The following is a 44539-nucleotide window of genomic DNA, read 5'->3' on the forward strand; positions in this document are numbered from 1 at the left end:
AGCAATTTTCAAACTTTTTTTGTCTTGGTTTAAATGGAAAATGTGTGGAAATTAGAAGTTTTAGAATTTTGTATTATGGTTGTAAAAATGAATTATATAATTTGTAATAAACTTGATGGACTTGGGACTAGACTAAGTGCTGTATGTTACAATCTCTATTTAGTAAATATATTTGGCGATAAAAATTGTTTTAAGTTTATAAGGTTAAAAAATTCATTAAAAGAGACAAATTATAGACCTCTTGAAAGTTATTTTGATTATAAAGAAGCCTTAAAGATAAAGGAATATTTTTCTTATCAATTAGGACTTGCTTTTATAAAAGCTTATAAAAATAAATGGCGTGGATATTTGATTAAGTTTTATTTTAAAGATAGAACAGAGTTAAAGGCAAGGTATAAAAAATGAAAAAAATGGTAAATATCATACTTTGCGGAGGCAGTGGTACTAGGCTTTGGCCCTTAAGTAGAACCTTTATGCCTAAGCAATTTTTGCAAATTTTTGACAATTTTTCCTTGTTTCAACTTTGCTTCAAAAGAAATTTAAAGCTTTGCGATAAAACCTTGATAGTTTCAAATATTTCTCAATACTTTTTAGCACTTGACCAAATCAATGAACTTAATGAAAATTCCAACACTTCTTATATATTAGAACCCTTTGGTAAAAATACAGCCCCTGCCATTAGCCTAGCTTGTTTATCCTTAAATAAGGATGATATTGTCTTAGTTACTCCAAGTGACCATTTAATAAAAGATGAAGAAGCCTATCAAAAGGCAGTTTTAAAGGCTAAGGAGTTAGCAGAACAAAATTTTTTAGTTACTTTTGGGATAACTTGTGATTTTGTATCAACGGGTTATGGATACATTAAATTTAAAAATGAAAACGAGGTTTGTGGCTTTTTTGAAAAGCCTGATTTTCAAAGGGCACAAGAATTTGTAGAGTCAAAAGAATATTTATTTAATTCGGGCATGTTTGCCTTTAAGGTTGGTTTTTTCTTAGAACAAATGCAAAAATTTGCACCCGATATTTATGAAAGTTCTTTAAATGCCTTTAATAACGCCTTAAAGCAAGAAAATTTAGTAAAAATTTATGAAAAAGATATGCAAGAACTTCCAAATTTAAGCATTGATTATGCCTTAATGGAAAAATCAGGCTCAATCAAGGTCGTTAAAAGCGATATAAGATGGAGTGATGTTGGTAGTTTTGAGTCTTTGTCTAAGGAATTTAAAAGCGATAAAAATGGCAATTTTAACAACGCAAAGGGTATATTTTTAGATTCTTATAATAATTTTGTCTTGGCAAATAAAAAATTTATAGCCACCATTGACATTAATGATTTAATGATTATTGACACCGATGATGCCTTGCTTATTGGTAAAAAAGAGTCAGCTCAAAGGGTAAAAGAAATTTATGAAAATATCAAAAATGATGATATAGGAACGACCCCTATAACCATGCACAGACCTTGGGGTACTTATACTACTTTAGAAGATGAAAAGGGCTATAAGATAAAAAGGATAGTGGTTAGACCTGGAAAAAGGCTTTCTTTACAAAAGCATTTTCATAGAAACGAACACTGGATAGTTTTAAGTGGTACGGCTAGTGTGCAAGTAGAAGATGAAATAAGACTTGTTAGGCCAAATGAGTCAATTTATGTAAAAATGGGGCATACTCACAGACTTAGCAATGAGGGCAAAATTCCAGTTGTCTTAATAGAGGTTCAAGTTGGAGAATACACAAAAGAAGATGACATAGTAAGAATAGAAGATGATTTTAACAGAGGTAAATTATGAAAAAGGCTTTAATTACAGGGGTTACAGGTCAAGATGGGGCTTATTTGTCCGAGTTTTTATTAAAAAAGGGATACGAAGTACATGGCATAAAAAGAAGGTCTTCGCTTTTTAATACTGATAGAATAGACCATTTATTTGAAGGTCATCATAGTAAAGATAGCAAATTTCACTTACACTTTGGGGATATGACAGATTCTATGAATTTAACAAAGTTAATAGCCCAAATTCAACCTGATGAAATTTATAATCTAGCAGCAATGTCTCATGTAGGGGTTAGTTTTGAAACGCCAGAATATACAGCAAATGCCGATGGAGTTGGAACTTTAAGAATTTTGGATGCAGTTAGATTTTTAGGACTTATTGAAAAAACTAGAATTTATCAAGCTTCAACTAGTGAATTATATGGCAAGGTACAAGAAATTCCACAAAATGAAAACACCCCTTTTTATCCAAGGAGCCCTTATGCAGTGGCAAAAATGTATGCTTATTGGATTACTATAAATTATAGAGAAGCTTATAATATCTTTGCTTGTAATGGAATTTTATTTAACCATGAAAGCCCTGTTAGAGGTGAAACCTTTGTAACCAGAAAAATCACTCGTGCAGCATCTAAAATAGCCTTAAATTTGCAAGATAAGTTATATTTAGGAAATTTGGACGCAAAAAGGGATTGGGGACATGCAAAAGATTATATAAAAATGATGTGGTTAATTTTACAATACGAAAAGGCAGAAGACTGGGTAATAGCCACGGGTCAAACTACTATGGTGCGTGATTTTGTAAGACTTGCTTTTGAATATTGTGGAATAAAGCTTGATTTTAAGGGCAGTGGCTTAGATGAAAAGGGAATAATTGATGATTTAGACCTAAATAGGGCTAGTGAGCTTGGGCTTGATTTTAGCCATTTACAAAAGGGGCAAGTAGTAGTTGAGGTTGATAAAAGGTATTTTAGACCAACTGAGGTGGATATATTGCTTGGTGACCCTAGTAAAGCAGAAAAAAAATTAGGGTGGAGTAGAGAGTTTAACTTGCAAGATTTGGTAAATGATATGATGAAAAGTGATTTAAAAATGATGAAAAAAGATGTTTATCTTAAAAATGGTGGTTATACCATTTTAAGATATTTTGAATAAGGAGCTAAAAATGCAAACGTTTTTGCAAAATTTAAATGAAAAATTAAAACTAAATAACGAATTAAACTACCAGCTTTTAATGTCACAAATCATTTTAAATTTAAGCATTGATAAAAAAGACAAAGAACTTTTATTATTATTGCTTCAAAATAGGGATAAAAATTATATTAGAATTAATCATAATGAGGGGTGTTTTGAAAATGTAAAAAGCTATCTAAGGCTTTTAAGACCATTAAAGCTACCTAGAAAAAATTTAACTCGCATAGGTGGCAAGAACGATGGAGGCTATGTAATGCACTCAATGGGGGGGGGGATTTGAGTAAGATAAAAGCCCTTTCTCTTGGGGTAAGTGAGCATTCTCCTTGGGATTTGGAAATGGCAAATTTAGGCGTTAAGGTTATAGAGTATGATGCAAGTATACAAAACTCACCTTATAAGCATGAAAATATAAGCTTTCATAAGAAATTTATATCAAATAAAAACGATGATTTAAATATCACCTTTGAGAAAGTTTTAAAGGATAATGAGCTTAAAGGTGATGAAAATATCTTGCAATGTGATATAGAAAATAGCGAATGGGATATGCTAGAAAATTTAGATATAAGGGAGCTAAAAAGGTATTTTTCTCAAATTATCTTTGAATTTCATGGGTGTAATCCAGAAGAATCAAGTGGCTTTGAAAAAAGGATAAAGATTTTAAATAAATTAAATAGCGAATTTACGCCCTTTCATACGCATTTAAATAACCATGGAAAAATTTTTTATTCTAGGGGCTTATTTTTTAGTACTACCATTGAAGTAAGCTTTTTAAGAAAGGATATAGCAAGTAAGTATAAGCAAGTTTATTATAAAAAGGGTGGAAATATAAAGAATTTAGATTATCCAAGTGTGCCATATAATCCAGAATTACCACTTTATTTTGAAAGGCTTGATAGGTGAAGACTATATTTTTAACAGGCGGTAGAGGCATGGTAGGGCAAAACATATTAAAATGTGAATTTGCTAAAAATTATAAAATTTTAGCCCCTAGTAAGTATGAGTTAAATTTATTAGATAAAGGGGCAATTGATAGCTTTTTAAAGGCAAATAAAATTGATTATGTAATCCATGCAGCAGGGCTAGTTGGGGGCATTGCAGCAAATGTAGCAAATCCTGTTAAGTTTTTAGTACATAATGCTTATATGGGTTTAAATTTAATAACTTCTTGCTTTGAAAATAATATAAAAAATTTTTTAAATTTAGCAAGTTCGTGCATGTACCCAAAGGATTTTAACGGGCTTTTAAAAGAAAATTTAATTTTGAGTGCTAGTTTAGAACCTACAAATGAAGGCTATGCCTTGGCTAAGATTTTAAATACTAGGCTTTGTGAGTATATAAACAAAGAAGATAAAAATAAAACTTATAAGACCTTGATACCTTGTAATCTATATGGCAAATTTGATAAATTTGACAAAAACGCCCATTTAATCCCAGCTATCATTGCAAAAATTCATTTTGCTAAAAGCAATGATTTAAATATAGTTGAAATTTGGGGGGATGGTAGTGCAAAAAGGGAATTTATGTATGCAAGTGACTTAGCTAAAATTTGCTTTTTTTCGCTTGAAAATTTTAATAACCTGCCAAATAATTTAAATGTAGGCACGGGAAAGGATTATAGTATTTTGCAGTACTATAAAATAGTAGCTAGGGTGCTTGGTTATAAAGGAGAATTTAGTTTTGATTTAACTAAGCCTGTTGGAATGAAGCAAAAATTGCTTGATATTTCTAAGTTAAAAGCCCTTGGCTTTGACACTTATACTAATTTAGAAAGAGGAATTATGCAAACTTATGAGTATTATAAAAGTACCTTAACGGGGGGGGGATTAGGTCTTAACAAAACCACAAAACAAATCCCTAGCAAGGTGGCGTAAATGGGATTTAGTTTTGATATACAAGAATCTAAGTTAGCAGGGGTTTTTATAATAAAACCAAATATAGCTTGGGATAACAGAGGTAGTATTTATACTTCATTTTACAAAGATGACATAGAAAAGCTTTTACCAAAGAATCTTTTTTTTAAACACGATAAATTTTCCCTATCTTGCAAAAATGTTTTAAGAGGAATTCATGGAGACTCTAAGTCCTATAAATTAGTAAGTTGCGTTTATGGGGAGATTATTCAAGTTGTAGTTGATTTAAGAAAGGAAAGTCCTACCTATCTAAAATGGGAAAAATTTATCATAAATAAAGACAATCAACTTTTTATTTTAATGCCACCAAATATGGGTAATGCGTATTTTGTAAAATCTAACGAAGCTTTGTATCATTATAAATATGCTTATACAGGCGAGTACCTTGACGTACATGAGCAATTTAGTCTTGCTTACAATGATAAAAGCATTAATATAAACTGGGGCGATATAGATCCTATATTAAGTAGTAGAGACCTTAACCATGGATAGTAAAATTTACATTGCAGGGCACATGGGAAGTGGTGGAAGTGCTATAAAGGAGTATTTATTAAAAAATGGCTATACGAATTTAGTATATAAAAATCACAAAGAATTAGATTTAACAAATCAAAAAGCAGTAAGCGAGTTTTTTAAAAGTGAAAAACCTGATTTTGTATTTTTATGTGCAGTTTTACCATGTGGGGTTGCAAATACCTTACAAAAGGCTGATTTTTTATATGTAAATACCATGATAGCAAATAATATTTTATACAGTGCTTATGAAAATAAGATTAAAAAGCTTATTTGTTATGGTTCAGGCTATATGTATGCAAAAAATGCTATAAACCCTATAAAAGAAGAAAGCTTGCTTGATTCAAAGTTAGAAAAAAGCGTGAGTTATTATGGGCTTTCAAAAATTCATACAGCTATGCTTTGCGAGGCCTTTAACTTACAATATAACACAAATTTTTTATGTCTAGCCTTAAATAATCTTTATGGCATAAGTGCAAATTTTGACCTTGCAAATGCTAGGGTTTTACCTGCTTTGCTTAGAAAATTTCACCTTGCAAGATTGTTAGAAGAAGATAAAGAAGATTTAGTTTTAAAAGATTTAAATATGAGCTTAAAGGATGCTAAAAAATACCTTAGTGATTTTAGCATAAGCAAAGAAAGCGTAGAAATTTGGGGAACAGGACAGACTAGAAGGGAATTTTTACACAGCCAAGACTTTGCAAGTGCGTCCTTTTATGTAATGCAAAATGTGGATTTTAAGGACTTAAAGGATAATGCCTTGCTTAATATAGGAAGTGGGGTGGATTATTCCATAAAAGAAGTTGCCTTAATGGTTAAAAAGATAGTTGGCTTTAATGGGGACTTAGTATTTAATGCTAATAAGCCAGATAACACAATGCCTCGTCTCATGGATACTTCAAAGATAAATTCACTTGGATGGAAAAGTAAAATTGACTTAGAAAGGGGTATTAAAATGATGTATGAGTGGTATAAAAACACTTATGGGGGGGGGGATTTAGTTCTTAACAATTTAATCTTCCTTAAAAGTGCTTAGGAGGATTAAATGAAATTATATGAATTTTTACAAAAAGACTATGAAGAAATTTGCGTTTTAAACCTTAAAAAACTAAAAAATAAAACTATCTTAATAACGGGCAGTAATGGGCTAATAGGTAGTAATTTACTTTCTTTTTTATATTTTATAGACAAAAAAGAAAGGCTAAATTTAAAATTAATAGCCCATTCTTTTTCAAAGCCAAATTTAACTTTGCCAAGGGATGAAAATATCACTTATTTAAATTCTGATTTAAGTAAACAAGGCTTAAATGTAGATTTTGATTATTTGATACACGCAGCAACTTACGCCCAACCTAAAAAGGTACTTCAAAATTTATATCAAAGCATAAATTTAAATGTAAATTCTTTTTATGAGTTATTACAAAGGGCAGAAAGTAATAAAGCTAAGGTTTTATTTTTAAGTTCATCTTCTATTTATGGCGAAGTGGATGATTCTTTGCATTTTGGTATAAGAGAGATTTATAAAGGCAATATTGATATAAGTAAAATTTCTTCTATTTATGGAGAAGCTAAAAGGATGGGAGAATTAATAGCCCAAAGTTTCGCTGATAAAATCGACATTAAAATTGCAAGAATTGCCATAGCCTATGGTCCTGGAGTTAAATTTGATGATAAAAGATTTATAGCTGAATTTATCAAAAAAGCCTTGATTTTAGGCAAAATTGAGATGATGGATAGTGGTCTTGCAAGTAGGCAAATTTGTTATATAAGCGATGCTATAGAAATGCTTTTAAATGTTTTGTTAAATGGCAAAGAAAGAATTTATAATATAAGTGGGGCATTTTATGGTGGATATGGGGCTAGGATAAAAGATATCGCCAAAATCATAGCAAAATATACAAATGCAAAGCTTATAAGCCCAAAAGAAGATAAGGGCGTTGAGGGTGCTTATAAAAACGTGGTTTTAGACATTAGCAAATATACAAACGAATTTGAAAAGGCTAATTTTAAATCGATTGATTATGGCATTAAAAGAAGTATTGAGTATTTTCAAAGTTTTTTTGATAAAGAATTAAAAGGGGTGAAAAATGTTAAGTAAGGAGTTAAGAAAAGACATTTTAAAAATTTCAAATAAGGCTAAAAGTTCTCATATAGGCTCAAATCTTTCTTGCATAGATATCTTAATAGCCCTTTATTTTAAGGTAATGTATATAAATAAAGAAGACTTTGCAAATAGGGATATTTTTATACTCTCAAAGGCCCATGCAGCTTTGTCTTTGTATGTTACGCTTTATCATAAAGGCTTTTTAAGCAAGGAAAGTTTAGATAGTTTTTATCAAAATAATGGCACTTTGCCAGCTCATTTAGATAAATTTAGCAATGAATTTATAGAAAGTTCAGCAGGAAGCCTAGGCCATGGTTTGCCAATAGCCCTTGGAATTGCTTTGAGTTTAAAATTAAATTTTGAAAAGGGGGCTAAATTTAGAAAGGTCTTTTGTTTAATGGGTGATGGGGAAAGCCAAGAAGGTAGCGTTTGGGAGGCCATTATGTTAGCCCCTGTTTTAAGGCTTAATAACTTAAGGCTTTTAATTGATTATAACAACTTACAAGCCTATGCTAGGACAAATGATATTTTGCCCTTAAATTCGCTAAGCGCTAAATTACTAGCATTTGGCTGGGAGGTTTTTGAGTGTGATGGGCATGATATAGAAAAAATTTCTAGCTTGATTAATGATTATAAAGGTTCTAAGCCCTTATGTTTGATTTGCAAGACTATTAAAGGTAAGGGCGTTAGCTTTATGCAAGATAAATTGCATTGGCATTATTACGCGTTAAGTGATGAAGAATTACAACTTGCCTTAGAGGAGTTAAAATGAGAAACGAGGTGGCAAAAATTATTATTAATACAGCAAAAAATGATGAAAGATTATTTTTAGTAGCAGGGGATGCAGGGCTTGGTTTATGGGATGAATTTAAGCAAAATCAAAGGCAGTATTTTAACCCCGGCATTAACGAGGCTTGTTCTATAGGATTTTGTGCAGGCTTAGCATTAAGTGGTAGAAAGGCAATTTATTACAATATCGCCCCCTTTGTTTTAATGAGACCATACGAACAAGTAAGAAACGATATTTGCTACCAAGAATTACCCGTTATTTTAATAGCCATAGGAAGTGGACTAACTTATGCACCAAGTGGCATTACTCATTATGCAGTAGAAGACATAGGCTTAGCCTTAACCTTGTCAAATTTACAAATTTTTTCTCCAAGCGATAGCATAGAAGCAAGAAAAAGTTTTGAGTATGCTTATAAAAGCGATAAGCCAAGTTATATTAGGCTTACAAAGGCAAATGACCCTATTTTACATAAGCAAGATATAAGAGATATTACTTCTTTGCAAATTCATTTAAGTGGAGATAGTGATTGTTTAATAATAAGCCATTCTGTGATTATAAACGAGCTTTTTGATATAGCTAAAAGCTTAAATATTACCCTTGCAAGTTTGCCTTTTATAAATTCAAATAACATAGAAAATTTAAATTTTATGCATAAGTTTAAAACTATAATAGTAGTTGAAGAACATTTTAATTTTGGTGGTTTGGGTTCCTTTTTAGAATATAAATTAAAAAGATATGTGCATAAAATAGGCATTAAAAATCACTTTATACACGAGATAGGAAAGCAAGATTTTTTAAGGAAAAAATTTCACCTTGATAAAGATAGCTTAGAAGTAACAATTAACAAAATTATAAAGGATGAAAGATGTTAAAAAGAAAGGGTTCAAATTTTCATTCTTTTTTATTTTCTAAGCTTAGAAAGGTAAAAATTTCACATGGTGGGGCTAAGATTGTAGTTTATGAGTATAGATTTTGTGGAATTTTGTTTTTTAAAAAGAGCATTGATTTTTCAAAAAATTTAGTTTTAGATGGGGGGGGTCTTTGGCCTTTTCTTTAAGCGAGGGCTTTTTTGATGAAAAGTATTTAAATACGCATTTGCCAAAATTAATTAAAAATTTGGATAAAAAAAGTTGTGAGGTAGTGTTTAGCATAATCAATAGGCTTAAATTTACTTATAAAAATAATAAGCATATTTTTCCCTTTTTAACCAGTAAAGAAAAGGCTTGTTTAAAGGATATAAGGGAAAATTTTCAAAATAAAATTTTTAAGATTAATGAGAATTTATATTTTTATGATGGCTTTTATTTGCCTGTGTCAGCCTTTGAAATTTCTGTGTTTTATCATAAACATAGTATGCATGTTTTAAGGCATTTGGATAAGCTTAAAGATAAGGATATTATGGATATTGGAGCTTATATTGGTGATAGTGCTTTGATTTTGTCAAAATTTACTAATAAAAAAATTTATAGCTTTGAACTAGATAAGAAAAATTTCTCACTTTTAAAAGAAAGCATAAGATTAAACAAGCTTGAAGATAAGATTAAGCCCTTTAATCTTGGACTTGGTAAGCAAAGAGATAGTTTTTATGTAAAAAGTGGTGGGATAGGTTCTTGTATAGATAAAAATTTAAAAACGCAAGAATTAGCACAAATTACAAGTTTAGATGAATTTGTAAAAGAAGTAAATGTAAATATAGGCTTTATAAAGGTAGATATAGAAGGGGCTGAGATGGATTTTTTACAAGGTGCAAAACAAAGTATTTGTAAATATAAACCTGCAATGTTAATTAGTATATATCATGGGGTTAGGGATTTTTTTGAGATAAAGCCCTTAATAGAATCGTGGAATTTAGGTTATAGCTTTAAAATTTATAAGCCAATTGATACAAATATATCAGCCGAAACTGCTTTGTATTGTGAAATTTTAGATTAGTATTTAAAAAGATATTGTAAAATGCTTTTATTTAAAGGATAACTATGAAAGATTATATTTTAGCAAGTTCTACCTGGGATAAGGAAGAATTAGACGCTATAGCTGAGGTGATTAAAAATAATACCTTTACAATGGGTAAAAAGGTAGCCCAATTTGAAAAGGATTTTGCTAACTTTGTTGGTTCAAAATACACTGTTATGACAAGTTCAGGTTCAACTGCAAATTTAATAGCCGTGGCCTCTTTATTTTACACTAAAAAGCCTAAATTAAAAAGAGGCGATGAGGTGATAGTTCCTGCTGTATCTTGGAGTACTACTTATTATCCTTTGTATCAATATGGGCTTAAATTAAAATTTGTTGATATAAATTTAAATACTCTAAATTATGACTTATCAGCCTTAAAGGGTGCAATTAGCGATAAAACTAAGATGATAATGTGCGTAAATTTGTTAGGTAATCCTAATGATTTTAACGAGATTAATGCCATTATAAAGAACAAGGATATAATTTTGCTAGAAGATAACTGCGAAAGCATGGGGGCAAGTTTTGAGGGAAAACAAACAGGCACCTTTGGCATAATGGGTACCTTTTCTAGCTTTTTTTCTCATCATATGGCTACTATGGAAGGTGGGCTTGTGGTAACTAATGATGAAGAACTTTATCAAATTTTATTATGCCTTAGAGCACATGGCTGGACTAGGAATTTACCAAAGGATAATTTAATAAGTAAAAAAAGTGACGATTGTTTTAGTGAATCATTTCGCTTTATACTGCCAGGTTATAATGTAAGGCCTGTTGAAATGAGTGGGGCTATAGGTATTAAACAGCTTATAAAATTACCAAAATTTATAGAAGAAAGAAGAAAAAACGCTAAATTATTTTGCGAACTTTTTAAGGATAATAAAAATTTTTTAATACAAGAAGAAATAGGAAAAAGCTCATGGTTTGGCTTTTCTTTCATTATAAAAAAGGATTCAAAACTAAATAGAAAAGAGGTTTTAAAAAGGCTTGAAGAAGCAAGGATAGAATATAGACCTATAGTTGCAGGTGATTTTACTCAAAATGAAGTAATGAAATTTTTTGATTATGAAATTTATAAGGATTTAAAAAACGCTAAAATTTTGCATACAAATGGCTTTTTTGTAGGAAATCACCAAGTAGATATTAGCAAGCATTTAAATAAATTAGCAAAAGTGTTAAATGGGGGGGGGAGTTAGACTAAATTTAAAAACACTTACGCCATTGTGCAAAAAGGCTGCATAATGGCTATTTGTTTTGATATTAAAGAAAGTAAGATAATAAGTGGCGTTTATATCATAAGCCCTAGTAAATTTAAGGATTTAAGGGGTGAAATTTGGACTGCTTATAATGATGATTTAGATAGTTTATTGCCAAGTGATATTCATTTTAAGCATGATAAATTTATAACTTCTTCTTATAATGTTTTAAGGGGGATTCATTATGATGATAAGACTTATAAGCTTGTTACTTGCATACATGGGGAGTTAATTCAAGTTGTAGTTGATTTAAGAAAAAATAGTCCTAGTTATTTAAAATATGAAAAATTTGTTGTAAACCCTTGCAATCAGCTTTTAATTTTACTGCCACCAAATGTAGGAAACGCACATTATATAAGTTCTAAAAATGGTGGGGTGTATTATTATAAACTAGCCTATAATGGCGAGTATTGTGACGCACCAAATCAACAAACCTTAGCTTATAATGATAAAAAAGTAAATATTGACTGGGGCGATATAAGCCCTATATTAAGCGATAGGGACAAGTTAAATAAGGGTTAGTATTTAATGTTATTAACTCTTAAAAAATCCCTTAATTTTTCATACTCATTATTTTCTAAAAAGCGGTACTTTCCAGGCTTTAACATGCCAAGTTCTAACACTCCAAAGGCTACCCTTTTTAAATCCATAACTTCTAGGTCAAAATGCCCAAAAAAGCGTCTAAGTTCTCTATTTTTACCCTCATTTATAATAACCCTAAGCTTTGTAAAACCACCACTATAACCAAAAATTTCATAGTCTAAGAATGGGGCTATTTTCATTGAAGTAATCTTTGTTTTTGCGTGAGCACCTTTTTTTTCATTGTGAAGCTTAATGCCTTCTTGCATGGCTAAAATTACTTTTTCACTAATTTGCCCTTTTATTTTTAAATAATATTCCCTTTCTAAATCACTATTTATAAGTGCATTTGCCACACTTACGCTATCACTTAACAAAAGTAAACCCTCGCTGGTAAAATCAAGCCTTCCAACACTTACCCACGATGAAAAGCCCTTTGGCAAGCTATCATAAATGATTTTTCGCCCCCTATCATCTTTTTTACTAACTAATTCACCCCTTTGTTTATGATACATGATGACGCTAAATTTAGTGCGTTTAGCAATTTTTGTTCCCTTTATATAAAGTTTATCATCATCTTTTATACTATCTCCAAGCTGTGCGATTTTAGAATTTATCTTAACTAGGCCTTGTTTTATAAGGTTATCAGCTTCCTTTCTTGAGTATTTAGTATTATGTGAGATAAATTTATTAATACGCATAAAAATCCTTGAAAAAAATTGTTTAATTCTAACTTCAAGCATTTTAAAACAAGGTTAAAAATAAAAGTAAGAAAAAAATTTTTTCTTTTAATATTTTTTTACTTAAAATAGGTTATTATTACAAAATCATTAATAAAGGTTTGAAAATGCGTATAAAATTACCTCATATTCCTTATATTACGAATAAAATTATCCTTGATATTGAAAATGCATCTTTTATTGAGATAAAAGACCAGGAAGATAAGCTAAAACAATGTATTAAAAAGGTTTTAGAAGAAGATATAGCCAATGAAAGAAGACTTGATGAAAGGGCAAAGGATTTATTAGAAGAACAAGAAGATAATGTAGATTTTGCACAAGTTGATAGGAAAAATATGTTTTGGCTAGTTAAAAAGCAACTAGCTAATGAATTTGGTGTTTTTTTAAATACAGAAGATAGGCACAATCACTTAGCCCATAAAATTTTAAATGCCTTAGTAGATGAGGATTTTGTAAATTTCGTAGTTAGTGAAAATCGCGTTAAGAATTTGATATTTTCAAGCATAGAAGGCTATTTAAAAATTTATGAAGATATAGAAGATTTAGTTTATGAAAAAATAGATACTTATAAAAATAAACCTATTCCTGGCAGTGAAGAATACGAGCTTTTATTTGAAAAATTATACGAAGAAGAACTTCGCAAAAAAGGCATGTTTTAATGAAAGCAGTACTTTATTTAGAAAATGGACTTTACTTAGAAGCTAGTGCCTTTGGTAAGGGTGGTACCTTTGTAGCTGAACTTGTTTTTAATACCTCTATGACAGGCTATCAAGAAATAATATCAGATCCTTCATACGCAGGGCAATTTATAGTTTTTTCTATGCCTGAACTTGGCGTAGTTGGGACAAATAAAGATGATAATGAAAGTGCTGAGATTTTTGCAAGTGGGATTATATTAAGGCAGTTAAGTTCTTTTTATTCAAATTTTAGGGCACAGCAAAGTTTAAGTGATTATTTAGCTAAGCAAGGAAAAATTGGAATTTGCAATGTTGATACTAGGTACTTAGTAAAATTAATTAGAGATTTTGGGAATTTAAGGGCTATTATATCTACTGAAATTTTTGATAAAGATGAACTTAAAGAAAAGCTTAATTCAAGCAAAAGGATAGAAGAGACAAATTTAGTAGAAGAAGTTAGCACTAAGCAAACTTATACGCATAATCAAGGTATTTGGAACGGCAAGGCATATAACTTGGCTAAAAAAAGTGGTAAAAAAATAGCGGTGATTGATTATGGGGTTAAGAAAAATATCTTAAATGAGCTTGTAGAAGCTGGTTTTGAGTTAGAAATTTATCCCTTTAATACAAAGGCTGAGGTCTTTATAGATTTATTTAATAAGGGCGAACTTTGTGGGGTGTTTTTATCAAATGGGCCAGGAGAGCCAAAAATTTTACAAAATGAGATAGAACAGATTAAAAAACTAGCAAAGGCAAAAATTCCAATGTTAGGAATTTGTCTAGGGCACCAACTTTTAAGCAATGCCTTTGGTTATGAAACTTATAAAATGAAATTTGGACAACATGGGGCAAATCATCCTGTTATAAATTTAGAAAATAAAAGGGTAGAAATTACTGCACAAAATCATAATTATAATGTACCAGAAAATTTAAGCGAAGTAGCCTTTATAACGCATAGAAATTTATTTGGTGATAATGTTGAGGGCGTTCGTTATAAAGATTATCCAATCATATCGGTCCAACACCACCCAGAAAGTAGCTCAGGCCCACATGAAAGTAGATATATTTTTAAAGAATTTATGAAATTAGTGTGAATATAAGTGAAATTTTAGCCATTATTAGCGTGGCTGTTTTGTCTAGTTTTGGACATTGCTATTCTATGTGTGGAGGCTTTAATATAGCCTTTGTAAGACTTAATCAAAATGAGCAAAATCCCTTTATCTTAAGCCTTGTTTATCATAGTTTTAGAATTTTAGCCTATGTTTGTCTGGGTTTTTTATTTGGTAGTTTTGGCTCAATTTTGGCAATAAATGCTAAAATTCAAAATCTTTCTTTTTTCTTACTTGGTCTTTTTATGGTTTTTTTAGGACTTGCTTTGATAATTAGGGGTAAAATTCTAGCCTTAATTGAAAATGCCTTTATCTATGAGAAGTTCTTAAAAGTTCCTATAAAAAGGGCTATGAATTTTAAAGGCATAAAAGGAGGCGTAATCTTAGGCTTTTTAAATGGCTTAATCCCTTGCGGTTTAGTATATTTTTACCTAGCTAGTGCCATGAGTAAAAACTCAATAAACGGGGCGTTAATAATGCTTATTTTTGGACTTTCAACCCTGCCAGCCCTTTTATTTTTTAGCCTTATATCAAATGCCTTAAATCAAAATTTTAAACAACTTTTTAGCATACTTAGCTATATATTAATCATACTTTATGGCATAATACTTGCCTATTTAGGACTTAGAGGATTTAAATGAAAAGGGTACAAACTCAAATTTTTGATAGCTTAAAAAATAATTTTATATTTGTTAGACTTAATGAAAAAGATGAATTTAGCTTTGTGAGCGATGATTTTTGTAAAATTAGTGGCTATACGCAAAAAGAACTTTTAGGGCAAAAATATCATATTTTAAAACACCCTGATATTGATAAAACTTTTTTTGATAGATTATTAAAGGGACAAAACACTCACCATGTTATTTTTAAGCACATAGATAAAAAGGGCGAGGTTTTTTACTTAGATACTAAGATTATCCCTATTGTAGATGATAAAAATATTTTGCAAGAAAGAATTTTAATATCCTATGATGTAAGTAATTCTTATAAATTAAGCGAAGAATTAATAATCCACCACATAAGACTTAGGCAAATGAGTATGCAGCTTGATAATATAAGCAAAAAACATAAAAAAGAAAATGATAAATTACTAGCAAATTTTAATGATTCTTTTACAAAGGCCTTGCAAAAAAATGACGCCAATCACAAAGAAGTTTTTAAAAGAGTGCTTCAAACAAGCCTTGAAAAGCTAGTAAGTGATATAGCACACCAATGGAGACAGCCCTTAAATGAACTAGGCATTGCTATGTTTGAAATGAAACAAAGGGTGAAGGATGAACGAGGTTTTAGTGAAATTTATCTAAAATCAAAGGATGTTATTAAGTCTATGTCAGAACTTATAGATAATTCTAGGAATTTTTTTAATCAACATTTAGAAGACAATTACACCTCTTTAAAACAAACATTAAACGAAGTGTTACAAATTTTATTTGAAATGCTTGAAAAAAATAACATTAAAGTAATATGTAAATTTAAACAAGATTTTAAGGTTTTAGCCTATAAAAATGACTTACTGCGCGTTTTTGCAAATATACTTCTCAATTCAATTGAGGCTTTTAATTTGCAAAAAAATAAAGAAATTTCGGTTAATTTTACTAAATTTGGACTAAATTATATTAAAATAAGTATTAAGGATAATGCTGGTGGCATTGAAGAAGAAAATTTGGATAAAATCTTTTTTCCATATTTTTCTAGCAAACATCCGAGTCAGGGCGTTGGAGTTGGACTTTGCATTTGTAAGCAGATTGTGGAGAACTTAGGGGGTAGTATCAAAGCAAGAAATGTGGCAAATGGAGTTTGTATTGAGATATTTTTAAAATTTATTAAGGACAGCTATGCAAGATTTTAAAGATTTAGTTATTATGGTCGTAGAAGATGAGGCTAAAATTAGAGAAGGCTTAGTTTCTATGCTAACCTTGTATTTTAATAAGGTTATCGGGGCTCAAAATGGTAACGAGGGCTTAAAGAAATTTAAGAAATTTAATCCTAATCTAGTTTTAACCGATATTGCTATGCCTATAATGGATGGACTTGATATGGCAAGGAGCATCAAGGAAATCGCAAAGGATACGCCTATTATTGTATTAAGTGCGTTTTCTGAAAAAGAACGGCTTTTAAAGTCTATTGATATAGGTATTGATAAGTATTTAATCAAGCCTGTTGATATTGAAGAATTGTTTAGGGTGCTAGAATCTGTTGTAAGCAATAAAATTCACGCTAGCAACATATTAGACATAAATGAACATTATCAATTCAACAAAACAAAAAGAACCCTCGTAAGAGATGGTAAAGACATAGACTTAACTAAAAAAGAACTTGCTTTTATAAGTTTAATGATAAAGCAACCCGGCGTTTTAGTACTTCACGATGATATTAAAAAAAATGTCTGGATTGATGAAAAGGTAACAGAAACTGCGGTTCGAACCTTTGTAAAAAGGATACGCGATAAGGTAGGTAGTGATTTTATAAAAAATGTTCCAGGACTTGGATATAAAATCAATGTGTAATATTTCTAGGGGACTTCAAACACTTTTTTAAAGGTGCTTAAAGGCTAGTCATTGTTTAAAGCGATGCTAAAATTAGCCTTTTTTAACTTTCACAAATTTTTAGCTTAAAATTAAATATAAATTAAATAAATATTTTTGATAAAAATTTTTTTTAATATAATTTACAAATATAACTCAAGCTTCAATTTTAAAAGAAAAAGCCATTATTCACTTTAAGTAAATTTCAAAAATACACAATAAAATTTTTATTTTGTAATAAAAATTTCACAAAGAAAAAATGTAATCTAATAGCCTAAATTTAGGTATTTTAAGACCATTAAAATTAGGATAAGAATAATATCAAATCTTTTTTTAGATAAAAAAACAATAAAAAATTAATGAAAAGAATCTTTTTAAAAAAAAATTTTGTTTATTTATCTTATAATAATATGTTAATCTAAATTTTTAAGGAGACTTAATGCATCCAGGTAATGTATTAAATTACGACTATACGGTTGCTAAATATTTTATGTTTGCGACCATATTGTTTGGGATTGTGGGCATGGCTATAGGGACGCTTATAGCCTTTCAGATGGCATACCCTGATTTAAATTATATAGCAGGTGAGTATGCGACTTTTTCAAGACTTAGACCACTACATACTTCTGGTGTAATCTTTGGCTTTATGCTTTCAGGTATTTGGGCTACTTGGTATTACATAGGACAACGCGTTTTAAAAGTAAGTATGGCAGAATCTGGCTTTTTAATGTTTATTGGAAAATTACATTTTTGGCTTTACATGATACTTATGGTAATTGCTGTAATCACACTTTTTGCCGGTGTTTCTACTTCAAAAGAATATGCTGAGTTAGAGTGGCCTTTGGATATTCTTGTAGTTGTAGTATGGGTTTTGTGGGGAGTTAGCATTTTTGGGCTTATTGGAATTCGCCGTGAAAAAACTCTTTATATTTCTCTTTGGTATTATATAGCTACTTTCTTGGGTATTGCTATGCTATATTTATTTAATAATATGTCTGTTCCTACTTATTTTGTTAGTGGAATGGGTAATTGGTGGCATTCTGTTTCTATGTATGCTGGTACAAATGATGCTTTAGTTCAATGGTGGTATGGACATAACGCAGTTGCGTTCGTATTCACAGTTGGGATTATCGCACAAATTTATTATTTTCTACCAAAAGAAAGTGGTCAGCCGATTTTTTCTTATAAATTATCACTTTTTGCGTTTTGGGGCTTGATGTTTGTTTATTTATGGGCTGGTGGTCACCACTTAATCTATTCAACCGTTCCTGATTGGATGCAAACTATGGGTTCAGTTTTTTCTGTTGTGTTAATCTTGCCTTCTTGGGGTTCAGCTATCAATATCTTACTTACAATGAAAGGTGAATGGGAACAATTAAGAGAAAGTCCTTTGATTAAATTTATGATTTTAGCCTCTACTTTTTATATGTTCTCTACACTTGAAGGACCGATATTATCAATTAAATCAGTAAATGCTTTAGCACACTTTACAGATTGGATTCCAGGACATGTGCACGATGGAACACTTGGCTGGGTTGGCTTTATGACAATGGCAGCACTTTATCATATGACTCCTAGAATTTTCAAAAGAGAACTTTATAGTAAATCTTTAATGGAAACTCAATTTTGGGTACAAACCACAGGTATAGTTTTATACTTTGCATCAATGTGGATAGCAGGTATTACTCAAGGTATGATGTGGAGAGCTACTGATGAGTATGGTGGTCTTTTATATACCTTTATTGATACTGTTCTTGCTATCATCCCTTACTATTGGATTAGGGCAATCGGTGGCTTGTTGTATTTAGTTGGTTTCTTTATCTTTACTTATAATCTTTATAAATCAATAGCTAGTGGAAAAGTACTTGACGTAGAACCAAAAAGTGCTTCACCTATGGCAGCATAAAAGGAGATGAAATGTTTAGTTGGTTAGAAAAAAATCCATTCTTTTTTGCTGTGGCAGTGTTTGTAGTTATAGCTTATGCTGGTGTTGTTGAGGTTTTACCACATTTTGCAGAAAATGCAAGACCTGTTGAAAGTAAAAAACCTTACTCCGTTTTGCAACTTGCAGGACGCAATGTTTATATTAAAGATAGCTGTAATGCTTGCCATTCACAACTTATAAGACCATTTAAAAGTGAAACTGATAGATATGGTATGTATTCTGTAAGTGGTGAATTTGCATATGATAGACCATTTTTATGGGGTTCAAAAAGAACAGGGCCTGATTTAGCCCGTGTGGGTAATTATAGAACTGCTGATTGGCATGAAAATCACATGTATGACCCAGTTTCAGTGGTACCTGGTTCGATTATGCCAGCATATAAGCATATGTTTTCAACAAATGCAGATATAGAAACAGCCTATGCTGAAGCTTTAACAGTTAAAAAGGTATTTAATGTACCTTACGATGTAGAAGGACAAACTCCTCTTGGAACTTATGAAGAAGCAAAAGCTTTAGTTCAAGAAGAAGCAGCCGCAATCGTTGAGCAAATGAAAAATCAAGAAATTAAAGATGCCTTTGCAAGAGGCGAGATTAAAGAAATCGTTGCTTTGATTGCATATTTAAATAGCTTAAAGTAAGAGTATGGGTGATTTAGAAGTAGTTTTTGGTGTTGTTAAAAATTTATTGACACTAAATTTATCAGCCATTACTAAGGGCGAGTGGGAAATTTTTCAAGGATATGGCTTTTTCTTTCTTGTCCTATTTTTAGTGGTGGTTTTATACTCATATTGGTTTCATCTGTATAAAAATGAAAAAAAAGGCGAGAGAAACTATGAAAAATACGCAAAACTCGCCCTTGATGATGAAATTGATGATAGTGTTTTAGAAAAGAAAAGGAGTGCTTAATGCAGTGGTTAAATTTAGAAGATAATGTAAATTTGTTATCTTTAGTAGGTGCCATTCTTATCATTTTAATCACGCTTGTGGTTGTTGGTAGAATGTTCCAACAAATGAAAGTTAAAAAAGAAAGTGCTGAACTTGCTGAACATAACTGGGATGGCATAGGTGAATTTAAAAATGCTGTTCCTTTGGGTTGGGCTGTGATATTTTTACTTCTTACTGTATGGGCTATTTGGTATTTTTTATGGGGATATCCTTTAAATTCTTATTCTCAAGTAGGTGAATACAATGAAGAAGTAGCAGCTCATAATGCAAGATTTGCACAAAAATATCAAAATCTTTCAAAAGAAGATAAAATAGCTATGGGAACGAATTTATTCTTAGTACAATGTTCTCAATGCCATGGAATTACAGGCGATGGCATTAATGGCAAGGCTCAAAATTTAAAAATTTGGGGCTCAGAAGAGGGCTTAATCGAAGTTATTACTAATGGTTCTAAGGGTATGGATTATTTAATGGGTGAAATGTCAAGTGCTGCGGATTTAGGCATAGCAAAAGAAGATATTCCTGCTGTGGCTGCTTATGTGGCAAAAGAACTTTCAGCCATTAAAACAACTGCTAATGAAGGGCTTGTGGCAAGAGGTAGGGAAGTATTTGCAACTTGTACTGCTTGTCATGGCGAAGATGGCACAGGTAAAATAGGTGGCGAGGTTTTAGCACCCGATTTAACAAAATATGGGTCATCTGAGTTTATAGTTGAGGTCTTAAATAGAGGTAAGAATGGGGCTATTGGTTCTATGCCTAAATTTAGTAGCGATTTATTAAACGATATTCAAAAGCAAGCTGTTGGCGAATATATAATTTCTCTTTCAAGGGGTGAATAATGGAAAATTCAAGTAGATGTGTATTTGCCTTAAATGGTCTTACAGGTATGTTAATAGCGGTGGTTTTGTTACTTTCTATTTTGGTAGGGCTTACTTGCTGGGGTATTAGTGCACAACAAAGTGTTATGCAAGCACCTTATACCTTGCAAAATAAGCAAGATATTAAAATGTTTGGTTCAAGTAGAAACGACCATGTTATTATAAAAGGAGAAACAAAATGAATAAGATTGTAGAAACTTTGATTATTGTAGCCTTAGTTGTAACAGCAGTTGTTACTGTGTGGTCTGTTTTAACTCCAAATCATCTTTTTATAGGATGAGTATTATTTTTAAAGGCGGCTTAATTGTCGCCTTATTCTTTATACAAATTTTTGCACAAGAGTCTTTAAAAGCCGTAATTTACAATGAAAATGTTTTAAATCAAAAAGTAAGCGATGAGATAAATTTAATAGGCAAGGAAGTTTTTGATAAAACGGGCATTTTTATAGGCGTGGCTGTTAGCAAAGAAAGAAGTGTTGAAGACTTAATAAAAATGCAAGAAGATTTACCAAGACCAAATATTTTATTAATGCTTTCAATTAGCTCTCAAAAAGTAGATATAATAGGCACTAAAGAAGCCTTAACCTTTTTTGACAAAGAAGCTGTTTTAAGCCCTTATGCATCAACTGGTACTATTTTGCCTATACTTGCATCAAAAAAGGGTGATATTTACAATGCTGCTATAATAAATGGTTATGGAGATATAACAGATAGAATAGCAAAATATTTTAATATAAGCTTAGAACACTCCATAGGAAATTCAAACAAAGATACCTTAAATATTTTAAGGATACTAATTTATGGCTTTATTTGTTTTGCTTTGATATACTACATTCAAAGAAGAATAAAGAGGAGAAAAAATGTCTAAAACAAAGACTTTTTGGCCATATGGAATCTTACTTTCTATTTTTGCAATTATCTTAGCTTGTATAGTTACTATTGTTTTTGCAAGTAATTACCCTGTTTATGAGGATGATTTTTACTTTGATAAGTATCAAAATGTTGAAAGTAATTTTGATAAAATTCAACAAAAACAAGCCGAATTTAATAAATTTTTTAATGTAAATTTAGAACTTGATGAAAAATTTGATAAAAAAGATCGCCCCTTTTATGAACTTTATAAAGACCAAAATAATATTATGATTTTCATAAAAGAACTTAGTGATTTAAGTGCTAGTGATATAAAAACAAGTGGGCTTTTAACAAGACCTCATACAAATAAACAAGATAAGAATTTAGACCTTAATTTATATCTTGCAAATGAGCCTATCGCAAATGAGAATGGGGTATTAAACAAGGGGCTTAGGACAAGTTTAAATACCTATGCTTTAAATACTATTTTACCAGAGCTTGAAAATGGCAGGTGGCAGTTAAAATTAAAATTAGAAAAAGATGAAAATACTATAGGCTTTTTTAGCTTTAATCTTTTTGTGCAATGAATTTACGCATATTTAATTCTCAAAGGCAGATTAAAGCTTATTTAGCAAAGGCTAAAGAAAAAAATATTTTGTTAGATAGGCTTATGCTTGATAATGAATTTATAGAAAATATTTGTGAGATAGATTTATTTAGGGCAAATACTTATGAGTGTTTATTGTTATTACAAAAGGCCTGTCTTAAAAGCAAGAATTTAAGTAAAAAGCTTGGAATTTCTAATGAATTTTTTGCCTTTTTAAAAAGCCATACTTATCTTTTTTCATTTTTTAAAGAACTTGCCATTGAAAATAAAAGCGTGGACGATTTAAAAAGCAATGATTATTATGCAAGTTATATAGAACATTTAGAAATTTTAGACGAGGTTTTTAAGAATTATTTAGCAAATTTAAAGGAAAATAAGCTTTTTGATGATATTTCTTTGTGTAAAGAATATAGCTTAAATGTAGATTTTTTACAACAATATGACTTGATAATTTACAATATGCAAGGCTTTTTAAATTATTTTATGAGTAATTTATTAGAACAAATTTCAAAGCATAAAAGGGTGATTTTATGTTTTCGTACTAGTAAATTTAATATGGATGCCTTAAAAAAACTAAGCTTTTTAAATGATATAGAATTTAAACTAAACGTATATTATGAGATTGATATTAGTAGCAAAGAAATTTTAAGAAAGCAAGAATGTATTAATAAAAACAAAGAACTTAACCTTAAAAGCTTTGATTTACGCACCCTACAAGCTACTTTTGTACAAGATGAACTTAGTAATTTTATAGCTAAGGGCGTAGACCCACAAGATATTATAATAATAACCCCTGATGAGAGTTTTTGTGAGCTTTTACACCTTTATGATAAAAACAATAATTTAAATTTTGCAAGTGGCTTTAAGCTAAGTAATACCTTATTTTATCAAGCCTTACAAGCCTTATTTGAAAGTGTTAAATTAATAAAATACGAACAGGATAAGGATTATTTTAAAAACGCTAGTTTTTTTGATTATCAACATAGCATATTAAATATTTTAGATTTTAATACCGAATTTATCAATACTTTCAAGGTTAAATTTAAGCAAGATTGCGATTTTGTATTTTTAGAAAAAATTTTAAATGATTTAGCAAAAAATGAGAGTAACGAACTTAAAGAATATATTAAAAAAGAATTATATCTTATAAAAGAACTTTTAAACTCTTATACACTAAGCCTTGAGACCATTTTAGAACTTTTATTTATATCTTTTAATAAACTTAGCCTTAGCCATACAAGTGGGGGTAAAGTAACTGTTGCTGGACTTTTAGAAAGTAGGGGTTTAAGCTTTAAGGGTGTGATAATAGTTGATTTTAACGATGAATTTGTGCCTACAAGGGATATTAATGAGTTATTTTTAAATAATGAAATACGCAAAAAAGCAGGTTTAATAAGCTATGAAACAAGGGAAAATTTACAAAGATTTTATTATGAAAATTTAATTAAAAATGCTGAATTTGTAAGTATTTCTTATATACAAAATGATGAATTTACAAAATCTCGCTTTTTAGATGAACTCGATATAAAAGCAAATTTTAAAGATGATATTAGTAACGAGGCCTATTTAAATGCCTTAAATTTAAACTATGAAAGTGTTATTTTAAATTTAACTCCTCTAAATGCCCCTATTATGTGGCATGATATCTTTAAAAATCCACTATCTTTTAGTCGTTTAAATTGTTTTTTAAAATGCAAAAGAACCTATTATTATAAGTATATTTTAAATTTACAAGAAGCAAGGTCCTTTGGGCAAGATGATAAAAAAGCCTTGAAAATGGGAAATTTTGTGCATGATTTATTAGAGAAATTTTATACAAATTCAAGTAAGGATTATTTTGATGAAAGGGCTTTTTTTGAATTTTTTAAAGAACACAGCAAAGAACTTAACGCACTTGATAGGGCTATGTTAAAAATTAGGCTTAAAAATTTTGCACAAAAAGAAAAAGAACATTTTGAAAATGGCTATAAAATCAAGGCTTTGGAATTAAATTTTAATAGTAGCAATGTTAAGATTTATAAAATTGCTGATAGAGAGATTAAACTTGAAGGAAAGATTGATAGAATCGATGAGTTAAATGGAAAAAACTTAATCATTGATTATAAATATGGCAATGTGAAAAACTATCAAGATTCCTATCAGCTTGCCTTTTATAAGGCCTTGTATGATAGAAATGCAGATGGTATTTTTTACGATTTGATAAATGTTAAATTTGATACAGCAAAAAATAAAAGCTTGTTAGAGTTAGAAGAGTGTTTAAAAGAACTTTTAAAAAATCAATTTATAGAATTTGATAGCAAAGGCAATCTTTATTGTCCTTATAAACTCATTTATGAAAAGGATTTTAAATGAGTGAATTTAAACCTTATTTAGCCCTTGAGGCAAGTGCAGGTAGTGGAAAGACCTTTGCTTTAAGCGTTCGTTTTGTAGCACTTATCTTAATGGGTGTAAAAATGAATGAAATTTTGGCTCTTACCTTTACAAACAAAGCAGCCGCACAAATGAAAGAAAGGATAGTTAATACCTTTTTAAATATTGAAAAGGACGAAAAAAGTGCAGAATGTGCTGTTTTATGTGAGCTTTTAAATAAATATAAGGCTCAGCTTGTAGCCATTAGAGATAGTTTAAAAGAAGATTTTTTAAGACAGAATTTGCATATTAGCACACTTGATTCTTTTTTTTCAAGGCTTGTACGGGTATTTGCCTTAAATTTAGGCTTAATGAGTGATTTTGATATAGTAAGTGAGGGCAGTTTTGATAAAAATATCTTTATCAATAGCCTAGATGATGAAAATTTAGATAGTCTAGCACATTATCTTATACAAACTGAGGATAAGAATGATAAATTTTTTGAGTTTTTAAACATGCTTTATAATAATGCCTTTGTTGAAGAGATAAAAGAGTTAAGCTTTCCTAATAAAGATGCATTGCAAGAAAAATATTTAGAACTTAGAAAATTTATAAATGATAGGTATCTTAATGTAAAAGGTTATAAAAATTTAACTGACCAGTTTCAAAATGAAAATTTAAATATTAAAGAATTTTTTACAAAGGCTTTTATTAAAAATAGTACACAATACATGGAAAAATGTATGCAAGATAGCGAATTCAAGGCTAAAAGAGAAGAATTTATAGAATTTGCAAATAATTACGCCCTTAATTTAAGGGAATTTAAAAAGGCTAAACTTTTAAAACTGTTACAATTTTACACTTATGCTAAGGATAAGTATTTTAAAGCAAATAATATTTTAAGCTTTGCAGATATTGCAAAAAAGGCATTTGAACTTATACAAGGTGAGTATAAAGATATGATTTATTTTCGTCTTGACGGGCGAATTTCACACCTTTTAATAGATGAATTTCAAGATACAAGCGTTATACAGTATCAAATCATTAAGCCTATTATTGCTGAGCTTGTTTCGGGACAGGGTGTTAAGGATTTTAGGAGCTTTTTTTATGTGGGCGATAAAAAGCAAAGTATTTATCGTTTTAGAGGTGGTAAAAAGGAGCTTTTTGACCTAGTTTGTAATCAATTTAGCCAAATTCAAAAAGAAAATTTAAAGATTAATTATAGAAGTGCCAAAAATATAATTGATTTTGTAAATGAACATTTTAAAAATAAGTATGAATTTTACATTCCACAAGAACTTTCAAGCAATGCAAAGGAAGGCTTTTTAGAAGTTGTTGAGCTTAGTAAAGAAGTTGAATTTAAGCAAAAAAGCTTTGAAATGATACTTCAAAAGGTTAATTTTTTGCAAATTAATGGCATTTTATTAAATGATATTTGTGTTTTGTGTTGGAAAAATGACGATGCAAATTCAATATGTGAGTTTTTAAAGGAAAATAACATTCAAGCCTTTACGCAAGGTGATATAAAATTAATCAATAAGGCAAATGTGAAAATTTTAGTAGAATATGCAAAATACTGCATTTTTGGCGATGAGTTTTATCTGCATTTTTTAAATGAAATGTTAGGTTTTAAGCCTAAAAAATTAAGGCTTGATTTAGCAAAAAGCACCATTCAAACCTTATTTTATTTGATTAAAAATTTAAGATTAAGGCTTGATTTAGCCCTTGTGCAGTTTATAGAATATGCTAGAAAAAAGGAAAATATACTTAAATTACTTTTTGAACCTTGTGAGGAGACATTAAAAGGGGAGCATAATTTTGGCGTTAATGTTATGAATGTGCATAAGTCAAAAGGGCTTGAATTTGATAATGTTATATTACTTGATGCTTTGTCAGGAAATAAACCTGATGATACAAGCTTAATGTTAGAATATGATATAAATCAAGGCTGGTGCCTTGAAATGAGTGATGATATAAGAAAAAATACCAATGAAATAAATTATAAAAATTTCAAAGATAAAAGGGATAAGGAAAATTTAGAAGAAGATATAAATAAGCTTTATGTAGCACTTACAAGGGCTAGGGATTCTTTGATTATAATTAAAAATAATACTAATAATAGCGTTTTTAGTGATTTTAAGCCTATTAAAAAAGGGGTGATAGAGGCTAAAAATATAAATTTGCAAACTTCAACTTTAAAAACTGATAGCCTAAAGCCCTTTGCAAGGGTAGGTCCTCAAAATGAAGAAAGCAATAAAGAGATAAATTCAAAAGAAATTTATTTTGGAAATGCCTTTCACTTCTTTATGCAAAATGTAGAATTTAACGGCTTAAATTATGAAAAAATTTGCTTTAAAACTCGCCAAAAAATGCGTAATTTATTGCAAGATGATGATTTTAAAAGGCTTTTTAAAAGGGTAAGTTTACTTCTTAAAAATGATAATTTTCAAAATTTAATCAAAGATAAAAAGATTTTTAAAGAACAAACTTTAAGCTTTAATAATGAAATTTTGCGTCTTGATTTACTTTGTGTTAATGAAAAAGAGACTATTATAGTGGATTATAAAACTGGTTTAACATATAAAGAAGAACATAAAATTCAAGTAAGTGGCTACAAGGATGCTATAAAAGAAATTTTACAACTTCCAACAAGGGCCTTTATTGTTTATATTTTAGATAATGAGATTAATATCAACGAAATTTAAAGGAGCAATTATGCAAAGAAGAGAATTTTTAAAACAAGGTGCAAGTCTTGGGGCAATAGCCTTAATGCCAAATTTTCTTAGTAGCGATATATTAAATTTTAAGGGGGCAAAGGTGCCGGAAGTGATTTTAAATAATAAAATTTCAATGCCACAATTTGGTTTTGGAACTTGGGATATAAGAGGAGAAGAAGGCGTAAATGCTATGCTTGAAGCCTATAGGGCAGGATATCGTTTGATAGATAGTGCAAGTTATTATAAAAACGAAGAACAAGTAGGCATTGCATTTAGAAAAAGTGGACTTAAAAGAGAAGAAGTTTTTATAACCACAAAAATAGCTAGTGAAAGCGATACTAAACAAGCCTTTGAAAATAGTTTAAAACGTTTGCAAATGGATTATGTGGATTTGTACTTACTTCATTGGAGCACATCTGATGATATAAATCGTTATAAGGTGCTTGAAAGGCTTTATAAGGATGGCAAAATTCGCTCAATCGGGGTAAGTAATTTTAATATATCAGAACTTAATAATTTAATGTCAAATACAAGCATAATCCCAGCAGTAAATCAAATAAAGATTAATCCTTTTGAAAGAAATAATAAAACAATTGAATTTTGCAAGGATAAAAATATAGCTATAGAAGCTTATACTCCACTTGGCAATATTAAAAGGGCTATGAAGAATGAAATTTTAACAACTATTGCTAAAAATCATAATAAAACAGTGGTTCAAATAATGTTAAAATGGAGTGTCCAAAGTGGCTTTATAGCCATACCAAAATCAAGCAACGCGTCAAGAATTAAAGAAAATATAGATATTTTTGATTTTACATTAAGCGCTGATGAAATGGCTAAAATAGGGAGTTTAAGCTAGTCTTGTGTATTTAAGTTATAAAAAAATGACAAAATTTTAGAAAAATATATCTTTTTTAAAATTTTGTCGATATAATTTTTATAATTTAATTTGTAAGGGTAATGTAATGAAAAAATTTTTTATAATAGCCTTTTTATTAGTAAATTTTAGCTACAGCTTTTCTTGGGGAACTCAGTTTTTAACACCAGTGCAATATTATAAAAATTATTTAAATTGCTTGAATACTGCTAAGAATGGTACTGCAAAACAAAAAATTTTAGCACAACAATTTTGCCTTGAAAATTATGGCGTAGATACAAATCCATAAGGAAAACAAAATGGCACTTGATTTTTCATCAATGAAAGTAGATTATGATAAAATAGGCACTTCTACTATTTATAAGTCATTAAGAAATAGTATAAGTTATATTAGTAATAGTAGTTTAAAAGAACTCGATATAACTTTGTCGCTAGAATCTGGTGTTAAAGCACAAAATTCAAATACTATCTATTTTAAAGACCTTATTACTTCCCGTCTTACTCAAAGTACTTTAAGCAAAGAAAGTATAAGTATCTTAAAGGAAAATTTTAGCCAAGATGATTTTTATCAAAGAAGTGATGGAAGTTATATCTTAACAGGTAAAGCAGAGAGTTTTGTAAGTGGTTGGTACGCAGATATAGCTTATCAAAGGGCGTATTTAAGTGCTGATGAAAACAATGATGGCTATTTAGAACAAAGCGAACTAGATAATACAAGAAGTGGTTTTATAACACATGGTTGGTATACTAGAAATAATGATAAAATTTTGTCAATGTCTAATGTTTATACAGAATCTTATATTCAATTAAATGGTTATTCAAAGTCTATTGCAGGAGTTAGCCAAAATTTTAAATTAAATCAAAAAAACCTTTATAACGATGGAAAATTTGCCTCAAACACGATAGACTTAGAACTTGATAAAACTATAAAAAATGACAAAAATTTAGATGGTATTTTACAATATAATGAAGTTTTAAGCAGAAGTGAAATGCTTCAATCAAATATTGATAATATAAGCTATATGGCTAGAACAAATGGCTTTGGTGAAGGTTTTTTTGATTTTAATGCCGATTCTTATACCTTGTTTGATTTTATGGAAGATATGCAAAGCTATGAAAAATTAGCTCAAAATGACTTTGATATAAGTAGCTTAGATGAGACAGAATTAGCAAGTTTAAAGGAGAAATTGCTTGAATTTTTTGATGGTGATGAGTTTAAAAAGTATGACTTTAAAGAATATTATGAAAATTTACAAAATGAATTTAAAAATATAAGTTCAAGGTATTTAAATGATACAGAAAAAAATTTAGATTATGAACAACTTAGTAAGGTTATGAAAGAAATTTTTACAAATTATAAAGAAACAAATACTTCTAGTATAAATTTTACTAGTCTTAATCTTGATTTAAGGGTATAAGCTCAACATTAAATACCCTTAATATATCAAGTGTTTTATTATGCAAATCATCATCAAAACTAGCAGTAGCATTTAAATCAAGTATAAGTTTAGTATTAAGACTTGCAGAGTGTGCTAAAATGATATTTGCAAATACACATATATGAGAAACTAAGCCACAAAATTCTAACTCATCATAATTTTCATCTTGTAAAAAATTTGCTAACTCCAAACTTCCAAAGGTATTTTTATAAAAAATTTTCTTCGCCTTTTTTAAAAAGGGAGTAAAATTTTCTGGCATGTTCCAACCGGGGCTATTTATAAGGCAGTGTTTTATAGGTAAATTTTTTCCTTCCTTGCTTTGTAAATATTTATCATCATGGGTATCAAAGGTAAAAATTATATCATCTTTAAAATTTGTAAGCTTTTGTAAAATTACCTTTTCAAGCCTTTTTGCCTTTTCAAAACCTAAACTCCCATTTATAAAATCGTTTTGAAAATCAACGACAATTAATGCCTTTTTCATTTTTGCGTCCAAAAACTTTCATAATGTATATTTGAAAATGCCTTTTTTAAACTAGTAAAAAGTTTAGGATTTTCTTGTTCTAATTTTGCTAATAACTCCTTACACTCAGCCCTTGCGTGTGGAAATTTTACATTTCTTTCGCTTAGCTTCATACCAGGGCAAAATTCATTGCCTATTACTTGTAAATTATTTACATTTGCATTTTCTATCAATTGCCTTTCACGCACAAAAATAAGTGGTCTAATGACAATTATCTCTCTTTTGCTTTTATAAATAGGGGCTAAGGTTCTAAGTGCCCCATTATAAATAAAATTCATAAAAAAGCTTTCAGCTGCATCGTCTAAGTGGTGGGCTATTGCAAGTTTATTAAAACCCTTTTCTAAGGCATAAGTATATAAAGCCCCTCTTCTCATCCTTGAAAAATAGCTACAAAAGCTTGAATTTTTGCGTATGCTTTCTTCTGAAATTTCATAAATATTTGAGTCTAAAACACTATGTTTAATGCCATGTTCTTCGCAATGCTTATGCAAATGCGAGTAATCTTCACCCATTCCATAGCTTAAAGTTACTGCTTCAAATTCAAAATTAAAGGGGGCGTGTGCTTGCATTCTAGCAAGTAAATGTGCTAGGGCTAGTGAGTCTTTGCCACCACTTAGTCCTAAAAGTACTTTGTCGTTATTTTCTATAAGTTTGAATTTAGCATTTGCTTGTGCCACTTGGCGAATCAATCTTTTACTAAGATTTATCATAATCTATCGCAGATTTTAAAGATAAAATTTGCTGAAATTTTAGCTGATTTTACTAAAAACTCATCAAAGTCAAATTCTGCTTTTTCTCCTGCATTATCGCTAATTGCTCTTAACAAAAGGCAAGGTACATTTAAGGCATTGCAAACTAAAACAACATTTGCTCCTTCCATATCACAAGCATCTGCGTTAAAAATTTGACGAATTTTAGCCTTTTTATTTTCATCACAAATAAATTCATCGCCCGTGGCTATAATGCCTTGCAATAATTTAATATTTAAATTCTTTGCTATATCAAGGGCAAGATTATTTAATTTTGTATCAGTTTTAACAAAAATTTCATTACCAGGCACAAAGCCTAAAGGATGTCCAAAGGCTGTTATATCAAGGTCGTATTGAACGACCTTTGAGGCTATTATTAAATCGCCTATTTTTAATTTTTCATTAAAAGACCCAGCCACCCCTGTAAAAAGCAAGATCTCTGCCTTAAATTTTTCTATCATAATACTAGCACTAAGGGTTGAGTTTACCTTACCTATCTTTGAATAAGCTAGTATTAAATCGTGATTTTTATACTTTGCTGTGTAATAGGTATTATTTGCGTAATTTATGCTTTCATAATCTTTTAAAGTTTCAAGTAAGGGGATTAATTCTTCTTCCATAGCACTTAAAATGGCAATTTTCATTTAATTTTCTCCACAAATTCATCTATATCATTTATATTTAATAAGGTAAATGTTTCTTTTTGAGTGATTTTTTTATTAAGCCCTTTTAGGATATTTGTGCTAAATTCCACAAAACAATCAACTCCATTTTCTATATTTTTTATGCTTTGTTTATATAAAACGGGTTTAACAAGTTGATTTTTAAGCAAGTTTAAAGCATTGATTTTATCTGTGTAAATTTTGGCATTTACATTTGATACAACGGGGTTAAAACTAGCATTTAAAATTTTATCAAGTTCTAAGCCAAGTTTTAAGGATGCATTTTGTAAAAGTGGACAATGACTTGCTACGCTCATATTTAAAAGCATAGTTTTTTTTGCCCCTGCCTTTCTAAATTCATCTTCAAATTCTTCTAAATCAGGTCTTAAACCAGCTATTACAATCTGTCCATCGCAGTTATAATTTGCTACATAAATTTGTTTATTTTTTTCTTGTGCATTTTTGCATAAATTCTCAACCATCTCATCATCAAGGCCCAAAATTACCATCATAGAAGCCTTAATCTTACTGCAATCTTCTTGCATAAAAAGCCCACGTTTATGAACTAGTAAAATAGCATCCAAATAACTAAAAGCCCCACTCACTGCTAAAGCACTAAATTCACCCAAAGAATGACCAAGACAAAAGCTAGGTGTTAAATTTAATTTTTCTTTTAAGACCACGTAAGCCATTAATGAGCTTAAAACTATGGCAGGTTGGGTAAATTCGCTTTTATTTAATTTATCATTTTCACTAAAAAGTAAGTTTTTAAAATCTATCTTACAATAATCACTTGCTTCTTCTAGTAGGTTTTTTGCACCATTACAATTTTCATAAAAACTTTGTCCCATGCCTATTTTTTGAGACCCTTGCCCAGCAAAGATAAAGGCAAATTTTGTTAATGACAACCACAACCTCCATGGCCACCACAACAACCTTTATGTTTGTGTTCGCCACCATGTTCGCAACCACAACTTCTACTTCCTGCTATAATGCCAGTTAGAATTTCATCTTCGCTAGCTGCCCTTGTATCGACTATATTTAAGCTAAATAATAAATCCTTACCAGCATAAGGGTGATTATAATCAACGGTTACTATATCATCTCCTATTTTTTTAACTATAACTTGAACTGTGTCGCCGTTTTCACTTTCTCCAAAAAGTGCCATTCCAACTTCAAGATTAATACCTGCAAATTGTTCTTTTGGAAGTTCTTGTATGGCTGTTTCATCGTACTCGCCTAAGCCTTGTTCTTTTTTTATGATAACATCGGCATTGCAAGGACTTTCAAGCTTTGCTATTTCAGTCTCTAAGCTTTCTAAAATTTGACCCTTTCCAAGTATAAAAGAAAGTGGTTCTGAATAGAGATTTGTTTCTAAAATCTCACCTGTGTTTGCATCTTTTAACTCATAAAACATAGATACAACATTATTTTTTTCTATAGCCATTTTATTCTCCGTGTGTTTATTTACGATTTGGGGCAGCCTTTGCTTCGGCAGAATTTGGAAATTCTTGCTTTAAGGCCTTGTAAAATTTATTTGCACTTGCAGTGTCTCCAACCTTATCCAAAGAAATTGCAGTGTGATATAAAAGCTTTGGATAATAATCTGACTTTTTACCTCCATGAGAGGTGCTTATCTTATAGTAATTAAAGGCACTAGCGTAGTTTTTTTGCTTATATTGAATTTCACCTAGATAGAAATTTGCTGTAGCAGGGCGATATTGTTTGCTAACAAGATATTGAAATTTTTCACCAGCACTTTCTAGGCTATTTTTGTTAAATTCGCTTAGGGCAAGTTCTAAAATTTCATTATTTTGTTTCTTTTTCCAACTATCATCAACCTTTTTTTCAGTTACTTTTTTTGTTTCTTCTTTTACATCGGGCTTTTTTTCTTCATTTTTTACACTAGGGGTTAATAAAGCAGAAGCAGAGCTTAAATTTCTATCAATTTCATTTTTAGAAACATAGTTATCATTAATAGAATCAACTAAAGAACTTAATTCTATTAAAATTGTTTTAATTTGTTTATTATTTTTTTCTTGAATTGTTCTACTTTCTTCCACATAGGCTTTAAGGGCGGCAAGTTCATTGCTTAAATTATTATCATCATAGCTATTTTCAAGCTGGGCAAGACGAGAAGTTGATTTTGCATATTGAGAATTTATACCCTCTAAAGTACTTTGCAAACCTTCTAATCTTTCATTTGTTTCATTAATTTTAGCGTTTATTTGTGAGTAATTATCACTTAAAAAATCTATTTTTTCTTTAAAATATTTTTCATTAGCGTTTAAGCCATAAGGCGTAGAACTGCTAGCAACTCCAGCACCAAAGGCAGAAGTTTCTGCATAAAGAAAGGTAGCCCCACATAGGGCTACCAGGAATGTTTTTTTCATTAATTATCTTGCTAGTTTAAATTCTGCACGACGATTTTGTGCATCGCAAGCTTTTGTTTTGTCTGTACAAACAGGATTAGTTTCGCCATAGCTTTTAATAGCGATTCTATCAGTATTTACACCTTGAGTAACAAGTGCATCTTTAACAGCTTTAGCCCTTTTTAAACCTAAAGCTTGATTGTATTCATCAGTTCCCCACTCATCGCAGTTTCCTTCGACAGTAATGCTTACACCACTAACTTCTGTATTGAAGATATTTGCATTTGTATTAACTACTGATTGCATATCACTTCTAATATTGAATTTATCGAAGTCAAAATATACTTTTTCTAAAGTATCGTTTAATCTACTGATTCTAGAATCAATACTTTCTATGTCTTGACTACCAGTTGCCTTAGAAGTATCAACTGTAGTATCACTACTTACAGAGGTTTTTTTAACACTACAACCACTGATGATAATTGCAAGAGCTGCAATTGACGAAAAAATAACTTTGTTCATTTAAGACCTTTCTAAAAAAAATGTTGCGATATTATACCTAAATTTTAATTAAAATCAAGATAAAAATAAATTTTTTTACCAATCAATAGATTGAATTTTTCCTACCTTTAAGGGAAAATAAAAAGTTTTATTAGCATTAACGCGTATAACACCTAAGGCACTTTGGGCACCTAAATGTTTTATAAATACTATACTTCCTCCATCGCTTGAAAATCTAGGAAATAAATTCTTTCCATTTGCAGTAAGCTGTCTAATATAATCACTCTTAATAGACATTAAATAAATATTAAATACGCCTGATTGATTTGGTTCTCTACTTGAATAAACTAAAAAGTCTTTATAAGTAGAAACGGCTGAATTATTTTTCCCATGAAATACCACTTGTTCGGCTGATTTGCTATTTAAGCCTTGCATAAAGATATTTGGATAACCAAGTCTTTCTGATACAAAAACAATCCTTGACTCATCTTCTCCTATGAAATTTCCATTTACATCTATACCACCATAATTTGTAAGTTGGCTAACTTTTTTTGTATTTAAATCATATAAATACACATCAGGTTGGTCTTTTGGTGCCATAGTGATCAAAACTTTTTTGCCATCATTACTAACATCGCTAGCTACTACCATTCCACCACTTGAAAGGATTTTAGTGGCCCTATTATTAGTTAAATCATAGCGATAAAGTGTTGGCATATCATGGTCGTATGCTGTATAAAAAAAGGCAGTTTGTTCTACATTTGCCCATTTTGGAAAAAGATTTAAACCCCCATCTACTATAACCTTTTGATAGGTTAGGGTATAATCAGCCATTATTATTTGACTTTTTTTAGAACCAGCCGTCCTAGCTATTAAAATTTTATGGTCCATCCATTCAACAGGAGCAAGTCCTAGAAAACCAACAGAATCCTTTACGCTTTTATGTGATAAAAAAGGATAAAGTTCTACATTATTTACACTATAATTTTGATTAGATTTTTGAGCTCCACCGGCTTTAATCACTACATTTAAATTTAAGCCTTTGCCATTTTTTGTAAGCTCATATTCAAAGGTATAATTTGTACTTTCACTACCTTCGCTAACCACTTCAAAATTGGAACTTACCTTTAAGTCGTTTACAAGTATATTGTAAAAACTGCGTTTTAAATTACCATCATTTAAGGCATTAGAATTATCCTTAACTATAATCTTTGGCAAAGCAACGCCCTTATTTATAACCTCAATCACAGGGTCTTCTGCATAAACAATGCCTAAACACAACAAACAAAGTATTAAAATCTTTTTCACTATAAGCTCCTAACTTGTATTAAATTTCTAAATTTTACATAAGAAAATTTAACAAAATAAAATTTTATTAATAAATTTTATCATTTAAATGTTTTCTTGATGCAAAATAAAGCCCATTTGCTAAGATTAAACAAGCACTCATAACAAGGGCTAGTACTAAAGGGGTATTTGCATTTGTAGCACCTACTATAAAAGAAATAAAACCAGCCAGTGCAAATTCTACCATTCCTAAAATAGCAGATGCTGTACCTGAGTGTTCTTTAAATCTTGCCATGGCTAAGGTAGTTGTGTTTGGGGCTATAAAACCTAGCATTGATATACCTATAAAAAGTGCAATCTCAAAAAGCCAGAAATTTGGATATATAAAAGAGGTTAAAAGCACTATTAAAAGCGAGATTAGCATTACTAGCAAGGAAAGGGCTAGAATTTTTTCAGGGTCATAGCTTTGTACCCATTTTGCATTTACATTTGCAAAGATTATAAAGCCTAGTGAATTTACGCCAAAAAGTATAGCATAGGCTTGTTCTCCTAAGTTAAAAAATTTAGTAAATACAAAATTTGAACCTGTCAAATAAGCAAACATTGACGCAAGGGCAAGGGCAGCTACAAAGGTATAAACTAAAAAAGGCTTATCTTTTAATACTGCTTTATAACCTTGCATAGCTTCTTTATGTGAAAATTTCCTTTCTTTTAAATGCGGTGCACTTTCTTTAAAGCCAAAAAGAACCATAATAAAAAGTAAAATTCCTAATAAAAAAAGCGTTGTAAATATACTTTGCCAAGAAAAATATTGAAGTAAAATTCCACCAAATGTAGGCGATAACATAGGGGCTAGTGACCTTACTACCATTATCAAGGCAAAGATTGCAGCGGCGTCTTTTATCTCAAATAAATCATTCACAATAGCCCTTGCTATAACCACTCCAGCACAACCTCCAAGGGCTTCAAAAAAACGCAAAATAATAAAGCTATTAATATCATCAATTACCACACAACCCAAACTTGACATAATAAATATAAAAACCCCTATCAAAATAGGCTTTTTTCGCCCAAAAATATCGCTTAATGGTCCATAAATTAATTGACCAAAGGCAAAAGCTATAAAAAAACTAGCAAGGGAAAGTTGAGTTAAAAAGGTATTTGTTTTAAAACTTTCTTCTACATGAGAAAGCGCGGGCAAGTACATATCAGTCGAAAGAGGTGCCACGCTTGACATAAAGGCTAGAATAACTACAAGCTTAAATTTGGCAAAGCCATGGAATTTTGAATGTTTTAACATTTTGTAACCTTTATTATTTTATATTTGAAAGAAGTTAGAATTTTACTAAGTTAATCTTATAAAAAACTTTGAATTCCTCCTTAAAGGAGGAATGAATTAAGCAAAGATTGGTACTAGCACAAAGCCTAGGGCAACTGATATTGCGATAGCTAAAATACCCGGTATAAAAAATGGATGATTGAAAATATAATTTCCTATTCTAGTACTACCCGTATCATCCATTTGAACGGCTCCTAAAAGGGTAGGATAGGTAGGAAGTACAAATAGGGCTGAAACAGCGGCAAAGCAAGCAACAAGCATATATGAATCGCCAGGCTGTGTAGCACTTATGCCAAGGGCTGTTATTATAATAGGAGTAATGGCCTTTGCAGTGGCAGCTTGTGAATATAAAAGCATACTTGCAAAAAAGAAAGCTACGGCTAAAAGCGCAGGGATTTGTTGAACCCAATTAGCCGCCATGCTTTTAATCTCTTCTTGATGCCCTGCTACAAAGGTATTTCCAAGCCAAGCTACACCAAAAACGCAAACGCAAGCCGTCATACCACTTTTAAATACGCTAGTTTCAAGTATAGAAGCTGGTTTAACCTTGCAAATTAAAGTAATCAAGCAAGCAGCAGTTAATAAGAAACTCATAATAGCTTCATCTCTTTTTACTATAACAGGGTCTATTAATTTTACATTATTTGAAATGGCAGTTGCATAAAGTACCACACAAAGTACGGCTATTAAAAAAATAGCTACTGAAATTTTAGCACCCGGTTTATCAACTGAGTTTAAAACTTCGCCACTATCCTTTACAAGCCCGGCCTTTAAACGTTCTTGATAAACCTTGTCTTTACTTAAATCAAGATTAGTTATTAAACCCACTATAAAAGCAGTTGCCATACAACCTATAAAGGTAGTTACTATCCAAATAAGTATTAAGGTAGGATAATTCCAACCAAATTCTTCTAAAACTCCACTCATATAAACAACTGCAGCACTTACCGGACTTGCTGTAATGCCAATTTGTGAAGAAACTACCATTAAAGAAAGAGGAGCTGATGGCTTTATATTTTGAGATTTTGCAACATCAACTACAACAGGCATAAGAGAAAATACCGCATTACCCGTTCCCGCAAGTATGGTTAATAACCAACCGCAAGCTGGGGCTAGATAATTTATAAATTTTGGATTTGCCCTAAGAATTTTTTCTGTTATACGAACCATATAATCAAGGCCACCAGCTTGTTGCATGGCTGAAATTGCAGCAATGGCTGCAGCTATGATTAAAATAACATCCCAAGGAATGCTACCTGGTTTCATTCCTAAAACAAGTCCTAAAACGACAACGCCTAAACCTCCAGCATAGCCTATGGCTATACCTCCAAGTCTAATTCCTAGAAAAATCGCCCCTAAAAATACTACTAATTGTGCGATAAGCATTAAAGTTTCCATATATACTCCTAGTTTTGCCTATGTGGATTTAGCATATTTTGAGGCGTTAAAATTTTATCTATTTCTTCTTTTGGTAAATAACCTCTTTCAAGGCAGATATCAGCCACAGGTTTTCCTGTTTGGAGAGCTTCTTTTGCAATGCTAGCTGATTTTTCATAGCCAAGGACAGGATTAAAGGCAGTTACTATGCCTATACTATTATAAACAAAATTGCTACAAATTTTTTCATTTGCGCTAATGCCATCTACGCATTTTGTGGCAAGGGTTAGCATAGCATTTCTTAGCATGGTAATTGAATTAAACAATCCATAAGCAATGACAGGTTCAAAAACATTAAGTTGTAATTGCCCCCCTTCACTTGCAAAGCTGACGGTTACATCGTTGCCTATAACTGCATAGCATACTTGATTAACAACTTCTGGTATTACAGGATTAACCTTGCCTGGCATTATAGAACTGCCCGGTTGCATTTTAGGTAAATTTATCTCATTTAAACCAGCCCTAGGACCTGAACTTAATAATCTTAAATCATTACAAATTTTTGAAAGCTTAACTGAAACGCGTTTTAAAACCCCACTTACTTGCACGTAAGCTCCTGTATCTTGAGTAGCTTCTATTAAATTATCTGCTGTTATAAAAGAATGTCCTGTGATTTCAACAAGCTTTGCTTGGACTAATTTTGCATATCTTGAATCAGCATTTATTCCCGTGCCTATGGCAGTACCACCCATATTTATCTCTTTTACAAGCATTCTAGCTTCTAAAATTCTTTCAATATCTTCTCCTATCATAACAGCAAAGGTTTGGAATTCTTGCCCTAAGGTCATAGGGACGGCATCTTGAAGTTGAGTTCTACCCATTTTTAAAATATCTTTAAATTCTTCTGCCTTCTTTTCAAAAGATTTTTTAAGCACTTTCATATCATCGGCAAAATGCGATAACTCACTAGCTAGTGCCACACGCATAGCCGTAGGATACGCATCATTTGTAGATTGAGATAAATTTACATGGTCATTTGGGTGGCAGTATTGATACTCGCCCTTTTTATGCCCTAAAATTTCAAGGGCTAAATTTGCAATAACCTCGTTTGCATTCATATTTGTACTAGTACCAGCCCCTCCTTGAATCATATCAACTACAAATTGTTCTCTATACTCACCTGCAATTAACTTATCGCAAGCCTTACAAATAGCATCCTTTATATTTGCATCTAGTAATTTAAGGTCAAAATTTGCAAGTGCAGCTGCTTTTTTAACTTGTGCTAAAGCCTTTATAAAGCCTGGATAGCTACTTAATTTATCACCTGTAATATTGAAATTTTGCAAAGCCCTAAAGGTTTGCACTCCATAATACACATCATCAGAAAGTTCTAGTTCCCCGATAAAATCGTGTTCTTTCCTAGTTCCCATAAAAAACCTTTTTAGTGAATTTTTACATAAATCAAAATATCTATGTAAATTGCACGGCATTTTAGTACTTTTATATTTAAACTAAAATTAAATAATAAAAAAGTTATTTTTTGTTAAAAGCTTTAAAATTCGCTTTTGAAAAAAAAAAAAAAAAAAGATTAATAAAAAATTAATATAATTTTACTTAGAATTTTTGATATTTTAAATAAAAGCGATATAAATGAAAGACATTTTAATTAATCAAATGAGCGATGAGTGGCAAGAATTTTTAAAAGATGAATTTAACAAGCCTTATTTTATAGCACTTCAAAATCGTTGTTTAAAAGCACTTGAAGAAAAAGAACCTATTTTGCCAAGTGTTGATTTATTATTTTACGCCTTTAAAATCACGCCTTTAAAGGATTTAAAGGTGATCATCTTAGGGCAAGACCCCTATCACAAAAAAGACCAGGCCATGGGACTTAGCTTTTCTGTACCAAAGGGAGTTAAAATTCCTGCAAGTTTGCGTAATATCTTTAAAGAATTAAACAGCGATTTAGGTATAACAATTTCTACAAATGGGGATTTGAGCAAATGGGCAAAACAGGGCGTTTTGCTTTTAAATTCTATATTTAGCGTTTATGAAAATAAACCACAAAGTCATAAAAATTGGGGTTGGTGTGAATTTAGTGATGAAGTGATTAAAAAGCTAAGTTTAAAGAAAAAAGATTTAATTTTTTTACTATGGGGAAATTTTGCTAAGTCTAAAATTCCATTAATTGATACAAATAAGCATTTTATATTGAGTGCTTCTCATCCTAGTCCACTTGCAAGAAGTGGTTTTTTAGGTTGTAAGCATTTTTCAAAAACAAATTCTTTATTAAAAAAACTTGGAAAAAAAGAAATTATTTGGGCTTAGTTTTATATAATTTTACTTTTAAAGGAAAATTATGGCAAAACTTTTTTTACAATCCTTAGGTTGCAATAAAAATTTAGTAGATAGCGAAATAATGCTTGGATGTTTAAGCATGTATGATTTAACACAAGAGGCAAACAAGGCTGATATTTTGATAGTAAATACCTGTGGTTTTATCAAAAGTGCAAAAGAAGAAAGCATACAAGCTATTTTAAATTTACATAGCATTCGCAAAAAAGATTCCTTGCTTATAGTAACTGGTTGTTTAATGCAAAGGTATAAAGATGAGTTGATTAAGGCCTTGCCTGAGGTGGATTTATTTACCGGCGTTGGCGATTATGAAAAGATAGATGAGTTGATAATAAATAGGCAAAATTTATTTTCAAATTCTACTTATTTACAAAGCACAAATTCAAAAAGGATAATTACTGGCTCAAAACACCATGCCTTTATTAAGATAAGCGAGGGCTGTAATCAAAATTGTTCTTTTTGTGCCATTCCTACTTTTAAAGGTCGTCTTCAATCAAGAAGCATTAAAAGCATAACAGAAGAGGTTGAAGATCTAGTAAGTAAGGGCTTTAAAGATTTTTCTTTTATAGCACAGGATAGTTCTTCTTTTTTACTAGATAAGGGCGAAAAAAATGGACTCATTAAACTTATAAAAGAAATTGAAAAAATAAAGGGCGTTTTGGTAGCTAGAATTTTATATCTTTATCCAAGTACTACTACTAAACAATTGATAAAAACAATTATAGATTCTAAAATTTTTGCAAATTATTTTGACATGCCCCTACAGCATATAAATGAAAATATGTTAAAGATAATGCAAAGAAAGCATAGTAAAAAGCATATTTTAGAACTTTTAAGTTTAATGAGAAAGGCAAAGGATAGCTTTTTAAGAACGGGCTTTATAGTGGGTCATCCGGGTGAGAAAGAAAGCGAATTTAATGAATTATGCGAGTTTATAGCAAATTTTAATTTTGATAGGATCAGCCTTTTTGCTTACTCAAAAGAAGAAAATACAAGAGCCTTTGATATGGTCCAAATTCCAAGGTCTACTATAAATTCTCGTCTTAAACGGCTTGAAAAAATAGTAGAAAATTCCATAAATAAAAGCTTTGAAAATAGGGTAGGACAAAGGGTTTTAGTTATTTGTAATGGGCAAAGTAGCGAAGGGGAGTTTTTTATAGGTGCAAAGGAGTTAATCTGGGATAGGGACATTGATGGAGAAATTTTAATAAATGAAAGCCTGTGTGGGCCTTTACAAATAGGCGAGATTTATGAGTGTGAAATTTTAGAACATTTAGATAAAAAATTACTAGCAAGGGCTATTAAAAAATATGAAAATTGAGCTTAAATATTTAAGGCTTTTAAGGGGTAAAAAAAATTTACTAGCCTTTAGTTATGGGGGCGATAGCAGGGCTTTATTTGAGTGTTTATTAAGGCAAAATATAAGCTTTGATTTAGCCTTGATTAATTACAAAACAAGAAAGCAAAGCGATTTAGAAGAAAAAAAGGCAAAAGAGTTAGCAAGTAAATTTAATAAGCAAATTTTTACAAAAACAGCTCCCAAATTTAAGAACAATTTTGAAAGCAAGGCTAGGGAGTTTAGATACGCTTTTTTTAAAGAACTTTGCGAAAAAAAGGGCTATGAAAATGTACTTTTAGCCCACCAGTTAAACGATAATTTTGAATGGTTTTTAATGCAGTTTTCCAAGGGGGCCGGTTTTTTAGAACTTAGTCCCATGCAAGATATAGTTAAAAAGGATAATTTTTTATTAATAAGACCTTTTTTAAATTTTAGCAAAAATGAAATTTTAGCCTTTTTAAAGCAAAATAATATTTTTTATTTTGAAGATGAAAGCAATGAGAATGAAAAATTTAAGAGAAATTACATTAGAAAGCATTTTAGTAATGAATTTATAAACAATTTTGAAAGAGGTGTTAAAAAAAGCTTTGAGTACATAAACAAGGATTTAAGCCTTTTAAATACTGAAATTTTAGAATTTAAGGGGATTTTGTATTGTGCTATAAATGAAAGCGTGATTGCAAGGGCTGTTAAAAGATTTGGCATTGTTATGAGTGCAAAGCAAAGAAAAGAAAGTAAAAAAGACTGCGTTATAAGTGCTAAATTAGGCATTTGCTACGCCTTTAACAAGGCCTTTATTTTTAACTTTGAAAATGCTTTAAAAATGCCAAAAAGCTTTAAAGAAGAATGTAGAATCAATAAAATCCCAAAGTTACTTCGCCCTTATCTTTTTAATCATAATGTCAATATAAAGGAGTTTTTAGCAAGGGTAGTAGTTTAATGTTATAGCAATCTTTTTAAACCATCATTATAAAAAAAATTTATGAAATTTAAATGTTAAGTACAATCGCGTTTATACTCGCCTTGTAGTAGCTTTTGTTTTACAATTTATTATGCTACAAATGAGCTTTTAAAGGTCTAGGTTATACCATTTCTTTTAAGTTAATGTTTTTGTTTGTTTTTAAATTTGGTTCTTTTATATTTACTTAATTTTTTCGGTATTAAGCAAGATAAGATACAATTTACTTTGGGCTTAGCCATAGGGTCGAGACCACTATATGGTTAAATTTTTTTAATATTAAAAAAGGAGTGCTTTCTTACTCATCTTTAAATATGTTTTTTACTTAAATAATTTATTTGTTGTTCTAGTGCTTTTGCAATGAAAGCCGACCTAGAAAGTCCTAATGTTTGTGAGTATTTATCGGTTTTGCCTATTATGCTTTCTTTTAAGGTTATGGCTAAATTTTTACTTTTATCCTTTGAATTTGGTCCTTTAATCTTATCGCCACATTTTAGCATAACTTCTATAGCCCCACTAAAAGCACTTTTAACATTCTCAATCGCTGTGGCCTCACTTTGACCGTCGCCCATTATATAAGGAAAATCCTTATATCTTGCGAAATACCCTCCACCTTCTTCATCGCTTAATTTTCGCACTATAATCTCATAGGGCAAATTCAAATAATAATTTATATCCTTTTTCATAATCACCTTTAATTATTTTTTTATAAATTTTTTACTTACTCATAAGAGCATATTATAATAAAAATAAATAAAAATATTTTAAAGCCAACTTGAAATAAAAATAAGCATAAAAAAAAGGAGTGCTTTCGCACTCCTAAACATTCACTAGCAAACTCTAAACTAAACTAGCTATTGAAGTAAGCTAAGAACATTTTGTTGAGATGCATTTGCTTGGGCTAGTGCGTAAGTACCACTTTGGGCTAAGATACTAGTTTTTGAGTAGTTTGAACTCTCACTTGCAAAGTCAACGTCTCTAATGGTAGATTCAGCTGATTTAAGATTAACTTGTGTAACTGTTATGTTATTTATAGTTACTGTTAATTGATTTTGCACAGAACCTATATCAGCTCTAATTGCATCAAGGTCAGCTATAGCAGTTTCAGCTATATCCATAACAGCCATTGCACCTGCTAGGGTAGTAACGCCTGAGGTTGTTGCGTAAGCATCTATACCATTTGAAGCACCTCCATCACTTCCAACCCTAAATGATGCGTATTGAGAAAGACCAGAACCAGCACTAAAACCTGAACCAACACTTACTATGTAGGCATTTGAAATTACACCTGCACTATAATTAACAAAGACTGCGTTAGCTTTAATCAAAGCAGAATAATTATGACCACTAT

The 44539-nt window shown here is 30.4% G+C and carries 49 protein-coding genes; 35 read left to right on the forward strand and 14 right to left on the reverse strand.

The features are described 5' to 3' along the window. The first annotated feature begins 87 nt into the window (after nt 1-87). Genes FMM58_RS01955 through FMM58_RS02020 form a run of 15 tightly spaced genes read left to right on the forward strand, consistent with a single transcriptional unit; the run spans nt 88 to nt 12010 of the window. On the forward strand, nt 88-405 hold the full coding sequence (locus tag FMM58_RS01955; protein WP_150180338.1) for a hypothetical protein: 318 nt from the start codon (nt 88-90) through the stop codon (nt 403-405). A gap of 5 nt (nt 406-410) precedes the next feature. Beyond that, complete coding sequence (locus FMM58_RS01960; RefSeq protein WP_150141829.1) at nt 411-1790, forward strand: mannose-1-phosphate guanylyltransferase/mannose-6-phosphate isomerase; 1380 nt, start codon at nt 411-413, stop codon at nt 1788-1790. After that, nucleotides 1787-2923, forward strand: a complete 1137-nt coding sequence (gene gmd / locus FMM58_RS01965) for a GDP-mannose 4,6-dehydratase (protein WP_150141787.1) — start codon at nt 1787-1789, stop codon at nt 2921-2923. The genes FMM58_RS01960 and gmd overlap by 4 nt, the downstream gene beginning before the upstream one ends. A gap of 10 nt (nt 2924-2933) precedes the next feature. Next, nucleotides 2934-3242, forward strand: a complete 309-nt coding sequence (locus FMM58_RS08855) for a hypothetical protein (RefSeq protein ID WP_223810434.1) — start codon at nt 2934-2936, stop codon at nt 3240-3242. Beyond that, nucleotides 3239-3862 (forward strand): hypothetical protein, encoded by a 624-nt coding sequence (locus FMM58_RS01970; protein WP_223810435.1) that lies wholly within the window; start codon nt 3239-3241, stop codon nt 3860-3862. Before FMM58_RS08855 ends, FMM58_RS01970 begins: the two co-directional genes overlap by 4 nt. Next, nucleotides 3859-4833 carry an NAD-dependent epimerase/dehydratase family protein gene (locus tag FMM58_RS01975; RefSeq protein ID WP_150152048.1) on the forward strand — a complete coding sequence of 325 codons (975 nt, stop codon included), beginning with the start codon at nt 3859-3861 and terminating at the stop codon, nt 4831-4833. The genes FMM58_RS01970 and FMM58_RS01975 overlap by 4 nt, the downstream gene beginning before the upstream one ends. After that, the gene (locus FMM58_RS01980; protein ID WP_150141789.1) at nt 4834-5364 is read left to right on the forward strand and encodes a dTDP-4-dehydrorhamnose 3,5-epimerase family protein; all 531 of its coding nucleotides are present in this window, start codon (nt 4834-4836) and stop codon (nt 5362-5364) included. After that, nucleotides 5357-6421, forward strand: coding sequence for an NAD-dependent epimerase/dehydratase family protein (locus tag FMM58_RS01985; protein ID WP_150180339.1), 1065 nt, complete (start codon nt 5357-5359; stop codon nt 6419-6421). The genes FMM58_RS01980 and FMM58_RS01985 overlap by 8 nt, the downstream gene beginning before the upstream one ends. A 9-nt stretch (nt 6422-6430) precedes the next feature. Beyond that, the gene (locus tag FMM58_RS01990) at nt 6431-7483 is read left to right on the forward strand and encodes an NAD-dependent epimerase/dehydratase family protein (RefSeq protein ID WP_150180340.1); all 1053 of its coding nucleotides are present in this window, start codon (nt 6431-6433) and stop codon (nt 7481-7483) included. Then, nucleotides 7473-8261 (forward strand): transketolase, encoded by a 789-nt coding sequence (locus FMM58_RS01995; protein WP_150141792.1) that lies wholly within the window; start codon nt 7473-7475, stop codon nt 8259-8261. Before FMM58_RS01990 ends, FMM58_RS01995 begins: the two co-directional genes overlap by 11 nt. Then, complete coding sequence (locus tag FMM58_RS02000) at nt 8258-9151, forward strand: transketolase family protein (protein ID WP_150141793.1); 894 nt, start codon at nt 8258-8260, stop codon at nt 9149-9151. The genes FMM58_RS01995 and FMM58_RS02000 overlap by 4 nt, the downstream gene beginning before the upstream one ends. Next, complete coding sequence (locus FMM58_RS02005) at nt 9145-9336, forward strand: hypothetical protein (RefSeq protein WP_150180341.1); 192 nt, start codon at nt 9145-9147, stop codon at nt 9334-9336. The genes FMM58_RS02000 and FMM58_RS02005 overlap by 7 nt, the downstream gene beginning before the upstream one ends. Further along, nucleotides 9321-10211 carry an FkbM family methyltransferase gene (locus tag FMM58_RS02010; protein WP_150180342.1) on the forward strand — a complete coding sequence of 297 codons (891 nt, stop codon included), beginning with the start codon at nt 9321-9323 and terminating at the stop codon, nt 10209-10211. Before FMM58_RS02005 ends, FMM58_RS02010 begins: the two co-directional genes overlap by 16 nt. 44 nt (nt 10212-10255) lie before the next feature. After that, nucleotides 10256-11428 carry a DegT/DnrJ/EryC1/StrS family aminotransferase gene (locus FMM58_RS02015; RefSeq protein ID WP_150180343.1) on the forward strand — a complete coding sequence of 391 codons (1173 nt, stop codon included), beginning with the start codon at nt 10256-10258 and terminating at the stop codon, nt 11426-11428. A gap of 45 nt (nt 11429-11473) precedes the next feature. After that, nucleotides 11474-12010 (forward strand): dTDP-4-dehydrorhamnose 3,5-epimerase family protein, encoded by a 537-nt coding sequence (locus FMM58_RS02020; protein ID WP_150180344.1) that lies wholly within the window; start codon nt 11474-11476, stop codon nt 12008-12010. Here FMM58_RS02020 and FMM58_RS02025 read toward each other — a convergent pair. After that, entirely contained in the window at nt 12007-12768 is a 762-nt protein-coding gene (locus tag FMM58_RS02025) for a pseudouridine synthase (protein ID WP_150141797.1), read from the reverse strand. The genes FMM58_RS02020 and FMM58_RS02025 overlap by 4 nt on opposite strands. A gap of 146 nt (nt 12769-12914) precedes the next feature. On the opposite strand from FMM58_RS02025, the gene FMM58_RS02030 reads away from it, so the two are divergent. From FMM58_RS02030 to FMM58_RS02110, 17 genes are all read left to right on the forward strand, one after another. Continuing rightward, a complete protein-coding gene (locus FMM58_RS02030; protein WP_150141798.1) occupies nt 12915-13466 on the forward strand; it encodes a DUF507 family protein in 552 nt (183 codons plus the stop codon). After that, complete coding sequence (gene carA / locus FMM58_RS02035) at nt 13466-14578, forward strand: glutamine-hydrolyzing carbamoyl-phosphate synthase small subunit (protein WP_150141799.1); 1113 nt, start codon at nt 13466-13468, stop codon at nt 14576-14578. The genes FMM58_RS02030 and carA overlap by 1 nt, the downstream gene beginning before the upstream one ends. Before the next feature lie 2 nt (nt 14579-14580). Further along, entirely contained in the window at nt 14581-15234 is a 654-nt protein-coding gene (locus FMM58_RS02040) for a sulfite exporter TauE/SafE family protein (RefSeq protein ID WP_411675284.1), read from the forward strand. Then, a complete protein-coding gene (locus FMM58_RS02045; RefSeq protein ID WP_150141801.1) occupies nt 15231-16442 on the forward strand; it encodes a PAS domain-containing sensor histidine kinase in 1212 nt (403 codons plus the stop codon). Before FMM58_RS02040 ends, FMM58_RS02045 begins: the two co-directional genes overlap by 4 nt. Continuing rightward, on the forward strand, nt 16429-17100 hold the full coding sequence (locus tag FMM58_RS02050; protein ID WP_150141802.1) for a response regulator transcription factor: 672 nt from the start codon (nt 16429-16431) through the stop codon (nt 17098-17100). Before FMM58_RS02045 ends, FMM58_RS02050 begins: the two co-directional genes overlap by 14 nt. A gap of 457 nt (nt 17101-17557) precedes the next feature. Next, on the forward strand, nt 17558-19024 hold the full coding sequence (gene ccoN / locus FMM58_RS02055) for a cytochrome-c oxidase, cbb3-type subunit I (RefSeq protein WP_150141803.1): 1467 nt from the start codon (nt 17558-17560) through the stop codon (nt 19022-19024). Nucleotides 19025-19035: 11 nt separating this feature from the next. After that, on the forward strand, nt 19036-19701 hold the full coding sequence (gene ccoO / locus FMM58_RS02060; RefSeq protein ID WP_150141804.1) for a cytochrome-c oxidase, cbb3-type subunit II: 666 nt from the start codon (nt 19036-19038) through the stop codon (nt 19699-19701). A gap of 4 nt (nt 19702-19705) precedes the next feature. Continuing rightward, on the forward strand, nt 19706-19969 hold the full coding sequence (locus FMM58_RS02065; protein WP_150141805.1) for a cytochrome c oxidase, cbb3-type, CcoQ subunit: 264 nt from the start codon (nt 19706-19708) through the stop codon (nt 19967-19969). Next, on the forward strand, nt 19969-20847 hold the full coding sequence (locus tag FMM58_RS02070; RefSeq protein ID WP_150141806.1) for a c-type cytochrome: 879 nt from the start codon (nt 19969-19971) through the stop codon (nt 20845-20847). Before FMM58_RS02065 ends, FMM58_RS02070 begins: the two co-directional genes overlap by 1 nt. After that, the gene (locus FMM58_RS02075) at nt 20847-21068 is read left to right on the forward strand and encodes a DUF4006 family protein (protein WP_150141807.1); all 222 of its coding nucleotides are present in this window, start codon (nt 20847-20849) and stop codon (nt 21066-21068) included. Before FMM58_RS02070 ends, FMM58_RS02075 begins: the two co-directional genes overlap by 1 nt. Before the next feature lie 94 nt (nt 21069-21162). Next, the gene (locus FMM58_RS02080; protein ID WP_150141808.1) at nt 21163-21753 is read left to right on the forward strand and encodes a hypothetical protein; all 591 of its coding nucleotides are present in this window, start codon (nt 21163-21165) and stop codon (nt 21751-21753) included. Continuing rightward, a complete protein-coding gene (locus tag FMM58_RS02085) occupies nt 21746-22324 on the forward strand; it encodes a hypothetical protein (RefSeq protein ID WP_150141809.1) in 579 nt (192 codons plus the stop codon). Before FMM58_RS02080 ends, FMM58_RS02085 begins: the two co-directional genes overlap by 8 nt. Further along, nucleotides 22321-24696, forward strand: a complete 2376-nt coding sequence (locus FMM58_RS02090; RefSeq protein WP_150180345.1) for a PD-(D/E)XK nuclease family protein — start codon at nt 22321-22323, stop codon at nt 24694-24696. The genes FMM58_RS02085 and FMM58_RS02090 overlap by 4 nt, the downstream gene beginning before the upstream one ends. Then, nucleotides 24693-27398, forward strand: a complete 2706-nt coding sequence (locus FMM58_RS02095) for a RecB-like helicase (protein ID WP_150141811.1) — start codon at nt 24693-24695, stop codon at nt 27396-27398. Before FMM58_RS02090 ends, FMM58_RS02095 begins: the two co-directional genes overlap by 4 nt. 10 nt (nt 27399-27408) lie before the next feature. Further along, a complete protein-coding gene (locus tag FMM58_RS02100; RefSeq protein WP_190317925.1) occupies nt 27409-28269 on the forward strand; it encodes an aldo/keto reductase in 861 nt (286 codons plus the stop codon). A 106-nt stretch (nt 28270-28375) separates the two neighbouring features. After that, a complete protein-coding gene (locus FMM58_RS02105; protein WP_150141813.1) occupies nt 28376-28576 on the forward strand; it encodes a hypothetical protein in 201 nt (66 codons plus the stop codon). A gap of 10 nt (nt 28577-28586) precedes the next feature. Further along, nucleotides 28587-29705: a hypothetical protein gene (locus tag FMM58_RS02110; protein ID WP_150141814.1), complete on the forward strand. Its 1119-nt coding sequence runs from the start codon at nt 28587-28589 to the stop codon at nt 29703-29705. Here FMM58_RS02110 and FMM58_RS02115 read toward each other — a convergent pair. The 11 genes from FMM58_RS02115 to aspA all read right to left on the reverse strand — a co-directional run bounded on the left by FMM58_RS02115 (nt 29683) and on the right by aspA (nt 39966). Further along, on the reverse strand, nt 29683-30210 hold the full coding sequence (locus tag FMM58_RS02115) for a cysteine hydrolase family protein (protein WP_150180347.1): 528 nt from the start codon (nt 30208-30210) through the stop codon (nt 29683-29685). The two genes, FMM58_RS02110 and FMM58_RS02115, sit on opposite strands and share 23 nt — an antisense overlap. Further along, nucleotides 30207-30959, reverse strand: coding sequence for a tRNA 2-thiocytidine biosynthesis TtcA family protein (locus tag FMM58_RS02120; protein ID WP_150141816.1), 753 nt, complete (start codon nt 30957-30959; stop codon nt 30207-30209). Before FMM58_RS02120 ends, FMM58_RS02115 begins: the two co-directional genes overlap by 4 nt. Continuing rightward, on the reverse strand, nt 30956-31642 hold the full coding sequence (locus FMM58_RS02125) for a 5'-methylthioadenosine/adenosylhomocysteine nucleosidase (protein ID WP_150180348.1): 687 nt from the start codon (nt 31640-31642) through the stop codon (nt 30956-30958). Before FMM58_RS02125 ends, FMM58_RS02120 begins: the two co-directional genes overlap by 4 nt. Beyond that, nucleotides 31639-32568, reverse strand: a complete 930-nt coding sequence (gene fabD, locus FMM58_RS02130) for an ACP S-malonyltransferase (protein WP_223810436.1) — start codon at nt 32566-32568, stop codon at nt 31639-31641. Before fabD ends, FMM58_RS02125 begins: the two co-directional genes overlap by 4 nt. Continuing rightward, complete coding sequence (locus FMM58_RS02135) at nt 32559-33107, reverse strand: peptidylprolyl isomerase (protein ID WP_150180349.1); 549 nt, start codon at nt 33105-33107, stop codon at nt 32559-32561. Before FMM58_RS02135 ends, fabD begins: the two co-directional genes overlap by 10 nt. Before the next feature lie 16 nt (nt 33108-33123). Further along, nucleotides 33124-34053, reverse strand: a complete 930-nt coding sequence (locus tag FMM58_RS02140; RefSeq protein WP_150180350.1) for a tetratricopeptide repeat protein — start codon at nt 34051-34053, stop codon at nt 33124-33126. Nucleotides 34054-34056: 3 nt separating this feature from the next. Next, the gene (gene pal / locus FMM58_RS02145) at nt 34057-34554 is read right to left on the reverse strand and encodes a peptidoglycan-associated lipoprotein Pal (RefSeq protein ID WP_150141820.1); all 498 of its coding nucleotides are present in this window, start codon (nt 34552-34554) and stop codon (nt 34057-34059) included. A gap of 75 nt (nt 34555-34629) precedes the next feature. Beyond that, nucleotides 34630-35841 (reverse strand): Tol-Pal system protein TolB, encoded by a 1212-nt coding sequence (tolB, locus tag FMM58_RS02150; RefSeq protein ID WP_150141821.1) that lies wholly within the window; start codon nt 35839-35841, stop codon nt 34630-34632. Between the two features lie 67 nt (nt 35842-35908). Continuing rightward, nucleotides 35909-37120, reverse strand: coding sequence for a multidrug effflux MFS transporter (locus tag FMM58_RS02155; RefSeq protein WP_150141822.1), 1212 nt, complete (start codon nt 37118-37120; stop codon nt 35909-35911). Nucleotides 37121-37216: 96 nt separating this feature from the next. Further along, nucleotides 37217-38557 carry an anaerobic C4-dicarboxylate transporter gene (locus FMM58_RS02160; RefSeq protein WP_150141823.1) on the reverse strand — a complete coding sequence of 447 codons (1341 nt, stop codon included), beginning with the start codon at nt 38555-38557 and terminating at the stop codon, nt 37217-37219. A gap of 8 nt (nt 38558-38565) precedes the next feature. After that, nucleotides 38566-39966, reverse strand: a complete 1401-nt coding sequence (gene aspA / locus FMM58_RS02165) for an aspartate ammonia-lyase (RefSeq protein ID WP_150141824.1) — start codon at nt 39964-39966, stop codon at nt 38566-38568. Nucleotides 39967-40186: 220 nt separating this feature from the next. On the opposite strand from aspA, the gene ung reads away from it, so the two are divergent. From ung to tilS, 3 genes are read left to right on the forward strand one after another with little or no spacing between them, the layout of a single operon-like run. Beyond that, nucleotides 40187-40864 (forward strand): uracil-DNA glycosylase, encoded by a 678-nt coding sequence (gene ung, locus FMM58_RS02170; RefSeq protein ID WP_150180351.1) that lies wholly within the window; start codon nt 40187-40189, stop codon nt 40862-40864. 31 nt (nt 40865-40895) lie between these two features. Next, the gene (rimO, locus tag FMM58_RS02175; RefSeq protein WP_150180352.1) at nt 40896-42212 is read left to right on the forward strand and encodes a 30S ribosomal protein S12 methylthiotransferase RimO; all 1317 of its coding nucleotides are present in this window, start codon (nt 40896-40898) and stop codon (nt 42210-42212) included. Then, entirely contained in the window at nt 42202-43170 is a 969-nt protein-coding gene (tilS, locus tag FMM58_RS02180) for a tRNA lysidine(34) synthetase TilS (protein WP_150141827.1), read from the forward strand. The genes rimO and tilS overlap by 11 nt, the downstream gene beginning before the upstream one ends. Nucleotides 43171-43496: 326 nt before the next feature. Here tilS and FMM58_RS02185 read toward each other — a convergent pair whose 3' ends face one another. Beyond that, nucleotides 43497-43874, reverse strand: coding sequence for a type II toxin-antitoxin system HicB family antitoxin (locus tag FMM58_RS02185; protein WP_150141828.1), 378 nt, complete (start codon nt 43872-43874; stop codon nt 43497-43499). Nucleotides 43875-44042: 168 nt separating this feature from the next. Beyond that, the coding region (locus tag FMM58_RS02190; protein WP_263349606.1) for a flagellin at nt 44043-44539 on the reverse strand (497 nt) is incomplete at its 5' end.

It is taken from the genome of Campylobacter sp. LR291e, from assembly GCF_008633915.1.
Lineage (GTDB): Bacteria > Campylobacterota > Campylobacteria > Campylobacterales > Campylobacteraceae > Campylobacter_D.

Excerpts from the sequence above, each read along its gene's own strand:
- FMM58_RS01955 (WP_150180338.1), top strand. The coding sequence starts at position 88 with ATGAATTATATAATTTGTAATAAACTTGATGGACTTGGGACTAGACTA.
- FMM58_RS01960 (WP_150141829.1), top strand. The coding sequence starts at position 411 with ATGGTAAATATCATACTTTGCGGAGGCAGTGGTACTAGGCTTTGGCCC.
- gmd (WP_150141787.1), top strand. The coding sequence starts at position 1,787 with ATGAAAAAGGCTTTAATTACAGGGGTTACAGGTCAAGATGGGGCTTAT.
- FMM58_RS08855 (WP_223810434.1), top strand. The coding sequence starts at position 2,934 with ATGCAAACGTTTTTGCAAAATTTAAATGAAAAATTAAAACTAAATAAC.
- FMM58_RS01980 (WP_150141789.1), top strand. The coding sequence starts at position 4,834 with ATGGGATTTAGTTTTGATATACAAGAATCTAAGTTAGCAGGGGTTTTT.
- FMM58_RS01985 (WP_150180339.1), top strand. The coding sequence starts at position 5,357 with ATGGATAGTAAAATTTACATTGCAGGGCACATGGGAAGTGGTGGAAGT.
- FMM58_RS01990 (WP_150180340.1), top strand. The coding sequence starts at position 6,431 with ATGAAATTATATGAATTTTTACAAAAAGACTATGAAGAAATTTGCGTT.
- FMM58_RS01995 (WP_150141792.1), top strand. The coding sequence starts at position 7,473 with ATGTTAAGTAAGGAGTTAAGAAAAGACATTTTAAAAATTTCAAATAAG.
- FMM58_RS02000 (WP_150141793.1), top strand. The coding sequence starts at position 8,258 with ATGAGAAACGAGGTGGCAAAAATTATTATTAATACAGCAAAAAATGAT.
- FMM58_RS02005 (WP_150180341.1), top strand. The coding sequence starts at position 9,145 with ATGTTAAAAAGAAAGGGTTCAAATTTTCATTCTTTTTTATTTTCTAAG.
- FMM58_RS02015 (WP_150180343.1), top strand. The coding sequence starts at position 10,256 with ATGAAAGATTATATTTTAGCAAGTTCTACCTGGGATAAGGAAGAATTA.
- FMM58_RS02020 (WP_150180344.1), top strand. The coding sequence starts at position 11,474 with ATGGCTATTTGTTTTGATATTAAAGAAAGTAAGATAATAAGTGGCGTT.
- FMM58_RS02025 (WP_150141797.1), bottom strand. The coding sequence starts at position 12,768 with ATGCGTATTAATAAATTTATCTCACATAATACTAAATACTCAAGAAAG.
- FMM58_RS02030 (WP_150141798.1), top strand. The coding sequence starts at position 12,915 with ATGCGTATAAAATTACCTCATATTCCTTATATTACGAATAAAATTATC.
- carA (WP_150141799.1), top strand. The coding sequence starts at position 13,466 with ATGAAAGCAGTACTTTATTTAGAAAATGGACTTTACTTAGAAGCTAGT.
- FMM58_RS02045 (WP_150141801.1), top strand. The coding sequence starts at position 15,231 with ATGAAAAGGGTACAAACTCAAATTTTTGATAGCTTAAAAAATAATTTT.
- FMM58_RS02050 (WP_150141802.1), top strand. The coding sequence starts at position 16,429 with ATGCAAGATTTTAAAGATTTAGTTATTATGGTCGTAGAAGATGAGGCT.
- ccoN (WP_150141803.1), top strand. The coding sequence starts at position 17,558 with ATGCATCCAGGTAATGTATTAAATTACGACTATACGGTTGCTAAATAT.
- ccoO (WP_150141804.1), top strand. The coding sequence starts at position 19,036 with ATGTTTAGTTGGTTAGAAAAAAATCCATTCTTTTTTGCTGTGGCAGTG.
- FMM58_RS02065 (WP_150141805.1), top strand. The coding sequence starts at position 19,706 with ATGGGTGATTTAGAAGTAGTTTTTGGTGTTGTTAAAAATTTATTGACA.
- FMM58_RS02070 (WP_150141806.1), top strand. The coding sequence starts at position 19,969 with ATGCAGTGGTTAAATTTAGAAGATAATGTAAATTTGTTATCTTTAGTA.
- FMM58_RS02075 (WP_150141807.1), top strand. The coding sequence starts at position 20,847 with ATGGAAAATTCAAGTAGATGTGTATTTGCCTTAAATGGTCTTACAGGT.
- FMM58_RS02080 (WP_150141808.1), top strand. The coding sequence starts at position 21,163 with ATGAGTATTATTTTTAAAGGCGGCTTAATTGTCGCCTTATTCTTTATA.
- FMM58_RS02085 (WP_150141809.1), top strand. The coding sequence starts at position 21,746 with ATGTCTAAAACAAAGACTTTTTGGCCATATGGAATCTTACTTTCTATT.
- FMM58_RS02090 (WP_150180345.1), top strand. The coding sequence starts at position 22,321 with ATGAATTTACGCATATTTAATTCTCAAAGGCAGATTAAAGCTTATTTA.
- FMM58_RS02095 (WP_150141811.1), top strand. The coding sequence starts at position 24,693 with ATGAGTGAATTTAAACCTTATTTAGCCCTTGAGGCAAGTGCAGGTAGT.
- FMM58_RS02100 (WP_190317925.1), top strand. The coding sequence starts at position 27,409 with ATGCAAAGAAGAGAATTTTTAAAACAAGGTGCAAGTCTTGGGGCAATA.
- FMM58_RS02105 (WP_150141813.1), top strand. The coding sequence starts at position 28,376 with ATGAAAAAATTTTTTATAATAGCCTTTTTATTAGTAAATTTTAGCTAC.
- FMM58_RS02110 (WP_150141814.1), top strand. The coding sequence starts at position 28,587 with ATGGCACTTGATTTTTCATCAATGAAAGTAGATTATGATAAAATAGGC.
- FMM58_RS02115 (WP_150180347.1), bottom strand. The coding sequence starts at position 30,210 with ATGAAAAAGGCATTAATTGTCGTTGATTTTCAAAACGATTTTATAAAT.
- FMM58_RS02120 (WP_150141816.1), bottom strand. The coding sequence starts at position 30,959 with ATGATAAATCTTAGTAAAAGATTGATTCGCCAAGTGGCACAAGCAAAT.
- FMM58_RS02125 (WP_150180348.1), bottom strand. The coding sequence starts at position 31,642 with ATGAAAATTGCCATTTTAAGTGCTATGGAAGAAGAATTAATCCCCTTA.
- FMM58_RS02135 (WP_150180349.1), bottom strand. The coding sequence starts at position 33,107 with ATGGCTATAGAAAAAAATAATGTTGTATCTATGTTTTATGAGTTAAAA.
- FMM58_RS02140 (WP_150180350.1), bottom strand. The coding sequence starts at position 34,053 with ATGAAAAAAACATTCCTGGTAGCCCTATGTGGGGCTACCTTTCTTTAT.
- pal (WP_150141820.1), bottom strand. The coding sequence starts at position 34,554 with ATGAACAAAGTTATTTTTTCGTCAATTGCAGCTCTTGCAATTATCATC.
- FMM58_RS02155 (WP_150141822.1), bottom strand. The coding sequence starts at position 37,120 with ATGTTAAAACATTCAAAATTCCATGGCTTTGCCAAATTTAAGCTTGTA.
- FMM58_RS02160 (WP_150141823.1), bottom strand. The coding sequence starts at position 38,557 with ATGGAAACTTTAATGCTTATCGCACAATTAGTAGTATTTTTAGGGGCG.
- aspA (WP_150141824.1), bottom strand. The coding sequence starts at position 39,966 with ATGGGAACTAGGAAAGAACACGATTTTATCGGGGAACTAGAACTTTCT.
- ung (WP_150180351.1), top strand. The coding sequence starts at position 40,187 with ATGAAAGACATTTTAATTAATCAAATGAGCGATGAGTGGCAAGAATTT.
- rimO (WP_150180352.1), top strand. The coding sequence starts at position 40,896 with ATGGCAAAACTTTTTTTACAATCCTTAGGTTGCAATAAAAATTTAGTA.
- tilS (WP_150141827.1), top strand. The coding sequence starts at position 42,202 with ATGAAAATTGAGCTTAAATATTTAAGGCTTTTAAGGGGTAAAAAAAAT.
- FMM58_RS02185 (WP_150141828.1), bottom strand. The coding sequence starts at position 43,874 with ATGAAAAAGGATATAAATTATTATTTGAATTTGCCCTATGAGATTATA.